General features: G+C 39.6%; 46 protein-coding genes and 1 other RNA gene (2 of these 47 running past the window's edge). 2 read left to right on the top strand and 45 right to left on the bottom strand.

The genetic code is table 11. The features are described 5' to 3' along the window. The 12 genes from ACFSGI_RS06000 to ACFSGI_RS05945 all read right to left on the bottom strand — a co-directional run. Positions 1 to 2,456, bottom strand: the 5' portion of a protein-coding gene (locus ACFSGI_RS06000) for a penicillin-binding transpeptidase domain-containing protein (protein WP_204823270.1). Its footprint begins 19 nt before the window's first position; only the first 2,456 of its 2,475 coding nucleotides appear in the window; its start codon is at positions 2,454 to 2,456; the stop codon falls past the left edge of the window. 16 nt (positions 2,457 to 2,472) lie between these two features. Beyond that, complete coding sequence (locus ACFSGI_RS05995) at positions 2,473 to 2,889, bottom strand: hypothetical protein (protein WP_204823269.1); 417 nt, start codon at positions 2,887 to 2,889, stop codon at positions 2,473 to 2,475. Between the two features lie 18 nt (positions 2,890 to 2,907). Further along, complete coding sequence (gene rsmH, locus ACFSGI_RS05990; protein WP_204823268.1) at positions 2,908 to 3,873, bottom strand: 16S rRNA (cytosine(1402)-N(4))-methyltransferase RsmH; 966 nt, start codon at positions 3,871 to 3,873, stop codon at positions 2,908 to 2,910. A gap of 20 nt (positions 3,874 to 3,893) precedes the next feature. Continuing rightward, entirely contained in the window at positions 3,894 to 4,331 is a 438-nt protein-coding gene (mraZ, locus tag ACFSGI_RS05985) for a division/cell wall cluster transcriptional repressor MraZ (protein ID WP_204823267.1), read from the bottom strand. 271 nt (positions 4,332 to 4,602) lie between these two features. Beyond that, on the bottom strand, positions 4,603 to 5,862 hold the full coding sequence (locus ACFSGI_RS05980; RefSeq protein WP_204823266.1) for an adenosylhomocysteinase: 1,260 nt from the start codon (positions 5,860 to 5,862) through the stop codon (positions 4,603 to 4,605). Positions 5,863 to 5,903: 41 nt separating this feature from the next. After that, on the bottom strand, positions 5,904 to 7,550 hold the full coding sequence (gene bshC / locus ACFSGI_RS05975) for a bacillithiol biosynthesis cysteine-adding enzyme BshC (RefSeq protein WP_204823265.1): 1,647 nt from the start codon (positions 7,548 to 7,550) through the stop codon (positions 5,904 to 5,906). Between the two features lie 182 nt (positions 7,551 to 7,732). Beyond that, positions 7,733 to 9,505 carry an ABC transporter ATP-binding protein gene (locus tag ACFSGI_RS05970; RefSeq protein WP_204823264.1) on the bottom strand — a complete coding sequence of 591 codons (1,773 nt, stop codon included), beginning with the start codon at positions 9,503 to 9,505 and terminating at the stop codon, positions 7,733 to 7,735. 21 nt (positions 9,506 to 9,526) lie between these two features. Then, positions 9,527 to 10,402, bottom strand: a complete 876-nt coding sequence (locus tag ACFSGI_RS05965; RefSeq protein WP_379283926.1) for an ABC transporter permease — start codon at positions 10,400 to 10,402, stop codon at positions 9,527 to 9,529. Positions 10,403 to 10,450: 48 nt separating this feature from the next. After that, entirely contained in the window at positions 10,451 to 11,383 is a 933-nt protein-coding gene (locus ACFSGI_RS05960) for an ABC transporter permease (RefSeq protein WP_204823262.1), read from the bottom strand. 244 nt (positions 11,384 to 11,627) lie between these two features. Continuing rightward, the gene (locus tag ACFSGI_RS05955; RefSeq protein WP_204823261.1) at positions 11,628 to 13,295 is read right to left on the bottom strand and encodes a peptide ABC transporter substrate-binding protein; all 1,668 of its coding nucleotides are present in this window, start codon (positions 13,293 to 13,295) and stop codon (positions 11,628 to 11,630) included. Positions 13,296 to 13,494: 199 nt separating this feature from the next. Then, entirely contained in the window at positions 13,495 to 13,887 is a 393-nt protein-coding gene (locus ACFSGI_RS05950) for a DUF3397 domain-containing protein (RefSeq protein WP_204823260.1), read from the bottom strand. Continuing rightward, entirely contained in the window at positions 13,887 to 14,891 is a 1,005-nt protein-coding gene (locus ACFSGI_RS05945; protein ID WP_204823259.1) for a ketopantoate reductase family protein, read from the bottom strand. The genes ACFSGI_RS05950 and ACFSGI_RS05945 overlap by 1 nt, the downstream gene beginning before the upstream one ends. Before the next feature lie 153 nt (positions 14,892 to 15,044). On the opposite strand from ACFSGI_RS05945, the gene ACFSGI_RS05940 reads away from it, so the two are divergent. Together ACFSGI_RS05940 and ACFSGI_RS05935 are read left to right on the top strand one after the other, a co-directional pair. Further along, the gene (locus ACFSGI_RS05940) at positions 15,045 to 16,151 is read left to right on the top strand and encodes a hypothetical protein (RefSeq protein ID WP_204823258.1); all 1,107 of its coding nucleotides are present in this window, start codon (positions 15,045 to 15,047) and stop codon (positions 16,149 to 16,151) included. A gap of 46 nt (positions 16,152 to 16,197) precedes the next feature. Further along, positions 16,198 to 16,674, top strand: coding sequence for a hypothetical protein (locus ACFSGI_RS05935; protein WP_204823257.1), 477 nt, complete (start codon positions 16,198 to 16,200; stop codon positions 16,672 to 16,674). A gap of 102 nt (positions 16,675 to 16,776) precedes the next feature. Here ACFSGI_RS05935 and ACFSGI_RS05930 read toward each other — a convergent pair whose 3' ends face one another. The 33 genes from ACFSGI_RS05930 to addA form a co-directional block, all read right to left on the bottom strand. After that, complete coding sequence (locus ACFSGI_RS05930) at positions 16,777 to 18,120, bottom strand: PhoH family protein (protein ID WP_204823256.1); 1,344 nt, start codon at positions 18,118 to 18,120, stop codon at positions 16,777 to 16,779. Between the two features lie 459 nt (positions 18,121 to 18,579). Continuing rightward, entirely contained in the window at positions 18,580 to 19,710 is a 1,131-nt protein-coding gene (locus tag ACFSGI_RS05925) for an LCP family protein (protein WP_204823255.1), read from the bottom strand. A gap of 209 nt (positions 19,711 to 19,919) precedes the next feature. After that, on the bottom strand, positions 19,920 to 21,758 hold the full coding sequence (typA, locus tag ACFSGI_RS05920; protein WP_204823254.1) for a translational GTPase TypA: 1,839 nt from the start codon (positions 21,756 to 21,758) through the stop codon (positions 19,920 to 19,922). 155 nt (positions 21,759 to 21,913) lie between these two features. Beyond that, positions 21,914 to 22,411 carry a hypothetical protein gene (locus ACFSGI_RS05915; protein WP_204823253.1) on the bottom strand — a complete coding sequence of 166 codons (498 nt, stop codon included), beginning with the start codon at positions 22,409 to 22,411 and terminating at the stop codon, positions 21,914 to 21,916. A gap of 87 nt (positions 22,412 to 22,498) precedes the next feature. Continuing rightward, on the bottom strand, positions 22,499 to 23,722 hold the full coding sequence (gene thiI, locus ACFSGI_RS05910; protein WP_204823252.1) for a tRNA uracil 4-sulfurtransferase ThiI: 1,224 nt from the start codon (positions 23,720 to 23,722) through the stop codon (positions 22,499 to 22,501). Positions 23,723 to 23,724: 2 nt separating this feature from the next. Continuing rightward, positions 23,725 to 24,876, bottom strand: a complete 1,152-nt coding sequence (locus ACFSGI_RS05905) for a cysteine desulfurase family protein (protein ID WP_204823251.1) — start codon at positions 24,874 to 24,876, stop codon at positions 23,725 to 23,727. Between the two features lie 217 nt (positions 24,877 to 25,093). Then, positions 25,094 to 25,942 carry a transglycosylase SLT domain-containing protein gene (locus tag ACFSGI_RS05900; RefSeq protein WP_204823250.1) on the bottom strand — a complete coding sequence of 283 codons (849 nt, stop codon included), beginning with the start codon at positions 25,940 to 25,942 and terminating at the stop codon, positions 25,094 to 25,096. A gap of 487 nt (positions 25,943 to 26,429) precedes the next feature. Continuing rightward, on the bottom strand, positions 26,430 to 26,930 hold the full coding sequence (locus tag ACFSGI_RS05895) for a YpuI family protein (protein ID WP_204823249.1): 501 nt from the start codon (positions 26,928 to 26,930) through the stop codon (positions 26,430 to 26,432). 447 nt (positions 26,931 to 27,377) lie between these two features. Then, positions 27,378 to 27,791, bottom strand: an RNA gene (gene rnpB, locus ACFSGI_RS05890) — RNase P RNA component class A. Positions 27,792 to 28,019: 228 nt separating this feature from the next. Next, on the bottom strand, positions 28,020 to 29,135 hold the full coding sequence (locus ACFSGI_RS05885) for a Nif3-like dinuclear metal center hexameric protein (protein WP_204823248.1): 1,116 nt from the start codon (positions 29,133 to 29,135) through the stop codon (positions 28,020 to 28,022). Next, positions 29,111 to 29,893 (bottom strand): tRNA (adenine(22)-N(1))-methyltransferase, encoded by a 783-nt coding sequence (locus ACFSGI_RS05880; RefSeq protein ID WP_204823247.1) that lies wholly within the window; start codon positions 29,891 to 29,893, stop codon positions 29,111 to 29,113. Before ACFSGI_RS05880 ends, ACFSGI_RS05885 begins: the two co-directional genes overlap by 25 nt. After that, positions 29,890 to 30,714 carry a hypothetical protein gene (locus tag ACFSGI_RS05875; RefSeq protein ID WP_204823246.1) on the bottom strand — a complete coding sequence of 275 codons (825 nt, stop codon included), beginning with the start codon at positions 30,712 to 30,714 and terminating at the stop codon, positions 29,890 to 29,892. Before ACFSGI_RS05875 ends, ACFSGI_RS05880 begins: the two co-directional genes overlap by 4 nt. 275 nt (positions 30,715 to 30,989) lie before the next feature. Beyond that, positions 30,990 to 32,117, bottom strand: a complete 1,128-nt coding sequence (gene rpoD, locus ACFSGI_RS05870; protein WP_204823245.1) for an RNA polymerase sigma factor RpoD — start codon at positions 32,115 to 32,117, stop codon at positions 30,990 to 30,992. Between the two features lie 41 nt (positions 32,118 to 32,158). Beyond that, complete coding sequence (dnaG, locus tag ACFSGI_RS05865; protein ID WP_204823244.1) at positions 32,159 to 33,979, bottom strand: DNA primase; 1,821 nt, start codon at positions 33,977 to 33,979, stop codon at positions 32,159 to 32,161. 46 nt (positions 33,980 to 34,025) lie between these two features. Further along, the gene (locus ACFSGI_RS05860) at positions 34,026 to 34,505 is read right to left on the bottom strand and encodes a YaiI/YqxD family protein (RefSeq protein ID WP_204823243.1); all 480 of its coding nucleotides are present in this window, start codon (positions 34,503 to 34,505) and stop codon (positions 34,026 to 34,028) included. Between the two features lie 154 nt (positions 34,506 to 34,659). Continuing rightward, a complete protein-coding gene (glyS, locus tag ACFSGI_RS05855) occupies positions 34,660 to 36,735 on the bottom strand; it encodes a glycine--tRNA ligase subunit beta (RefSeq protein WP_204823242.1) in 2,076 nt (691 codons plus the stop codon). Between the two features lie 2 nt (positions 36,736 to 36,737). Then, a complete protein-coding gene (gene glyQ / locus ACFSGI_RS05850; RefSeq protein WP_069329826.1) occupies positions 36,738 to 37,616 on the bottom strand; it encodes a glycine--tRNA ligase subunit alpha in 879 nt (292 codons plus the stop codon). 340 nt (positions 37,617 to 37,956) lie between these two features. Beyond that, positions 37,957 to 38,730 carry a DNA repair protein RecO gene (gene recO / locus ACFSGI_RS05845; RefSeq protein ID WP_204823241.1) on the bottom strand — a complete coding sequence of 258 codons (774 nt, stop codon included), beginning with the start codon at positions 38,728 to 38,730 and terminating at the stop codon, positions 37,957 to 37,959. A gap of 133 nt (positions 38,731 to 38,863) precedes the next feature. Next, a complete protein-coding gene (gene era, locus ACFSGI_RS05840) occupies positions 38,864 to 39,766 on the bottom strand; it encodes a GTPase Era (protein WP_204823240.1) in 903 nt (300 codons plus the stop codon). Positions 39,767 to 39,870: 104 nt separating this feature from the next. Further along, complete coding sequence (gene cdd / locus ACFSGI_RS05835; protein WP_204823239.1) at positions 39,871 to 40,275, bottom strand: cytidine deaminase; 405 nt, start codon at positions 40,273 to 40,275, stop codon at positions 39,871 to 39,873. 196 nt (positions 40,276 to 40,471) lie between these two features. Continuing rightward, positions 40,472 to 40,840, bottom strand: coding sequence for a diacylglycerol kinase family protein (locus ACFSGI_RS05830; RefSeq protein ID WP_204823238.1), 369 nt, complete (start codon positions 40,838 to 40,840; stop codon positions 40,472 to 40,474). Further along, on the bottom strand, positions 40,840 to 41,340 hold the full coding sequence (gene ybeY, locus ACFSGI_RS05825) for an rRNA maturation RNase YbeY (RefSeq protein WP_204823237.1): 501 nt from the start codon (positions 41,338 to 41,340) through the stop codon (positions 40,840 to 40,842). Before ybeY ends, ACFSGI_RS05830 begins: the two co-directional genes overlap by 1 nt. Beyond that, on the bottom strand, positions 41,337 to 43,583 hold the full coding sequence (locus tag ACFSGI_RS05820; protein ID WP_204823236.1) for an HD family phosphohydrolase: 2,247 nt from the start codon (positions 43,581 to 43,583) through the stop codon (positions 41,337 to 41,339). The genes ybeY and ACFSGI_RS05820 overlap by 4 nt, the downstream gene beginning before the upstream one ends. A gap of 66 nt (positions 43,584 to 43,649) precedes the next feature. After that, entirely contained in the window at positions 43,650 to 44,621 is a 972-nt protein-coding gene (locus tag ACFSGI_RS05815) for a PhoH family protein (RefSeq protein ID WP_204823235.1), read from the bottom strand. 227 nt (positions 44,622 to 44,848) lie between these two features. Next, positions 44,849 to 45,412, bottom strand: a complete 564-nt coding sequence (locus tag ACFSGI_RS05810) for a hypothetical protein (RefSeq protein WP_379282681.1) — start codon at positions 45,410 to 45,412, stop codon at positions 44,849 to 44,851. A gap of 31 nt (positions 45,413 to 45,443) precedes the next feature. After that, on the bottom strand, positions 45,444 to 46,445 hold the full coding sequence (gene floA, locus ACFSGI_RS05805) for a flotillin-like protein FloA (RefSeq protein WP_204823233.1): 1,002 nt from the start codon (positions 46,443 to 46,445) through the stop codon (positions 45,444 to 45,446). Positions 46,446 to 46,697: 252 nt separating this feature from the next. Next, on the bottom strand, positions 46,698 to 48,122 hold the full coding sequence (locus ACFSGI_RS05800; RefSeq protein WP_204823232.1) for an NfeD family protein: 1,425 nt from the start codon (positions 48,120 to 48,122) through the stop codon (positions 46,698 to 46,700). Between the two features lie 208 nt (positions 48,123 to 48,330). After that, positions 48,331 to 48,774, bottom strand: coding sequence for a GatB/YqeY domain-containing protein (locus ACFSGI_RS05795; protein ID WP_204823231.1), 444 nt, complete (start codon positions 48,772 to 48,774; stop codon positions 48,331 to 48,333). Positions 48,775 to 48,789: 15 nt separating this feature from the next. Then, the gene (rpsU, locus tag ACFSGI_RS05790; RefSeq protein ID WP_005547957.1) at positions 48,790 to 48,963 is read right to left on the bottom strand and encodes a 30S ribosomal protein S21; all 174 of its coding nucleotides are present in this window, start codon (positions 48,961 to 48,963) and stop codon (positions 48,790 to 48,792) included. Positions 48,964 to 49,158: 195 nt separating this feature from the next. Then, positions 49,159 to 49,530: a histidine triad nucleotide-binding protein gene (locus ACFSGI_RS05785; RefSeq protein WP_204823230.1), complete on the bottom strand. Its 372-nt coding sequence runs from the start codon at positions 49,528 to 49,530 to the stop codon at positions 49,159 to 49,161. A gap of 63 nt (positions 49,531 to 49,593) precedes the next feature. Beyond that, positions 49,594 to 53,022: an SbcC/MukB-like Walker B domain-containing protein gene (locus tag ACFSGI_RS05780; protein WP_204823229.1), complete on the bottom strand. Its 3,429-nt coding sequence runs from the start codon at positions 53,020 to 53,022 to the stop codon at positions 49,594 to 49,596. Beyond that, positions 53,019 to 54,194, bottom strand: a complete 1,176-nt coding sequence (locus ACFSGI_RS05775; protein ID WP_204823228.1) for an exonuclease SbcCD subunit D — start codon at positions 54,192 to 54,194, stop codon at positions 53,019 to 53,021. The genes ACFSGI_RS05780 and ACFSGI_RS05775 overlap by 4 nt, the downstream gene beginning before the upstream one ends. A gap of 119 nt (positions 54,195 to 54,313) precedes the next feature. After that, positions 54,314 to 57,671, bottom strand: partial view of a helicase-exonuclease AddAB subunit AddA gene (addA, locus tag ACFSGI_RS05770; RefSeq protein ID WP_204823227.1) — the 3' portion only. It continues 803 nt past the right edge of the window; only the last 3,358 of its 4,161 coding nucleotides appear in the window; its start codon lies off the right edge, out of view; it ends in the stop codon at positions 54,314 to 54,316.

Here is a 57,671-nt window from a genome sequence, read left to right as displayed (position 1 = left end):
GTAGGTTCTGGAATTTCCAGACTACTGGTTGGATTTTGATTAGTACTATTTTTGGATGTACTACTATCCGTTTTACCTTCTGTGGAAGTACTTGAGTCTGTTTGGGTATCTGAAGTCGTTGAATCTTTGGATTCCGTAGACTTGGGATCAGTAGAAGTAGATTTGTCTGTTGAAGCTTCTTCTGAAGATTCTTTACCTTCAGTTTCTCCGTCTTTCGGCTTACTTGCTTCATCCGATGTTGCTGAATCTTCTTCTGTATCATCTACACCTGTTACTGTTGCTCGAGCAGATTTAAGAGTAAGCGTTACAGATCGTCTACCACCACTGGAAGACTCTACTTGTTCAGATACATATCCTTCACCTGTCGCTGTCACTTCTACTTTCATCAGCGATAGAATTTGTAATGCATCACGCAATGATTCTCCTTTTAGATCAGGAATACTCATTTTGGTTGGATCTTCTGTCATCAAATAAATCGTTTGTCCACCTGTCATTGCTGCTCCACTTGCTGGATACTGTTTGACTACTTTATTGCCTGAACCCACAGTTGTATATGAAATACCATCTGCAAGCAATTTTTTCTTCGCATCTGCAAGTATTTTACCTGTAAGTGTAGGAGCAGTATAGGAAGCCATTAGTTTTTTAGAAGCTACCTCTGCTTTAGGTTTGGTTTCACCATCGTCAAAGACTTTAGAAATACCCATATAAGGCAACACCTGGCTCACTATCTTTTTAAATACAGGAGCGGCTGCTGTACCTCCGCCTAGTTTCGAATCTGACGGTTGGTCAATCACTACGATCATAGCGATCTTAGGATCATTAGCAGGTGCAAATCCTACAAAAGATACCACTTGCTTCGTATAGTCATACTTACCATTGATAACTTTAACAGCAGTACCTGTTTTACCTGCAACACGATAACCATCAATATACGCATGGCGACCTGTTCCAATGTCTTGATCCGAAACGACCTGTTCCAGATAACCACGTACTTTTTCAGAAGTAGCCGGGTCAATCACTTGACGAACGACTTTAGTCTGTGTATTTTCAGTGACTCCTGTATTGGGATCAGTAATCGATTTGACTAGATGTGGTGTTAACAATTTACCACCATTAGCTACTGCGGAAATAGCGGCTAACTGTTGAATCGGTGTCACCTGTACCAACCCATGCCCGTAAGCAGCGGTTGCTACTTCTGTCGGGATATTCGGGTGGAAAGTAATAGCACCTTTAGCTTCTCCAGGCAATTCTATTCCTGTCTGTTCTCCAAATCCAAAAGCATCAATATATTTACGCAAACGTTCTGCACCCAGCATCTTATAACCAAGATTAACAAAAGCTACATTACTTGAACGCTTTAGACCTTCTAAGTAACTAATCGTTCCCCATCCGCTATGATTCAAGTCATGTAGTGTTGTCCGTCCTACTTGAATAGAACCTGATTGATACGTTGCATTGGGGTTAAACAGATTTTCTTGGACTGCTCCAGAAAGAGTTACGATCTTAAACGTTGAACCTGGTTCATAGATCGCTTTAACAGCCAGATTACGGAAATCAATTGGATTGGTCACTTCGTTAAACTTATTAGGATTAAAAGTTGGCATATTTGCCATACCTAGAATTTCCATCGTATTAGGATCTGCTGCAATTACAGTGATACTTTCAGGTTTTAATTGTTCATAAGCATCTTTCATCGCTTGTTCAATATAATACTGAATCGTCTCATCAATCGTTAACGTTAGATTATCTCCATTTTTGGCAGGCGTATAAACATCTTTGGAATCAGGTAATTTATCACCCTGTTTATCACGCAGGTATTGAATATGACCATCTGTCCCTTTAAGCTTTTCATCATAATACGCTTCAATTCCTGCAACAGCATTACCATCTTTATTCGTATAACCAATAACATGAGCTGCTAATTCATTTTTAGGATAAAAGCGTTTGGAATCAGCACTTAAATACACACCGACATCCCATTTTTGACCAGTTTTTTCTTTCAACTGTTTGATAAAAGCATTGATTTGATCAGCTTTTTCTTGATCGATTAAACGACCACCTGAATTGAGTTCACGCCATGTACGCAACACTGTTGTATTTTGTTTAGTAGTCATAACAGAAGTGGCTTGCTTTTCAATTTCTGCTTCATCTGTACCCAGAATAGCATGAAGCTGGCTTACAACATCGCCTTTAATCCCATACTCAGCAATAATTTTAGGATTAAGGGCAACATTATAAGCCGGAGCATCCATCGCTAGATCATTACCATTACGGTCTGTAATCGTACCACGTTTAGCTGAAATATTGCTGTTAGCTGTCCATTGTGTAATAGCTTTGTCCGTCCAACGACCTGTTTGAACCACTTGTAGCCAGAATACTTTAATAATCAGTACAGCAAAAAAGAGGGTAATACATCCCCCTATAAATAAAGTACGAAGTTTTATTCTCTTATTCACTGTTGTTTCCCCCGTTTTACTTGCCTTGTGTCTCATCCGTCGTCGAGGTTGTTGCTTCTGTTCCCTTTACCCGGGATACTTGAATCGGAGCTGTATCCGTAGGCTCTATGTAACCTAGAGCAGTGGCACGTTCAACAATTTGATCTTGTAATGAATATTTACGTATTTCATTTTGTGTTGTTTGCTTTTCAATACTTGCCGTTTCACTATCCATACTTTGAATATTTTTATTCACTTCATAGATATGTGCATATTGAAAAACAATTACACTTGCTACTGTCGCACAAAAAATGATAGTCATCAAATAAAGCAGCTTTTCTTTCGTTGGAAGTGCGCTACGACGTAAAACTACCTTAGTAGTCTCACGATATCGTTGAGCAGATTTTTCAGCCGATTGTTCTTTGACAGCTAGATTGCCGCGCGTATAAGCCATTGATCCGTCTCCTCTAAATTAAGTTTTCGTTTGTTTATCCACCTTTTCGGCAACACGCAATTTAGCCGACCTTGCACGCGAATTCTCTTCCAATTCTTCTTCCGAAGGAAGGATTGGTTTGCGATTGATCAATTTCAGTTCTCCACCAGTACTAACATAGACTGGAAAACCAGGTGGTGAGACGTTTTTTTCTACGTATTCTGCAAAAATCTGTTTGCAAATACGATCTTCTAACGAATGAAACGTAATAACTGCTGCTCTTCCCCCAGGTGCTAGACAACGTACTGCTTGATGAAGAGCTTCTTCAAAAGCACCTAATTCATCGTTTACAGCAATACGAAGTGCTTGAAAACTCCGTTTCGCAGGATGTCCCCCTGTTCTTCTTGCTGCTGCTGGAATGCCTTCTTTGACAAGTTCAGCCAGTTCCCCCGTTGTTTCAATCGGCTGGATACTTCGCTTGGCAACGATCACTTTAGCAATCCGTCTTGAAAATTTTTCTTCCCCATATCGATATAAAATGCGGGCGATTTCTTCTTCCGGCCAGGTATTCACTATAGTTTTGGCTGTGAGTTCGGCAGATTGATCCATTCTCATATCCAACGTTGCATCATGGTTATAGCTGAATCCTCTGTCACCGTCGTCGAATTGAGGTGAAGAAACACCAAGATCGAACAAAATACCATCTACTTGCGGAACTCCATCTTTGACCGGTACTCCTGCTGCCAATAGCGACTCTTCCAATTGACGGAAATTGCTTTTGATCAACGTTACACGATCTTCATAAGGTGCAAGTACTGTTTTCGCATTGGCAAGTGCCGTATCGTCTTGATCAAAAGCTATTAGTCTTCCGCCTGCTCCAAGTTCAGCAGCAATAACTGAACTATGACCAGCTCCCCCGAGTGTGCAGTCCACGTAAATACCATCAGGCTTAACCTGAAGTGCTTTTGTCGCTTCTTCTTTTAATACTGTGATGTGATGAAACAAGATGTAAACCTCCCGGACGATTACAGGTCGAAATCAAAATCAACCAGCTTTTCTGCAATTTCATTAAAAGATTGTTCAGAAGTATCATAATACTCTGACCATGTTTCTTTACTCCAAATCTCTACCCGATTGGAAACGCCAATAATAACACACTCTTTTTCGAGTTTGGCGTACTGCCGTAAATTTCCCGGCAGATTGACTCTGCCCTGCTTGTCCCATTCGACTTCGGTCGCACCGGAGAAGAAAAAACGACTAAATGCGCGGGCATCCGCTTTCATCAGCGGTAGAGATTTGAGCTTTTGCTCAAGGAGGGACCACTCCTCCATAGGATAGACGAATAGACAATGATCCAAGCCGCGGGTGACTACAAAAGAAGTTCCGAGTTGTTCACGAAATTTGGAAGGAATAATAATCCGACCTTTTTCATCAATGCTATGTTGAAATTCTCCCATAAACATTGACGTTTCACTCCTCTTAACCATAGTCTCCCACTTTGTCCCACTATCCACCACTACCATAAGCATAATAGATTCGACGCAGAAAATCAAAATCCTTTTTTGATATCATTTTTTTTTAGAAAAATACAGAAAAATTTTGTTTTATGTAAATCAGCCAATTCGTTTGCAAAAATAGACGCAAAAAAGGACTGATTTCTCTTTATCGGAAAAATCAGTCCTTTTTATTATGCGTGAGTAACTTTTTATTTACAATTTTAAATAATGGTAAATATTATGACCAGCTATCTAAATATAATTTTTGCTCTTCTGTTAATGTATCAATATGAATACCTAGACTTTCTAACTTGAAGCGTGCCACTTGCTCATCCAGTTCATAAGGAACACTAATCACTCCTGCTTCCAATTGCTCATAATGTTCACTCACATAACGAAGACCTACTGCTTGCAAAGCAAAAGTCATATCCATAATTTCAACAGGATGACCATCGGCTGCTCCCAAGTTCACCAGACGCCCTTCAGCAAGGAGATAAATGCGGCGTCCATCTGTCAATTTGTATTCTTCGATATTTTTACGAACCGTACGAATCGATTCGGCACGAGCTGCTAAATCAGGTTTGTTCGCTTCTACATCAAAATGCCCTGCATTCGCAATAATGGCTCCATCTTTCATCACATCATAATGTTCGCCTGCGATAACACTTTTATTTCCTGTTACTGTAATAAAGAAGTCACCATGCTTCGCAGCTTCATTCATCGGCATCACACCAAAGCCGTCCATATGTGCTTCTACTGCCTTAATAGCATCTACCTCGGTTACGATCACATTCGCACCCAAACCTTTAGCACGCATCGCTATACCTTTACCACACCAGCCATAACCGACTACTACAACTGTTTTACCTGCAATAATCAAGTTGGTTGTACGAATAATACCGTCAAAAGCCGATTGACCTGTTCCATAACGGTTATCGAATAAATGCTTACAATAGGCATCATTTACAGCAACCATCGGAATTTTCAGTGTTCCTTCTTTTTGCAATGCTTTCAGACGAATAATTCCGGTCGTTGTTTCTTCTGCTCCACCACGAATCGTTGATAATAGATCAGGACGTTCTCCATATAAGAAAGTAATGAGATCGCCACCATCATCAATAATAAGATCAGGCTTCGCTTCTAGCGCTTTTAAGTTCAAACTTTTATATTCTTCTACACCTGGATTATATTTCGCAAATACAGTAATACCGTCTTCTACCAAAGCTGCACATACATCATCTTGTGTAGACAAAGGATTGCTGCCTGTAATAGTCACATTGGCTCCACCGGCCTGGATAACTTTAGCTAAATAAGCTGTTTTAGCTTCCAAGTGTAAACAGATCGTTACATTCAAACCTTTGAAAGGTAAATCTCTTTCAAATTCTGCTCGAATACGATTTAATACCGGCATGTGAGAAGATGCCCAATCAATTTTAAGATGTCCCTCAGGAGCAAGTGCCATATCGGCAACAATACTTGTTTGAATAGATGATGTCATTGTACAGATCTCCTTTGTTGGTTGGAATAGATAATATATTTTTATAAATAAACAAGACGATGTGAACCGTTAAAATCAGGTTCAAGTGTTAACAATTGATCAATCCAGCGCTCTCCGTAACGTCCAAGATAGTAATAGCTGTTGATCGTACGTTCCTGTGGCTTGCCAAACGGATACAATGCATACGCAATTCGATCCAAACGTTGTAATCCAGTCTGATGCTGACGCGCTATCGCATTCTGGCTTTTGCGATACAAATAATCAATTTGTAAATCAATTTTGTGTTGAGTCGTTTCGCCTAGATGTGGCAACGAAGGATCGATCTCACGCAAAGAGTCTACAAAAGGCGCATACAATTGTTGAAATTGCTCGCGGAATGTAGTGAATCTTTTTTCTAAATGATAATCTTCCTGCTCGCTTAACCAGGTCTGGCGAATATCATCAAAACGTTGTCTTACATCATCAAATGTTAATTGATACTGTTGCATCAAAATTTTAACTTTTTCTTCCACCATTGTAAATAACATTCTAGGAACAATAGGAGGCATTTGCAGATTCAAAACAGGAAATGCTTGCTTCGTCAACGCCCAGTACGCAATCTCGCCTGTTCCCAAAATGGTACTAAGTACAGGGAACAATGAATCTTGCATTAAAGGACGGGTTAATACGTTATTACTAAATCGTTCGGGATATTGTTCTAAAAGCTCTAACAATTCTTGTTTGGTGAAAACAACTAATCCTTTACGATCTGTAAACATCCCATTGCGTTTGAACAATAACAAACGTTCGTTGGTATATACTTCATCACTATGAATATAGAACAAATTAGCACTTTCTTCATCTACCGTTGCTTGCTCTTCATATCCATACTGTCTCACTTGCTCAGCAGCAGACATATAAGCTTGAGTCAGTTGATCATTATGTTCTATCAATTGACGAAATACTGGAACTTCCAGACGACGAATAGCTGCATCATCTGAATCTATTAGCACCAATCCAAAACGGCCAAATAAAAGACCTAATTGTTCAGCAAAGGCACTACTCAAATCTGTAGCTTGCTCCATAATATTTCGTAATGTCTGTGTCCACTGATTTTTATTTTCAGTATCTGGTAACAGACTTTCGAATTGATTCAAAATATGTTCGGTATTCTGATCCTGAATAAATGTACGACTCACCGGTGAATGTCCACCACGTTCATGATCTAAGCGAATTTTGACAGCCGCTCCATCTTGATCCGGTAGATACGTATGATTCACTTCATCCCAGTCATGATCTTCACCTGCTATCCAGAATACAGGTATGATAGGACGTTGTAGACGATGTGACGCTTCGCGCGCAGACGCTAACAATGTAATCACTTTGTAAATGACTAACAATGGCCCTGTAAATAGACCACTTTGTTGTCCACCTACCATAACAAGCGCTTTATCTGTGCGTAATGCTTCTAAAGATTGCTGTACAGCTTCATGATTATTGTACTTACCGTTATATATGGTTAGGCAGTCGACTAAAGCTCCACGTTCGATTCGGGAGTCCTTACTCTGATCCAGCCATTCTGCACGTTTGATCCATGTTTGTGGATCAGAGACATTCATATTATACAAACTGCTTACCGATGCAAAATCATTGATGTACCGCTCAGCGAGCGGCTGATTCGCGGGTAGGCTCTCCGGAATCACATTCATGGGGTGAAGTCCTCCTCATCGCTATTGCTTTTGATTGTTACTAATCGTAACTTATTAAATCTTATTTGATTGTAACGAAGTTAGTACTGTTTAGTCAAAAGCTATTCTTAAAATATTTGAATATTTTTAGTAACAACCAAAAAACCGCCAGTAAATGGCGGTTTTTGATTTGAAAGTATAGATTAAGCAGAAGGTTGAGATACCCAGTGACCTTCAGACACTTCGATCAACTGAGAATTTTCTAGATTAAACGGATCTTTCGCTGCCAAAGTAGCTGCTGCTTCTTGAGAAGCGGCAAGATGTTCTTCAGGCAATAAGATTCTACGTTTGTTTGCTTCTACTTCTGGATCAGGAATAGGAATCGCAGATAGCAATGTTTTTGTGTAAGGATGTAGAGGATTAGCATACAGTTCTTCACTTTCAGCCAATTCTACAATTTTACCCATATACATAACCGCTACACGGTCACTGATATGTTTTACCATCGACAAATCATGCGCGATAAATAAATATGTTAATCCAAGACGTTGTTGTAGTTCTTCTAGCAATTTAACAATCTGTGCTTGAATCGATACGTCCAAAGCAGACAATGGCTCATCACAGATAATAAATTTAGGATCTACAGCAAGTGCACGCGCAATCCCGATACGTTGTCTTTGACCACCAGAGAATTCATGCGGATAACGAAGAGCATGACTTGGGTTCAAGCCTACCATATCAAGCAATTCTTCTACACGTTTTTTACGTTCAGCACGGCTATTGACTAGACCATGAATATCTAGAGATTCACCGATAATGTCCATAATATTAAAACGAGGGTTCAAAGAAGCATACGGATCTTGGAAGATCATTTGCATATCTTTACGCATATTTTTCATTTTGCGTGGAGACAGATCATAAATGTCTGTTCCGTTAAACTTCACACTACCGCCGGTTGGCTCATACAGACGAAGAATCGTACGTCCTGTTGTTGATTTACCACAACCGGATTCTCCTACTACGCCTAATGTCTCGCCTTCGTAGATGTTGAAGCTAATGTCATTTACCGCTTTAAGGATATTACCTTTACCTAAATTGAAATGCTGTTTTAATCCTTTTACTTCAACCAACGGTTTACGTGGGTCTAGATTAAGTTTAGCAGAAGCTAATTTAGGTTTTTTAGGCTCATCTAAGCGTGGCAATGCATTAAGCAAACGTTGTGTATATGGATGTTGAGGGTTTTTGAAAATTTCAGCCGTTGTTCCTGTTTCAACAACATCGCCTTCTTTCATAACAACCACGCGATCACACATACCTGCTACTACACCAAGATCATGGGTAATCAAAATAATTGAAGTACCCAATTTTTGTTGCATATCTTTCATCAGATCAAGGATCTGAGCTTGAATCGTTACGTCTAGTGCTGTTGTAGGCTCATCCGCAATTAGCAAAGATGGACGGCAAGCTAAAGCGATTGCAATCATCGCACGTTGGCGCATACCACCAGAGAATTGGTGAGGATATTGATTAAAACGAACATCAGAATTTTTGATACCAACCAGTCGTAACATTTCAAGCGCACTTTCTTTAGCTTGAGCAGAAGACATATTTTGATGTTTACGCAATACTTCTGTAATTTGTTTACCTACTTTAATTGTTGGATTCAAGGAAGTCATCGGATCCTGGAAAATCATGCCGATATCTTTACCACGAATAGCTTCCATTTGCTTATCCGTTTTAGCAAGTAGACTTTGACCTAGGAATTCAATCTCTCCACTTTTGATCTTAGAAGGCGGAGAAGGAATCAGACGCATAATGGTTTGAGCTGTTACACTTTTACCACTACCGGATTCCCCAACAATACCTAGCGTTTCGCCTTTGCCAATTTCAAAATTGACATCTTTTACCGCATCAAATTCACCAGCACGCGTTTGAAAGGATACGCTTAAATTCTTTACTGTTAAGATTTTCTCCACTTGTTCCACCTCCTATAGATTTTATTTTCTCAATTTTGGATCCAAAGCGTCTCTAAGACCGTCGCCTAGCAAGTTAAATGCAAGCATAGTCAAACAAATCAGAGCAGCCGGGAACCACATACGCCAAGGATACAAATTCCATCCTGTTAATGCATCATTGATCATTGAACCCAATGAAGCGACAGGAGCCTGTACACCTAGACCCAAGAAACTCAAAAATGCTTCAGAGAAGATAGCACTTGGTACAGAAAGAGTTACAGTAACGATAATAGGACCCAAAGCATTAGGCAAAAGATGTTTGAACAATTGACGTCCAGCACCTGCACCCATTGAACGAGCTGCTAATACGAAGTCTCTACTTTTCAGTTGCATAATTTCACCACGAACGATCCAGGACATCGTAATCCAACCTGTTACAGTCAAAGCTACGATAATAGTTCCCAAACCTGGCTCAAATACAACCAATAATAGAATAACAACTAGCAAGTAAGGAATAGAATAAAGAATTTCGGAAAATTTGTTCATAATGTTATCTACACGGCCACCGAAGTAACCCATGATTCCACCATAAATAATACCGATGATTAAGTCAATTGCTGCTGCTGCCAAACCTACGATAAGAGAGATTCGTGCACCCATCCAGGTACGAACCCACATATCACGTCCAAGGTTATCTGTACCAAACCAGTGAACTCCAGAAGGTGGCTTATTCGTATTCATCAAATCATTAGAGTAATAGTTAAAAGCAGAGATCATTGGTCCAACGATCGAAGCGATAATAATAAGAATCAAAGTACCTAAGCTAAACATAGCTACTTTATTCCCTCTCAAACGAATCCAAGCATCCTGCCATAAAGAGATACTTTCCTGTTGCAGTGCGATTGGTTCGCCGACCACATCTGTAGCCGCATTTTTATTGTTATTGTTTCCGCTAGCTGACAACGTTTAGCTCCCCTTCCGACCTGATAATTTGATCCGCGGATCTACCAGTACATATAAAATATCTGTAACAAAACGAGCAAGCATCAACAACACGCCGTAGAAAATAGTTACTCCCATAATCATTGTATAGTCACGGTTAGTAATACTATCTACGAATACTCTACCAATACCACCGATACCGAAGATTTGTTCGATAACAACGGAACCTGTTACGATATTTGCAGTCATAGGACCTACGTAAGTAACTACCGGAAGAATACCATTACGTACCACGTGTCTAGTCATAATAGTAAAACCATTTAGACCTTTTGCTTTAGCTGTTTTGATATAATCTGCATTCAATACTTCTAGCATACTTGAACGAGTTAATCGTGCTATAAATGCAATCGGTTGAACAGCAAGTGCTATAACTGGTAGTACAAAGTCACTTGGTTCATTAAAGCCCATAACATCAAACCAACCTAGTTTTAAAGCAAAAATGTACTGGATCAATGTTGCCAATACAAAACTCGGAACAGCAATACCTAATACAGCAATAATCATAGCTACATTATCAATTAATTTACGATGATAAAGTGCAGCGATTAAGCCTAATACAATACCAGCGACAATAGAAATAATAATAGCGAAAATACCGATCTGTAATGAAGGCGAGAATGTATCAGCGATACGTTGTGTAACCTCCTGATTTTGGTATTTCATAGAAATCCCTAAATCACCTTTAACTAAATTTCCTAGGTACTGTAAATACTGTTCAGCAATTGGTTTATTCAATCCATATTGCTCCATTAGACGTTCTTTGATTTGAGGCTGTACATTTTTTTCTGACATAAACGGATTACCAGGTATAGCTTTCATCAGGAAAAATGTAGCTGATGCCAAAATGAACAATGATAACAGCATATAGAAAAATTTACTGGCGATATAACGAACCATTTCCCCAAGAACCTCCTTTATCACATTTTCTAGTTTATTGAATATGTTTAAAACAGCTCGTCATTATTCAACAACTTTTTCATTTTAAAACTTCATCTAATAGATAACAAGTAGAACTTGAAATTATCATGTTTAGAATAGCAATATATGGAAAAACGATAAACACGCAAAAACGGGATATATATGGATGGAGAATCCACACATACATATCCCGCTGCAACCATTAAACCAAAATCTTACTTAATTATTGAAAATAAGCACGAGTAAAGTCAATTGCACCACTGAAGTCAAGAACAATACCTTTAAGATTTGGTTTAACCAATGAAACGCTAGTGTAGTAATAGATTGGCATCATAGCCATATCATCTTGCACTAGAATTTTTTCTGCTTTAGACATATCATCCATACGTTTAGCATTGTCTTGAGTTGCTTGCGCATCTTTTAACAATTTGTCATATTCAGGATTGCTGTATTTTGCATCATTGTTGCCATTACCAGTCATCCACATATCCATGAAAGTCATAGGATCGTTATAATCCGCTGACCAACCTGCACGTGCGATTTGGTAGTTACCACTTTGACGATTATCCAAGAACACACTCCACTCTTGGTTTTGTGTTTTAACACTTATACCAAGATTGTTTTTCCACATATCAGCAATTGCCAAAGCAATTTTTTGGTGAGCTTCACTAGAGTTGTAAATCAAAGTAATTTCAGGAAGAGTAGTGTAACCTTCTTCTTTCATACCTTCAGCTAGCAATTGTTTAGCTTTAGCTAAGTCTTCTGTGAAATAGCTATCTTTGTACTCAGTACGGAATTCTTCGTTGTTACCTTTGATTCCTGGTGGTACATAACCATAAGCTGGAATTTGTCCGCCTAATGTTACGTTGTCAACAATCGCTTGACGGTTAATTGCCATAGAGAATGCTTGACGGATTTTCAAGTTGTTGAATGGTTTTTCTTTAACATTAAACAGGTAGTAGTACGTACTTGCAATACCTTTAGCTTGGAATTGATCTGGGTATTGTTGTTTTGCAGCTGGAATTTGGTCTGTTGGAATTTCACCAGTAGGTGCTCCAGCATAATCCAATTGTCCACTTTGGTAACTTGAGAACTCAGTAGCTCCAGAGTTAACCAATGAAGAAGTGATTGTATTTAATTTAATACTAGAAGCATCCCAATACTTAGCATTTTTTGTCCAAGCCAATTCTTGACCTGTTGTCCAAGTTGTTAAGTTGAATGCACCGTTAGTAATCATTGTATCTGCTTTAGAAGCCCATTGCGGGTTAGCTTCTACATTCTTTTTGTTAACAGGGTAGTACGTGTAGAAAGAAGTCAATCCCAACCAGTAAGGAGTTGGATTAGCCAACGTTACTTCTAATGTTTTGTCGTCTACAACTTTAACACCAACATCAGCAAAATCTTTAACTTTTCCTTCGTTAAATTCTTGTCCATTTTTGATGTAATAAAGTTGGTAAGCGTACTCAGATGCTGGAGTTGTTTTTGGGCTTAGAACGCGTTCCCAAGCATAAGCGAAATCTGATGCTGTTACAGGTTCACCGTTACTCCATTGTGCATTATCACGAAGATGGAAAGTATATTTCAATCCGTCTTCAGAAATATCCCATTTTTCAGCAACGCCTGGAACAGGATTACCATCTGCACCCATACGTGTAAGACCTTCATACATTAGCTTCAAGGCAGTATTTGTTTGACTATCTTTTGCCTGAGCTGGATCAAACGTTGGAGGTTCAGCGCTCATGTTAATATGCAAGTCTTGAGCTGCTGCTGTAGTGCCATCTCCTGATTCTCCACTTGTACCTGTGTTGCTAGAACCGCTGCCGCAAGCTGCAAGCAAAGTTCCGAACGCCATGACAAGCGCCATAAGTACTAACCAACTTTTTCTCTTCATCTAGCAGTTTCCCCCTAAAAAATGTGGTATATGCTTTTAAATTATACAACCAGTGGTCAAAAAAATCTATAACTTATATTTAAAAAATCATCTTTTTTTCGTTATTTTATATAAAACTGTCACATTTAAGCGTATATTATGCTTCATGCTACGGTCGAATACCTAACATCAAGCAAATATATTCCATTTTTCGACAAAATTATTGTGTTATGTATTGCAGAATACCAGTAATCAATAAAGCAATGTAACCTATACTCAACAATAAAAAAGAAACTCGCCAAACGGCACGAAATAATCGTTTATAGTCTACTTTTCCTTTTAAACGGTTTTGTGCACCACCGATCAGACCAATACCGAGCAGTAAAATCAACAGAAAAATATAGAATCCTGTTTTGGTATTGAATGTATTATTGAATAGCGCAGCTACAGAAATATATAAAAATGGAGTAGTTACATCCATAGCCATACTTATAGCCGGTTTCTTTTCTTTTCCTTTTAGTCTGTTGATTACATATGTTAATACAAATGGAATAAACGGAACTAGACTTAAAAAGATAAACCCGTTCAATAATAATTCCAAAAATACCCCCATCAATGATCCTCCTGTCTATTCATAGCCTCAACTAGATGATATACCCAGTAATTTGCCGGGGTAGGTATACCGTAATCTTGCCCCATTTGAATAATACTACCATTAATCCATTGAATTTCTGTTGTTTTACCCTGTAATACATCTGCCAACATTGAGGAGGTATTAGTAGAGGTTGTACGGCATACTTCTACAATCTCTTCCCACCATAAAGAAGAAACCTCTATTCCTGCGGCTTGATATACTTCAATAACTTCATTATACAATTGCTGCATTACAAATAGTCTCTGTTGAGAAACAAGTAATTCACCATTCATTATACGCCAAATTGCTGTTAATGGATTGATGATAGCATTTATAATAAGCTTCCGATATATATCTTTATCGATATTATTCGACAGAGCAATATCAAATCCTGCTTGTTCTAGTTCATTTAGCAAAGGTTGTATCCGTAGTTGCTCTTCTTTATCTATTGATTTAGGCATATTCCCTACTCTAGTACTAGAAAGATTAGTTAGACTACCTATAACCGTTTTTCCTATACCCGTATGATTGACTGCATTTGTAGACACTCTTTTAGCACCTTCTGTGGTAATTGCTGCATAAACCTGCCACGGCGAAGTCCACAACATATCGGTTCGTACTCCATTTTGTAAGCAGATAATACGAGTATGCCGATCTGCACGTTGCTGAATGTTACTAACTAAATCGGCTGTGATATCTTTCTGTTTAACAGTGACTAATATATAATCTGCTTTTGTTACATTGGAGTAGTCATTTAATTGATCAATTGCATAAGCACGTTGTGTGGTAGACGGAAATAATAATTGCGGTTCACTCTGCTGTTCTATAGTAGATGTTTGTATTGTTATGCCTTTTTCATTAATAAGAGAAGCTTGTTCTGAGATACGTGTCCATAGATGAATAGTAGCCGAAGAGTGACTACTTATTAATTTGCTATAAAAAAGTAATCCTATAGCTCCTGCTCCGAAAATATCAATAATCAATTTTGTAACCTCCATGCATTTTAAAATAGGTATAATTAGACTCATATTCAACAGTGATACGTACGATGCTATAATAATGATAGATTGTGTATGATTCAGAATGATATTGTAAAAATTGCGCTTATATGTACAGGCGCTAAGGAGGGGCGATCTATGAAATACTTATATTCCGTTAAAATCGTCTGCTTCTGTTTGACTTTAGCTCTAACTTCGCAGTGTTTGCTCTCTTCTGTGCAAGCGCAAGCTTTAGAAGCACCACCACAATTAGACGAAGCAACACGACAGTTATTAGAAAATAGTCTATCTGTGAATGAATTAGATCAAGAAATCAAACGGATTACAGATCAGCAAAATGTAGCTCAAACAAAATATACTCAACTGGAACAAAACTTAGTTCAACAAGAAAAGCTATTGTCACAAGCAAGACATCAAGCAGATTCAGTGCTTGTTTCTTATTATACAGGAGAAAGAGATGATTTTTGGGCTCTTTTTTTATCTACAGGTAGTCTTTCGGGAATGATCGCTTTTTACGATTATTATCGAATGATTATTGATCATGACCAATTGCTACTAAGTGATTATCAAGAGCAATATACACAGCTTACCCAGCAAAAAAATGAATTATATGCTACAGCAACAGAATTAGGAGAGATTAGTACTAATTTATCTAATCAGCGTACACGTGTAGCTACTCTACAACAATCGATTCATCAAAGTCTTGCTACAAGTTCTGATCCTGAGATTGCTCGTCAATTAATGAATGAAATGAATGAGTATTGGAAAAATATTGGACTTTATGAAGTTAAAAAATATTTCAAAGCGATCGCTTTATCGATGCAACAGTTCCCTGATTACCTGAAATCTCAACCTGGAGCGATCCAAATTAGCGGAACACATTACACTATCTCTATAGATGAACAACAACTTAATCAATTTTTACATGTACAAGGTCAGTTACCAGAATCATTTCAATTCAAATTTGCACAAAATCAATTGAGTGTACATGGTAAAGAAGGCAATTTGGATTTGGATATTACAGGCCACTATGAAATTGTAAATCAGCCTCAAAATGCAATCCAATTTTATGTAGATAAACTTGTTTTTAATGGCCTTCAATTGCCTGATACCACATGCCGGATGCTAGAAAACGAATTTGATCTTGGCTTTTACCCGCAACAAATTATATCTTATTTAAAAGCTACTTCTGTAACAACAGAACCACAATTAATGAAAATTCAGCTTGAGTTATCATTACACTAATAATGCAGCATGTATTAGATAGGCTAGAAGTGAAAGGATTTTGTATATGATTAACGAAGCTGCCATTTTAAATCTATTCCAACTTTATACCAATATGGCTAAAGAACTATGTGCTTGTATGCAACAAGTGGTTCCTGATCAGCACAAATCTTTGTTAGCAAAGCCACTTACACCTACTAACTTTGAATGGTTGTTTGATCTGATTCATGATATAGAGCCATCTAAAGAATTTGTGTGGTACTTGGATATGCAGTGGTCATGGTATTTGCATGGAGAACATTGTTTGTTTGAAAGTGAGCAAGGTACGATGATCGAAGCCAATATCTATAACACTAACTTTGTAGATATCGCTTTTTTTAATGCGTTTATCAAAAGCTATCAGGAGTCTTCATTTGTATTGCAGTCTATTGATGATCTAGATTTTAACTTTACAGCTACTTTATTTGATCAATTTGCCAAAAGAAATCTTTTAAAACAGCAAAGTGGTACTAATTTTACTCTGGTGAATCCTTCTGCTGAGTAAAAAAATATTTATTTGCGATTATGACTAATTACTAACAAAAAAAGACTCTACTGTGCGAATCATGCACAATAGAGTCTTTTTTTAATAACGTTATATTTTACATTACAGCAAATCAGCAGCCAGTTGAGCCAGTTTGGAACGTTCTCCTTTTTCCAGTGTGATATGACCGCTGATCCCTTCTTGTTTAAAATGCTCTACCACATGAGTTAATCCATTACTGATAGAATCAAGATAAGGATGATCTATTTGATCTGGATCACCGACCAACACAATTTTACTGCCTTCACCTACACGCGATACGATTGTTTTGACTTCATGACGGGATAAATTCTGAGCTTCATCAATAATAATAAATTGACCAGGAATAGACCGTCCACGAATATACGTTAATGCTTCGACTTGAATACTACCAAGTCCCATCAAAATTTTATCGATATCGCCTGCTTTTTTGGTATCAAATAAAAATTCTAAATTATCATAAATCGGTTGCATCCACGGACGCAATTTTTCATCTTTCTCTCCAGGTAAATAACCAATATCTTTACCCATAGGTACAACAGGTCTTGCAATGAGTAGCTTTTTATATTTTTGTTCATCTTCTACTTTGGATAAGGCAGCCGCTAAAGCAAGTAAAGTCTTACCTGTTCCTGCTTTACCTGTAATGGTTACTAAAGGAATATCATCATTCAGTAACAATTCTAATGCCATTCGTTGTTGAGCATTTCGAGCAGCAATGCCCCATATAGGATCATTACTCAAAAATAAAGGTTCCAACTTGCTGGCATCTGCATTTACTTTAAGCAATGCAGACTTAGCACTACCCAATTCATCTTTTAAAATAACGAACTCATTCGCATAAAAAGAATGTTTGATATTTAGAGATTGGATCGGTAGATAACGATTACTATAAAATTCATCAATCACCGCAGGATGTACTGTTAAGGTGCTGTATCCTGTATACATTTCATTAGGGTCAGCAGCGCGATCAGAAAGATAATCTTCTGTATTCACACCTAACACATCTGCTTTGACTCGAACCAATACATCTTTACTAACCAGTACGACTTGAGAGCGAGATCCTTGACCTGCTTCTTTTTCCTGTTCTTCTAATTCATAATTCAACGCTACAGCCAAAATACGATTATCGTTTGAAATTTCTCCAAACATATCCTGTACTTTAGCAAAGCTACGATGATTTAGTTCTACACGTAATGTACCACCATTTTCTAAGTGGACTCCATCATGCAAATATCCTGATTCTCTTAGTGAATCTAAAGAACGTGAAATACTGCGGGCATTTCGTCCAATTTCATCTGCATTTCGTTTTTTGGAATCAATTTCTTCGAGTACGACTGCGGGTATAATCACATCATTTTCTTCGAAAGCAAAAATGGCATTTGGATCATGAAGAAGCACATTGGTATCCAGTACAAAAATCTTTTTCATCGAGAGTTCCCCCTTGAGTAGAAAGTCTTATGATCTCTGATGCCATTTACTTTATGGATAACTATGCTTATCCCTTCTTGATCAGCCAAGCCTCACCCTCCTCTTACATACACAAAAACCAGATGCTACATAGCATCCGGTTTTTTTATAAGATCATACACGTATAGACATACTTCATCAGACACCAGTGTACATAACAGTATAGAGCCTCTCCGGCACGTATGATCAACATATAGCATACGATCAAGCAACATGGATTCCTGCATCATCGAGACCTCCAATCACTGGCATGAATATACTGGTGTTTCTTCATTATAGCATAGGTCAAATTCATTTCAAATCTATAATCTGCTGACTATTATTCTCTCTCCAAAACAAAAAAAAAGAGCCTTCGCCTAAGCAAAGACTCTATCATTTATTTGTACTTCATAGCTAGCTTTATCTTTTCCAAAATGAATGTTATTGACTTTGTTTGCTTGTACCTGCTGGCTGATCAAATTGATCAGTATGCGTAGCCGTACCTGCTAATTCATCTTGTAGCGCTTTTTTAGCATTAGCTAACTCTGTTTCATTGATGTAGACATACGGACTTTTCCAGTCACCTGTTACTGGCATATATTTGATATTCTGCTTCGGAATATCCCAATATGTTGTCAGTAAGTTTTTAAATTGTTCGCCTTCAATATCGGTTTCCATATTTTTATCTACAGATTCGATAATAGAGCCCAATTTAGTCACACCGCTAAACGATTGAATTTTGTCTACGACAGCATTCAATACCTGGTTTTGGCGTTGGTTACGGCTAAAGTCGTCTGATCCTTGTGTACGAGGACTACAATTTGATTTACGGTAACGTACATAATCTAGAGAGTTTGCACCATTTAGATGTTGTTGACCGGTAGACAAATTAATATTCGTACCATCTGCTTTATCTACATAACACATTTTCATATCTACATTGATATCAATACCACCTACTGAATCGACAACATCCCGGAAACCCTGGAAGTTCAACACAGTTGTATACTCTACATCTACACCCAAGTATTTACCAAGCAATGTTTTCATTTCACTCATTGCTAAATCTGTACCATCTTTTTTATCTTTGGCATAAAATTTCGGATAATAAGAGTTCAGTTTATTGGGAATATAACCTTCGAGTTGTAGATACGTATCACGCGGCAAAGAAACAATCGTGGCTGATTTGGTATCTGGATTTAGTGTAGCTACCATAACAACGTCTGTTAATCGTGTTCCTGTTTCTTGACGATAATCAGTTCCCAAAAGCGCCATCGTAATCGGTTTTACTTTTGCTGATTTTTCAGGAGCGACAGGTTGACTAATCACAGTACCGCCATTACCTTTTTGTCCTACACCATCAAACATACCTTGAACCTGATAATATAAATATCCTGCATAAGCCATAACTCCTACAATTGCTAAAAGAACAACGATAAGCAAAATCTGCATAAATCGTTTAAAGCCACTTGCCTTTTTCTTTTGCTTTTTTTTGGGATTAGGATTACCGGACTTTTGTGTTTTGGCTTTGGTTCCTGCACGCGGCGGAAGCCCGCCTGTTGTCGTACTCATTGCTCTCAACACCTGTTCCATCATTTTAGATAATGAAGTTATAGTCTTCAATTATGTTGCCTTATCATACGTTCAGCTTATGCTTTCTAGTATGTAGTGGCATGTACTGTTGTCATCCGATCAATACAAGATTGACCGGATATCCAAACAGTATTTAACCTGTTGAAACAGGTACTTAAGCGCAGTGGTCTATCCAACAATAGATGATATTACGATTGCATTGCAGATTTGCGTTGTTTTTCAGCACGTTCGCGCTCACTCTTATTCAAAATCTTTTTACGCATACGAATCGATTTTGGAGTGATTTCACAATACTCATCTTCGTTCAAATATTCCAAAGCTTGCTCTAGAGAGAAGCTACGAGGAGTTTTCATTTTGACTGTATCGTCTTTTGTTGCAGAACGAACGTTAGTCAATTGTTTTTCTTTACAAATGTTAACAACGATATCGTTATCACGAGTATGCTCACCAACGATCATACCTTCGTAAATTTCGGCACCTGGCTCAAGGAACAAAGTACCGCGATCTTCAACAGATAAGATACCATATAACGTAGACGTACCACTTTCACTAGAAACCAATACACCTTCGTGACGTCCGCCAACTTGACCAGCAGCAACTGGACCATAGCTATCAAAGGAGTGGTTCATAATGCCGTAACCTTTAGTCAATGTTAAGAAGTAAGTTCCGTATCCGATCAAACCACGAGCAGGAATCAAGAATTCAAGACGAACTTGACCACTACCATTGTTAATCATATTTACCATCTCAGCTTTACGTGAACCTAAGCTCTCCATAACTGCGCCCATGCTTTCTTCAGGCAAATCAATCAATAGATGCTCGATAGGCTCCATACGTTTACCATCGATTTCACGTACGATAACTTCTGGTTTGGATACTTGCAATTCATAACCTTCACGACGCATGTTTTCGATCAAGATACCAAGGTGAAGTTCACCACGACCAGATACGATATAAGCATCAGGGCTATCTGTTTCGTCTACACGTAAACTTACATCTGTTTCTAATTCTTTGAACAAACGGTCACGAAGACGACGGGAAGTTACCCATTTGCCTTCACGTCCAGCAAATGGACTGTTATTTACAAGGAAAGTCATTTGCAATGTAGGCTCATCAATTTTAAGAACCGGCAATGCTTCTGGATTTTGTGGATCAGCAATCGTTTCACCGATATTGATGTCTTTGATACCAGCGATAGCAATGATATCACCAGCACCAGCTTCTTCGATCTCAATACGTTTTAGACCTTGGAAACCAAACAATTTCTCGATACGAGCTGTTTTCTTTTGGCCTTCGCGGTTAATAACGGTTACCGATTGACCTTGACGGATAATACCACGGTTAACACGACCTACCGCAATACGACCCAAATATTCGTTATAGTCCATCAATGTTACCAAGAATTGCAATGGCTCATCGATTTTCTCTTTTGGTGAAGGGATATGTTCGATAATCGTTTCGTACATTGCTTGCATCGTTTCGTCTTGTTTTTCTGGATCAAGACTAGATGTACCATTCAATGCAGAAGCATAAACAACCGGGAATTCCAATTGCTCGTCATTTGCACCAAGTTCAATAAATAGATCCAATACTTCATCAATAACTTCTGTAGGACGAGCAGCAGGACGGTCAATTTTGTTTACGACAACAGTAGGAGTCAAATTTTGCTCCAAAGCTTTACGCAATACAAATTTGGTCTGAGGCATACAACCTTCATAAGCATCAACAATAAGAAGTACTCCGTCTACCATTTTCATGATACGTTCTACTTCACCACCAAAGTCGGCGTGACCAGGTGTATCCACGATATTAATTAAATAGTCTTTATACGTAATAGCTGTATTTTTTGCAAGAATCGTAATACCGCGTTCACGCTCCAGATCATTGGAATCCATCGCACGCTCCTGTAAAGTCTCGTGATCCCGGAAAATACCTGACTGTTGCAACAATTTGTCCACTAACGTTGTTTTACCATGGTCAACGTGGGCAATGATTGCGATATTGCGAATTTGTTCTCTTGATTGCATAAATTTCTCCAAATCCTCTCCATAAAAGGAGCGTCGGTCAACTAAGCCGACGCTCTACTATTTGTTAACACAGTGTTCAAAAAATCGGCATCCATAATCTTGCTTATTATAATTATACGTCATTGTTGCTATAAATCAAGCAAATTCGCATTTTATTACCAACCTGTTTTAGAATTACTTCGGCTAGCCAGTATCCATAATCCAGATAAGATCAACAGCAGCGCAATAAAATAAAAAGCAAAATTTCCTAACAAACTAAAAATAAGCAGAATTCCTGATAAACAAGTAAGTGCAATCGAAGCAAAACCAACATTGCGTGAAACCGGCGAGGCTGCACATACATAATACTCATACAATCCTACAGCGACTCCCAAAATAAGCACAGGCCATAGATGTCCCATAAGCCACCATCCCCAAGTGTTACAAAGGAAAAATAAGGCTCCATATACTGTAAGTATTCCAGCCGGAATCAATACAATCGCAGGTGCACTACGGCTAAAATACATTAATTGTAATATAATACCTGGCAAAAGAATCGCCAGTGGCCAAAAAATATGACCTATAAAACTGAATACGCCCAATTTGCCAAGTAGGATAATCAAACCTGCAAATACAATAAACAGTCCAATTACCCCTTGATTACGATTGGTCATTCCAGCTTCCTCCTTCATCGGTCTGTCCCTATTTATATCGGTTTTCATTTTGACATCATGAAGATATAAAAGGTAATCTACTCTTCTTTAAAACCAATCTTCATTGATTGCAGTAGAAGCAAGTTGTAAAGGGCTTCCTGCTTCGATCGTTAATACTTCTGTCTGCTCTACCGCTCGTTCGATCATCGGCGTAAGTTCGAGAAATGATTCTACTTTTTCTATAATTCGCAAATTAGGATTAGTTGTCGGTGATTTCGGGATAAATAATGTACAGCAATCTTCATATGGCAAAATCGATAAATCATAGGTGCCTATCTCTTTGGCAATCTGAATAATTTCATCTTTGCCTGTCATGACTAAAGGACGCAAAATCGGTAACTCTGTAGCACGTTCAATAGCGTTCATACTCGATAAAGTCTGACTGGCTACCTGACCCAAGCTTTCACCTGTAATCAATGCTAATCCTTTTTGTTGTTCAGCGATCCGGGTAGCAATACGTAACATCGCCCGGCGCATCAGTGTAATCATCAAATTATCTTGCCCTGTAGTTGTAAACGCAGTCTGTATCTCTGTAAAAGGTACAACATGCAATTTGACGACTCCTGCATATCCTGCTAATACACGCGTAAGATCGACTACTTTTTCTTTAGCACGTTCACTGGTAAATGGATAGCTATGAAAATGAATACATTCGACTTCAAGTCCGCGACGCATGGATTGCCACCCTGCAACAGGACTATCTATCCCTCCAGAAAGAAGCAACATTGCTTTACCATTACTTCCACGCGGGAATCCTCCAACGGCTGGAATCAATTCACTATAAATATAAGCCGCTCCATCTCGAATCTCTACACGTAATTCAATCTGTGGTTGTCTAACATCCACTTTGAGTAATGGATAAGCACGCAATACTGGTGAGCCTACCAAATGATTCATATCTTGTGAAGAATGAGGAAATTCTTTCCAGACTCGCTTTACTGATACTTTGAATGTAGTCAATTGATCAATCTGTTGCTCTCCGATTAATTCTACAGCGGCTGCAATAATCTCATCCAATTGAGGTAATGTCTGCTTAACTGGAATAATATCCATAATGCCAAACACATTTTTTAACACTTGAATTAATGCTTCTACAGATTCTCCACCTGTTTCGACATACATTCTGCCGTATTCACGACGAACATGTGCTTTGGGATAAGGACGTAATACCGCACGTACATGTTCTGAAATTGTTTTTTCAAATCTGGATCTATTTTTACCTTTGAGTGTAATTTCACCTAATCTTAAAATCAATCGATCTATATTTTGCATACTTAAAGGGTTCTCCTCTCCAATGGGCGAAGCTGTGTAACAGTCTGACGAAGTGCTATGAGTAAATGTTCTATATCTTGCTTGGTATGTTGATCGCCCAAGCTGATCCGTATTCCACTTGCAGCATGTTCTCGCTCTATTCCCATTGCTAACAATACACGACTTGGTTCAGCTTTACGGGAAGAACAAGCAGATTGCGTAGATACGATACAGCCCTGCTGTTCTAGACTATGCAGTATGACTTCCGATTTCATCCCTGGATAACAGAAATGAATAATATGAGGTGCTGCTATCGCAGGATTTGTTAATACTAGCCCATCTATCGCTTGAATTTCTGTTTTTATCAACTGGCTAAAAGAAGTTAATCGTTCGGCTAGTGACACTTGTTCTGTCGCCGCTAGACGTAATGCTTTGGTCATACCTACAATACCTGCTACATTTTCTGTCCCTGAGCGATAGCCATTTTCCTGTCCGCCGCCTGCAAGTAACGGAAAAAGTTCAGTGCCTTGTTTGATATATAATAATCCTGTTCCTTTGGGACCTCTTACTTTGTGAGCAGATAAGCTGTATAGATCAATATTCCATTTCACTAATTCTACCGGTAATTTACCAAACCCTTGTACACCATCAACATGAATCAATGTACGGGGTTGTACTTTTTTGAGCCATTCTGCTAATTGTTGAACAGGTTGAACAGCTCCTGTCTCATTGTTCACATGCATCATACTCACTATAATTGTATCTGCTCGTAAAGCATTTTGAATATCTTCTAATAATACGATTCCGTCAGGTGCAGGATCGATATAACTAATTTCAAATCCAATCTGCTCTAATTGACGACAACATTCATATACCGAAGGATGCTCAATACGAGTAGTAATAATATGCCCTTGTGTACGTCCACCTCGTAGCGCTGCTCCTTTCAGAGCAAAATTATTACTTTCTGTAGCGCCTGATGTCCAAATGATTTCGCTTGGCTTGACTCCAAGTATGTGAGCAGTGACTTCTTTGGCATGTCGAACCAATCGGTCTGCCGCTTCTCCATACTGATGCAAAGAAGATGGATTGCCGAAATGCTTTTCCATCATCTCAGCCATCGATCGTATGACTTCAGGATAAGGAGGAGTTGTAGCCGCATAATCAAAATATCTCATTGTTTGTTCCTCCCGTTCCTATACTATTAGCTTATTTGTATGATTATTTTAAAATAGTGCTATCAAAAAAAGATCAAAAAACGGAACCTACGCTCCGCTTTTTGATCTATCTCATATTGATATATCGTACTCATATATGATGATCAAATCTCTATATCGCTAAAACGTTCGTGTACTATTATACCATGTACTTAGCTACTATGAACGTTAATTATGATTATAATTCGTATTTGGCTTGAGCATTTTCAATCTTGCCGATATAGCGCTGTGTTTCTTTTGGCAATTGGCTTAATTTCGCCATAAGTTCTTCATCATTAGAGATACCCAAACGTTGTAATCGACCTGGACCTGCATTATATGCTGCAAGTGCTGTTTTCACATTACCATCATAACGCTTGATCTGATACGACAAGTACTTGGTACCGCCATCTATATTTTGCGCCGGGTCAAAAGAATTGCTTACTCCTAATCCAGCGGCTGTTCCGTCCATCAACTGCATTAATCCTTTTGCTCCGGCAGAAGAACCTGCATTCGGGTTAAAAGAAGATTCAGTATCGATAACAGCTTTGATCAATGATTCAGAAATACCGTATTTGTTACTAGCTGCACTGATTAAGTCGTTATAAGCTGTTGGCTTACTAGCACCTGTACCTGTTGCAGCGATAGCAGAAGAACTATCTGCTCCTCCAATACCTGCTGTACCTGTAGAAGGAAGAGGTGTATCTATTTTAGCTGTTGTTGTAGACGTACTCGGATCGACAGGAGCCAGTTGATCAAATTGATACCATGGATCGCTTTGCCCTGCGCCATAGGTGCTACCTGTTACAGAACTTGCATCTACATCGCCAACACTGGCAGCCGAAGGCAAAACACTAGCAAGACTTACTGGATTTAAATTAGAACTACTTGTATCTGCTGTTGTTCCTATATTTTGTTGCAACATCATATCAAACAATTTGCTACTATTATCGGTATTGGCTGTCACTTGGTCTGCACTACCTACACCAGAAGTATTCAAATATTTTAGTTCTATTAACTGTTTTGCCACTTTTGCATCAATTTGCATTCTGCTCGTGACTCCCATCTATATAATGTATTCCATCACCGTTATCTATATACTATCGATACTATTGATTATAGTTGTAAAAAGACGCCTATTCTATAAGAAACAATACTCATAACTGTATCTTCCTATCAAAATAGGAACAATCTCCTTTTGTGTTGATGATTATAGTCAAAACTTGTCTCTAAATTAGTCTCTATAATACTTTTCGTCCAAAAAGCTACATTTGTGAATAACAATTTGGTGAAATTTTTAAAGTTAACAGTTCTAAATAGATGTGTAATCTATTCTAAACGCAATTTTTTGTTCGATAATTAAGACAGGTAGAAAGTTTATCTCTATTTAAAAAACATAGATTCTACCATATTCTCATCTGTACTCACCTGTTATATGTAATATTTTATATCACTTATCGTTATATTATATCTGTAAACAAATAAAAAGATGCCCTTAAAGGACATCTTTTTTTGATATTTCCTATCAAATCAGATTAAGCGTGACGCTGGTTCATACGACGTTGAGTTAAATAATCACTTTCGTAGTAAGCTAGATCATCGCGTAATTCTTCGTAAATTTTGGTGATTTCTAAAATAATGTCTCGAACCGGTTTGACAGGAGTCTGACGGAAACGAATCGCTTCCTGACCTGTATAAGCATAACGTCCATCTTCAGAGTAGCACTCATTTTTGGGATAAAAAAAGCTATTGATACAATGGTGATACGCATTATAAAGTGCTTTTTCTGCAAAATCCATATCGAAATTTGCACGACGGATCACTACACCTAATTTTTCGTAAGAAACTTCGGAAAACACAAGCAAATGACGTAAATCGGACAAAAATCCTTTGTAGAAAGCAACACTATCGACGCCATTTTCAGCGGTCAATGCCTGTAAAGAGTATTCATTTAAAAACTCTTCCATCTTCTCAATTGCTGGTTTCAATTTTTCCCTAGTGCTTTCACTTAACTTTTGGACATTCGCTGCTAACATGTCTGTAGCTCCCCCTTAAATTGGTTCCTTAGAGACTGGGATGTGTCTTGAGAAAGACGACATTGCCCTGATTTTTAATTACAATCCTACCACAAAAATAATACTTATGGTATCTCTGATGTGTACAAAATCTTCTTACCTTCATTTTAACCACATTTTAATTATTAAAAACGTGCTTTTGTGAAAAGGAATCTCACCAATATCCCCATCGATGAATGGTTTATTATCATATACATTACTTCGATTTTTACAAAGAAGCAAGTTTGTTACAAGATGAACCATTTTGATCGCATCAAAAAGCGGCGTGCTCTCCAAAGATGGAAAGACACACCGCCTTCTTCCAGCGGATATACAACCGGTACAGAGTGTCTACCACTCTATATCGGATTATGATACATGCTTATGAATGATATTTACAACTCTTACAAAAAAAGTGGTAGCGTTAGTGGGGAAAGCTTCTCGTAAGCCGGGTTCTGTGCCTTTTGTGGTTCAGACGGGAACTACCCTCCCACTTTAGGCGACAATCATCTATCTAGGCCAAACATTACTGTTTGGCTCCAGCGACCAACCTCGATACACCTCGGGCAAAGGCTGCTTTTCCGAAAAAAAGCTGTATCTCTTTAGGTCTTGCTCCAGATGGGGTTTACCAGGAACGAAGTCACCAGCGTTCCTCGGGGTCTCTTACACCCCGGTTCCATCCTTACCTGTGCATAATTTCCGAAGAAATCAGCCATCGGCGGTCCATTTCTGTGGCACTATCCTTCAACTCGCGCTGACTGGATGTTATCCAGCACCCTGCCCTGTGGAGCCCGGACTTTCCTCCCGTAACGATAAGTTACCGGCGATTGTCTGTTTAGCTTTCCGCGAACGCAACACTTCACATTATATAATTATTCTATAAGAGTGTAAAGCATACATTCCACTTTTTAAAAGTTCAGATTACAAAAATGTACATTTGATTGTATTCTTTAGCTATTCAACGTATTTCGTACAGTACATTTTGCGAAGCACACAATAATTCGCATCAAGGTATAGGGCTTCAAATCTTTACATACAAAGATTCACATAGCTTTTGTACCCGATTAACGTTTATACAAATTGAAAAGGTTCAGTATCAATCGTAGAAGCATGTACTTTGGTATCATATTTATCTGCTTCCAAACGCTTACTAATCACTTCAGCAAGCCCTGACTTCATAATCTTCTCTGTATTATGACCTGGATCAATAATCGCTATGCCAGCCATCAGTGCGTCCTGTGCTGTATGATAATCGATATCTCCGGTTACAATCACATCTGCACCTTTGAACAAAGCTTGATTTACATAGCGACTACCTGATCCTCCCAGTACAGCCGCTTTTTTGACTGTGCGGTTCAGATCACCTGTCACACGTACAATCGATACATCTAATCCTTGTTTGACTGTATCTACAAATTGCGCAAGACTTACCGGAGCATCCAATTTACCGACACGACCTAAACCATATACTTTGCCGCTTTCTGCCAATGGATACAGATCGTATGCCACTTCGTCATACGGATGAGCCTTGATCAGTGCTTGAACAATTTTGTTACGTAGGCTAGAAGGAACAACGGTTTCTAATCGAATTTCAGAGACAGATTCTAATGTACCTGTAGTGCCTATGTAAGGCTCACTGCCTGCTTCCGGCTGAAATGTACCTGTTCCTTCTGTAGCAAACGTACAATGGCTATAATCACCAATATGACCGCCACCAGCCGCAGTTATTGCATTACGTACACCTTCTACATGAGTAGCAGGCACAAATGTGACTAATTTAAATAATGAATCAGTAGATGTCTGTTCGATCGGAATAGTATGACGAATCCCTAACGCATCTGCCATCCAGTCATTCACTCCACCTTCTGCTATATCCAGATTGGTATGACTAATGTAGACTGCTATATCATGCTTGATCAGCTTTTCATATAATTTTCCCATTGGTGTACTGGTATTAATACTTTTGAGCGCACGGAAAATAATCGCATGATGAGCAATAATCAAATCTACATCAAGCGCTATCGCTTCATCTACTACTTCATCCGTTACATCAAGCGCAACCAAAATATTGCGAATATCTTTTTGAAGTGTTCCTAATTGCAGACCAATTCGATCATCAGGTACAGCAATACTTTTAGGTGCAAATTGCTCCATATATTGAATTACTGTTTGTCCTTTTGCAAGCATAATAGAACCTCCTTCACCGTTTGCAGTTGTTGCCGAAAAGCAGCCGATTTGGCTTGTGCTTCTTCATTTTCAGATTTACCTGTAGAAGCAGCTACTTTTTCAAGCTTATGGATTTCTTGAGACCATTTATGTTGAAAAATCGAAGAGCCTTCTTGAATTAAATAAGGCCCGAAACGTAGCAAACTATCTCGATCCACATGATAATCATTTACCGAATCGGTCTCATTATGAGAAGTTAACGTTATACCTTTATACAACTGTTGATTCAATTGTACTGCATCAGGTAAACGATCTGCTGTCAAAATCTCATAAATACGTCCGTCTTCTTCTAAAATTTGCTCATGACTCAAAAACCAATCATGTTCTAATAACCAGCGACGCACATTTTCTTCGCCTACATTTGGTTGAAGTACAAGGCGCTTTACCCCTTCTAACTTATCTAATCCTTCGGACAAGATAGAAACGATCAATACACCACCCATACCTGCGATCGTTACTACATCCACTTCGCCCGGCTGAATTACAGCAAGTCCATTACCTAGTCTAACATTGATCTTTTCTTTAAGACCTGCTTCGTTCACTTGGCGCTGAGCCGCATCACGAGGCCCTACATTGACTTCTCCTGCTATTGCTTCTGTGATCATTCCTTTACGCATAGCAAAAACCGGCAAAAGGGCATGATCGGAACCAATATCCGCCAACCGGCTTCCTGTCGGAATTTGCTCTGCAATTCTTGTTAATCGTGTTGATAATTTCATGCAGCCACCCACGCTATCCATTTTTTTCGAAGTACAAATAAAATAATACAGATTAATGCTACTTTCACCATACAAAATAGTGCAAAAGCTTCCGGCATTTGTCCACGCAGAAACACTTCATCAATTTCTGGCATAAACCAGATAGCCAGACTGCTTGTAAAATAAACCGCCGCCATCTTTTTGCCACGATGATGCACCAGCCAGCAAAACCACATTAATAACAAGCTAACCGGTAACCATAGTCCTTGTAACATCAACCATGAAGCTCTAGGCTGAACCTGAGCAAAGAAACCAGCATACAATAATGCAAAAGCACCAAACCCTATATACAATAACACAGGGCTTGAAATAATATAACCGAGTATACACCAAATAAGCGCACAACCCAAAACTAGAAGGGTTATAAATACACGTTCATCGATTCCTTGTTCACGAATTAAAAAGATGCCCAGTCCTAGCATTAACAGACTACCTATAGCTAGTAAAAACGCTGATGCTAGTGAATTGCGCGTACGTAAACGAATTCCGCCAGTATAACATAGAGCTGTAAATAACGGTATACATACCAACTGCACCAAAAATGGAAAAGTAGCAAAATACAAAATCGTTAAACAAATAAAACAGACTACGATAAACGTAAAAAACCATGTACGAATATTTCCTTGTTTCAATGAATTCATCGATAGTACTTTTTTGTCGCTACGCTCTTGATCCACATCATACAAATTCATTAAAAAATCGCAATAATGCCCTGGAAGTAAGCGATTTTCACGCCAGTATTCAATTTCATCTAAAATGACTTCCCGTTTCCCCCGATCCACGACTTTCCCACTCCCTATTCATCACTAGGTAATTGCTCCATCTATACTCTGTCAGCTTATTAAAACCGTTTATTACATACTTGTGTACAGCTATTATTATAGCTTGTTCTATTCTTCTATAGTTATATATCGCTTAATTGGAGCCAAAAGTAAACCCCTTACATAATACATATGTAATAAAGAGAACTTTCTGATAAAAAAAGGAATGACCATATTATATAAAAAAAGAGACCTTGCCGCTATAAGCAGAAGGTCTCTGTTCTTTTTGTATGATTCTATTCTAAGAAGTCTTTCAGACGTTTGCTACGGCTTGGATGACGAAGCTTACGAAGTGCTTTTGCTTCAATCTGACGAATCCGTTCACGCGTAACACCAAATACTTTACCTACTTCTTCAAGCGTTCTTGTACGTCCATCGTCTAGACCAAAACGTAGACGAAGTACATTTTCTTCACGCTCTGTTAAAGTATCCAATACGTCTTCTAACTGTTCTTTCAACAATTCATAAGCAGCAGCATCTGCTGGAGCCAAAGCATCTTGGTCTTCAATAAAGTCTCCCAAGTGAGAATCATCTTCTTCACCGATAGGCGTCTCTAACGAAACAGGTTCTTGAGCAATTTTCATAATCTCGCGAACTTTCTCAACACTTAGTTCCATTTCAGCAGCGATTTCTTCTGGTGTAGGTTCGCGTCCTAATTCTTGTAGTAATTGACGGGATACCCGGATTAATTTGTTAATCGTTTCTACCATATGCACAGGAATACGAATTGTTCTTGCCTGATCGGCAATCGCGCGTGTAATCGCTTGGCGAATCCACCAAGTTGCATACGTACTGAATTTGTATCCTTTAGTATGATCGAACTTTTCAACCGCTTTGATCAGACCCATATTTCCTTCTTGGATCAAATCAAGGAACAACATTCCACGTCCTACATAACGCTTAGCGATACTTACAACGAGACGTAAGTTAGCTTCAGCCAATCTACGTTTTGCTTCTTCATCGCCATCTTCAATACGTTTAGCCAGTTCCACTTCGTTGTCTGCTGACAATAGAGGAACACGACCGATTTCTTTCAAATACATACGAACAGGATCATTAATCTTGATTCCTGGTGGAAGAGCAAGATCATCGTCGAAATTAAATTCGCTATCAGAACTTTCACGATCTGTATTCGAACGCATCGTAATTTCTTCGTCGCCTTCATTGACAACTTCGATGCCCATATCACCTAATTGTTCGTAAAACTCATCAATTTGCTCGGAATCCTGGTCAAATGGAGCCAGTCTTTCCATGATATCTTTGTAATTCAGAGAAGATCTTTTTTTCCCAACCTCTATTAGTTGTTCTTTTACCTGATCTAATGTTAATTCAGTTTCTAATTCAGTATGCTGATCGTTCGCCATCTTTCGACTCCCTCCTCCCTAGAACTATCCGTACAAGACAATTACTGTCTTTCTAGGGCGATAATCTCACTTGCAATTTGTGCAGCACGTAAAAAATCACCTGATTTTTCAACGCGTAGCATTTCTTCTCTTTTTTGTTCCAATTGTTTCTGTTGTGGAAACTTTTTGATCTGTTGAATACAATCTTGCAAAACTTGCGCACTATCACCATGAGGTGTATCCATCATCAGGATTGAAGTCGCTGTTTTTTCTAACCGATCATCCTGAAGCGACGAAATAAATCGGCTTACATCCGGTGGCTTACCTTGTGCATAATAAGCATAAATATAGGAAGCAATCGCAGCATGATCAGCAATATTAAAAGCATCTCCCAAATGTTCTGATACATAAGTTGCTGCTTCAGCATCTTGTAGCATCATCGCAATCAGACGACGCTCTGCCGCATGATAAGCTGGTAACAGAGTAGGCGTACCCTGTGCTTTTCTAGAATTACCATTTCCAGAACTGCGATTCCCATTCTGTCCTTGTGGACGAGTCCTATTCAAAGTCTGACGCATCAAATTACAATCTTGCTTTAGACTTTCAAGCGATACGCCTACCTCTGTAGATAATTCTTTGAGGTATACTTCTCGCTCTGTCGGTGAAGAAAGCTGAGCAATCACTTTTAATGCTTCTTGAGCATAAGAGGCTTTGCCATCTTCTTCTAACAAGTTGTAATTTCGTTTTACATAAATGAGCCTGAATTTGGTTGTCGACACCGCTCCATCAATCACTTGGCTTGCAAAACGTTCCGCCCCATATGTTTTGATATACTCATCTGGATCAAGCCCATTTTGCAATAAAGCGATCTTGACGCGCATGCCTGCTTCTTCCAAAATCGGAATACTTTTGAGCGCTGCTGCTTGCCCGGCATTATCACCGTCGTAACAAATCACAACTTCTTCTGTGAGTGTTCTCATCAGTGAAGCATGATTTTCAGTAAGCGCTGTGCCCATTGTCGCTACACTATGTTGTACCCCCGCATCCCATGATGCAATCACATCACCGAAACCTTCCATCAATACCAGTTGCCCTTGCTTACGAATAGCTGACTTGGCAAGATTAAGATTATATAGAGTACGACTTTTGTTAAATAAACGACTCTCCGGTGAATTGAGATACTTGGGTTGCCCTTCTCCCAAGATTCTACCTGCAAATGCAATAATCCTGCCACTGCGGTTCATAATTGGAAACATAACCCGCCCGCGAAACCGATCTACATATCCAGAGCCATCTTGTTTGGAAGAAAGCAAACCACCTTTTTCCATTTCTTTGAGATCAAAAGAGCGCTTTTCAAAAAATTGAACTAGCGTATCCCAACGATCAGGCGCATAGCCAATTTGAAATTGATCAATCAGCTTATCCCCGAATCCACGGGCACGTAAATATTCCATTGCTGGTTTGCCATGTTCCGTATTTTTCAAAAGGTAATGAAACAACTTCGCTGTCCATTCATGAGCTTGTAATAAACGCTCAAGTTCTTGATCACGAGGAGCCACCCCTCCACCTTTACCATCCTGGAAAGGAATATGTGACTCTTCCGCCATCAATTTCACAGCTTCTGGAAATGAAAGCCCGTCAATTTCCATTCTGAACTTGATCGCATTGCCACCTGCACCACAACCATAACAATAAAAAATCTGTCGATCAGGTGTCACTGTAAAAGAAGGCGTTTTTTCGGAATGAAATGGACAGAGGCCTTTCATATATTTCCCCTGTTTGGTCAAATGAACATATTTGCCTACCGTATCAACAATGTCATTGTGCTGGAGTACAGCTTCAATAACCTCGTCAGGAATACCACCATTATGTCCGGTGCTCATTGTTACCACCTTCATCTCTTTTCACACGATACATAATATTCGATAACTAGGAGTCGATCTCCTGCAAATTTGTTAAAAGTTTTGTTAATTGCATCTGAAAATTTTTCTTATCTTCTGTGGTTAAAGGCTTAGGGCCCTTACCATACTTACCACTACGACGTGCTTTGGCTTGTGCATGACGACGTGCCAACAGAAATTCTATATTGTCACTATCAAATTCCATGCCGCGAAAAGAAAGGATGCGACATTGTTTGGCAAGTGCAATCGTCGCCAAACCATAATCTTGCGTGATCACAATATCTCCTGGACGTACATGATTCACAATATAGAGATCAGCACTCTGATCACTACGATCCACTTGAACTACAGATACACCTTCTTCGGCATATATCTTGTGATCAAAAGAAGACACCATTAACACAGGTGTATGAAACGTTCGTGCAGTCTCAGCAATTTCTGCTTTGACCGGACAAGCATCTCCATCCACCACGATCGTACGCGGGTGGAATGGCTTGTTACTTTCCAATGTCCATCCCCCCTCTCATTGGGACTTCATGTGGAGCATACGTTCGTTTATAAAAGTAGAAAATACGGAACGACAAGACATAAATGCCGTCGTTCCGTATAGCTGTATTTAGTCGTTCATTTAAAGTTATATCTGTAAATCTGTTATCTATCTTTTATTTAACCAACTTCGAGAAGTCTGCATAACTACGAATATCTTGATCAACCGCTGCTAGTAAAGCAAGACGATTTTCTCGTACAGCTTCATCTTCTGCCATAACCATTACTTGATCAAAAAAAGCAGTGATTGCCGGGCGTAAAGAAGATAATAACGCTAAAGCTTCTGCTGTACGATTCGCTGTTAGCAATGTATGATACTCTGTTGTCGCAGCTTGCCATGAAGCGTATAGTTCACGCTCTGCCGGTTCTACAAACAATGCAGGCTGTACAGCAACACCAGAAGATTTAGCTGCAAGATTAGATACGCGTCCGAAAGACTCGATCGTTAATTTGAAGTCTGGTGTACTTTGAACCACTTTCATTAGATCATGACCACGAGCAACAACAGAACCGATATGATTAAATCCTGATGCGATAACTGCATCAACCACATCATAACGAAGATCTTCAGACAATAATTTTTTCACACGAAGTCCGAAGAAGTCATATAGTTCTATACGTATTATATCGCAAGAACGTTTCATATTCCTTAAATTTTGATGAATATTTAAAGCAATATCAAATAATTGCTCTAATGTTAACGATAATTGGTGCTCAAGTAAGATTTGCACGATTCCTGCTGCTTGACGACGAAGTGCATAAGGATCTTGTGAACCGGTAGGAATAATACCGATTGAGAAACAACCCACAATCGTATCAAGCTTATCTGCAATACTTACAAGTGCTCCGGTTAATGATGCAGGAGCAGTTTCGCCTGCAAAGCGTGGTTGATAATGTTCAAAGATCGCACGCGATACTTCTTCACTTTCACCAGCTTTACGTGCATAATCTTCACCCATAACCCCTTGTAATTCAGGGAATTCATAGACCATTTGTGAGACAAGATCGAATTTACAAATATCTGCTGCACGGCTAACTGCTGTTGCTTGCTCAGGCGTCACATGAAGCTCTACTGCTAATTGATCTGCGATTTGACGAATACGACGTACTTTGTCGCCCACAGTTCCGATTTCTTCATGGAACACGATATTTTCTAACTTAGCAAGTGCGGTATCAATCTGTAACTTCTGATCTTCTTCATAAAAGAATTTGGCATCAGATAGACGAGCACGTAGTACTTTTTCATTCCCTTTAGCAATAATATCTAAAGAGCGATTATCCCCACTGCGTACTGTTACAAAATAAGGCAACAATTGACCTGCATCGTCCAGTACAGGGAAATAACGTTGATGTTCACGCATCGAAGTAATCAATACTTCTTGCGGAATATTCAGAAATGCAGGATCAAATGATCCGTACAATACAGTCGGCGTTTCGACTAGGAACAATACTTCTTCTAGCAAGTCTTCTTTGACATCGATATGCCAATTTTTTTCACTTGCTAAATGAGCGATCTGTGCGCTGATCATCGCTTCTCGTTCTTCGATATCAGCAATAACATGCTGTTCGCGCAATGCTTCTAAATACAACGTAGGCTCAGCAATTTCAGTCTCGCTACCCAAGAAACGGTGACCACGTGTCGTGCGTCCTGTGTGTACACCTGTAATTTCAAAGTCAATTACATCATGTCCCCATAATGCTACGATCCATTTGATTGGACGTACAAATTTGAAATCATGAGTGCCCCAACGCATATTTTTGGGGAACGTCATTGTTGTAATAATATTGCGTAACGCTTCAGCGACAATACTTTCTGTGCTGATACCGATACTGCTTTTTTGAGCATAAATATATTCAACGCCACTGAGTTCGCGGAATGTGAATGTTTCTGGATCTACGCCTTGACTACGTGCAAATCCAAGGGCTGCTTTACTCCAAGCACCAGTCTCATCTTGAGCGATTTTGCGAGAAGGGCCTTTCACTTCTTCATTGATATCTTCTTGCTTTTCAGCTACATCTTTGATCCAGACTGCAAGGCGACGTGGTGTTGCAAATGCTTTGGCATCTCCATGAGACAATCTAGAATCGTCTAACCATTTCACTGTTTTGTCCAGCAATTGATTCATCGCTGCACGTAAAAAGCGTGCAGGTACTTCTTCTAGTCCAATTTCAAGCAATATGTCTTTAGCCATGATTATGCATCTCCTTTCTTCAACATCGGGAACCCTAACTTCTCACGTTCTTCTAGATACGTCGCTGCTACTTGACGTGCTAGATTACGAACGCGTGTAAGATATCCTGTACGTTCGGTTACACTGATCGCTCCGCGAGCATCTAATAAGTTGAATGTATGTGAACATTTCAAAACGTAATCATAAGCAGGGAATACTAAATTTTGATCCATCGCACGCTTCGCTTCTTGCTCATACGTACTGAACAGGTTGAGCAACATAGCTACATCCGATACTTCAAATGTATACGTAGAATGTTCGACCTCTGGTTGATGGAATACATCACCATACGTAATGCCATTTACCCATTCTAGATCAAATACATTTTCTTTATCTTGAATATACGAAGCTAGACGCTCCATACCATAAGTGATTTCGACAGCTACTGGATTCGTCTCTATGCCACCGACTTGTTGGAAATACGTAAATTGAGTAATTTCCATACCATCTAGCCATACTTCCCAACCTAGACCTGCACAGCCTAGTGACGGATTTTCCCAGTTATCTTCTACAAAACGGATATCATGATCTAATGGATTAATCCCTAATTCTTTCAGACTATCCAGGTATAATTCTTGAATATTATCCGGTGAAGGCTTGATAATCACTTGAAATTGATGATGTTGATACAGACGGTTAGGGTTCTCACCATAACGACCATCAGAAGGACGACGGGAAGGTTCTACATACGCCACATTCCACGGTTCAGGTCCAATCGAACGTAGGAACGTCATCGGGTTCATCGTTCCTGCACCTTTTTCAGTATCATAAGGCTGTACAATAATACAGTTCTGCGCTGCCCAGAAATTTTGCAGTGTCAAAATCATTTGCTGGAAATTCATTGACATTACTCCTTTATCTTCATAGTTAATTCATCGATTCGCTGAATATGTATTATCTGCATCGCACGCAAAAAACTCCCGTTCCTACGCCTGATGTACAGACATAGGGACGAGAGTTGTATTCCCGCGGTTCCACCCTATTTGAAGACATTTGCATGTCATCCACTTTTCTATTCAGCTCATATGCTCGCGGATGCCATTGGGCACATGGTCGTCATCAGGCTTACACTATCCCTGACTCGCTATCTAAAGACGATGATCATCTGCTTACTAATCCGGTCAACGCATCATGTGTGTCGATAAGACACAAGTTATAACCTAGATCATATCTGACTTTATCTTATTCGTCAACATGGTTTTGAAGTGAAGTTTCATACTTATCCAATTGATCTAGAAAGCGGCGAGATTTTAATTTGAGCCCTAATTGGACTTCCATAAAAGCATCCATAATCTTTTTTAATTCTGCTTTGGTTGAATCTTTAACATCAATATTACCGAGACGACGAATATCCAATCGTGAAAATAAACGCAGTAATTTGAGCGTTCCTGGCGAGATTGCAAACGCTGCTGGATCTTGACGACGCTCACGCTCTGACAATATACCACCCAAGCCCGGACTTAGAAAAAACTTCCCTTCTGTTTCACCTGAAAAAATACAAGCATCCACTTGAGGTGCATATCCAGTCGCTTGCAAAATTTTCATTTCAAAAAGAGTTGTTAGTACAACAGGGTCTCTACCTTCGCCTAGAAACAAAAGAAACGCTTTGAGCTGATCAAACCAAAAACGTCCTGTTTCATTTTCTTGTAGTGCTTTATCGACCATCTCACATCCATACGCCGCATAGGCTGCTAAAAATACATCTTCACGTAACTTATGATTGGATTCGATAATCTCACCCTGATTAAGAGTGCCCAGACCTGTTCCATTGCGAATAAAAGAATATTCACCATACGTAAACGGTTGTATCATTGCACCATGACGGCTTTTGGGCTTTTTGGCTCCGCGTACAAAAATACCAATCTTACCATGTGTCTCTGTACATAAAGTAACAATTTTATTCCCTTCGCCATAATCCATGCTGCGGATGATAATCCCTTCCACCCTGTATAGCATGTCTCATCTCCCTATCTGATTATGAATATATTGCACTCTGAATTTAAAAGAAGCAGAGCATACAATTCTATGCTCTGCTATCATATATCTGGATTGCTGTTCTTTTTATTTATTAAACATATTTGCCTGTATATTAAGCATTACGATGGAAACCAAGATCTTTCAATACACTATCTTGATTACGCCAATCTTTTTTCACTTTGACCCATAGCTCTAAGAAAATCTTAGAACCTAGCAAATTCTGAATATCCATTCGTGCTTGTCTGCCCACTTCTTTCAATAATGCGCCTTGTTTACCGATAACGATTCCTTTTTGAGAATCACGTTCTACAAAGATCACTGCTGAAATATTAACTACACCGTTAGGCTCTACACTCATCGCTTCGATTGTTACAGCAATAGAGTGAGGAATCTCTTCGCGTGTCTGATTTAGAATTTTCTCACGAATCAATTCAGCACATACAAATTGCTCTGGATGATCTGTAATTTGATCGTCTGGATAGTACTGTGGACCTTCTGGTAAATACTTACCAATCTGCTCCATCAATGTATCTACGTTGTTGCCAAGCTTAGCAGAAATCGGAATGATTTCAGCAAATTCATGCAGTTTGCGATATTGGTCGATAATCGGCAACAACTGCTCTGGCACGACCTGATCAATTTTGTTGATCACTAGAAAAACAGGTGTTTTTACTTTTTTGAGATGTTCGATAATGAAGCGATCTCCGCCGCCTAATCCTTCTGCTGCGTCGACTAGAAAAAGAACAGCTTCTACTTCGCTAAGAGTGTTCAAAGCTGTCTGGTTCATAAAGTCACCTAATTTGGACTGACGCTTATGCACCCCTGGTGTATCCAAAAACACGATTTGCTTATCGTCTCTTGTAAATACGCCATGAATCTTATTACGTGTTGTTTGCGGTTTGTCAGACATAATCGCTATCTTTTGTCCAATTACCTGATTCATTAACGTGGATTTCCCTACATTTGGTCTGCCGACAATCGCAACAAAACCTGATTTAAAATTCTTTTTCGACATATCATTCTCCGTTCCAAGAGTTAGTATTCTCTGTAACTCCTGTTCATATTTGTAATGCTGTTGGTGATACAAGTCTGTGTATATAAAGTTCTCAACGATTCCGCTTACTTATTTAAATTCCACGGTCCAAACGCATGTGGCAACAACTCAGAAATAGTAGTCAACCGCGTATCGCCTTTCATATTGCCAAGCAATATCGGCATATCAGGATGACACAATTCCACCATTACCTGACGGCATACACCACAAGGAGCAATCGGTTCATCGGTATCTCCAACTACAGCCATCATTTGAAAAGAACCAGGTTGTTGTCCTTGAGCAATCGCACTGAACATTGCTGTTCGCTCTGCACAATTACAAGGAGTATACCCTGCATTTTCAATATTACAACCGTGGTACACTTGTCCATTACGATCAAGCAATGCTGCACCGACAGCAAAGTTAGAGTAAGGTACATATGCTTTAGCACGAGCAAGAATAGCTTCTTGTAATAATTGTGACGATTCCATTGTAATCCCCCTGAACATGTATCGTATTGATCGTTCCATACACTGCCTATTCTTATATATTACACGATTTAGACGTTTACGCCCACTAATCTACATCGTATTCTTGTATTCTTTGTTGAAAAAAACGATAAAATCCCCTCCTGACTCTGTTATTCAAGTCATTAGAGGGAATTTTATCGCTTGGTACGATGATCATTCATTTTATAAACCATGATAAAATCGGTTCTGCAAACACAATAATACCAATCACAATCGCAACAATAGATGAAATAAGAACGGCTCCTGCGGCGGCATCTTTCGCTTTTTTGGCAAAAGGGTGCCAATCAGGAGAGCTTAGGTCTACAGCAGCTTCAACACCGGTATTCATCAATTCCGCTCCGAGCACCATACCTATCGCTAGCGTTAGCAGCATCCAATCTACAGCAGATACATGACAGATGATTCCGGCGATAATGATGATACATGTAATCAATACATGAATACGAAAATTACGTTCTGTCCGAAAAGTGTCTGCAATTCCTTCTGCCGCAGAAAAAAATACGGCTCTCCACGTTCTTTTTTTCATCAGCGTGTCAATCCTGCTTGTTGTAATACCGCTTCTTGTTTACCCATCATTTCTGCTTCGGTCTCATCATCTTGATGATCATATCCTAATAGATGCAAAAATCCATGTACAAACAAAAAGCCTAGTTCTCGTTCCACTGAATGCCCGTAATCTTCACTCTGAGCAATAGCACGTGGAACCGAAATAATAATATCACCTAACATATCGCCTGGAAGTGGTGTGTCTTGTCCAGTCAATGCAGGATCATAGACAATATCTAATTCATCATCAAGCGATTCATGCATGGCAAAAGATAACACATCTGTTGGACGATCTATCCCACGATACTCTTTGTTCAGCTCATGAATAGCTTCATCATCCACAAAAGTAAGAGCGACTTCACCATCATTCACTTGTTCTTGTTCTCCTGCTTTTTGCAGAATCAGTTCAAGTGTAGTGATAAGCTCATCTGTAATCTCATATTTATTTTGTTCATTTTCCCATGCAAGCTGTAAACTCATGCTTTATTCTCCTTCTGATCCGGTTTCTTGATGTCTTCCGGATATTCAATACGAGAGTGGAATATACCCATCACTGCTTCTTTCAGCGTTCTGGCAACCACATCTAGTTCTTTCATCGTTAGATCACATTCATTGAATTGATTATCATCGACACGACCTTTGATAATTTTCTCAATCATCGTCTCGACTTGTTCTACTGTAGGTTTGCTCAGTGAACGCACTGCGGCTTCTACACTATCGGCAATACCGACTACAGCAGCTTCTTTGGTCTGAGCTTTGGGCCCTGGATAACGGAAATCATTTTCGGTGAAATCAGGTTCGATTTCTTGCTCTTCCGCTAGCTTCAAAGCTTTGTGATAAAAGTAATGCAAAAACGTTGTTCCATGATGCTGTTCTGCAATATCACGAATCGGTTTTGGCAATTTATATTCTTTTTGCATTTCCACGCCGTCACGAGCATGTGCAATAATAATCGATTTACTGAGCTTCGGATCAATACTATCATGTGGATTGCCAATATTGTTCTGATTTTCGATAAAATAACCAGGACGTTTGGTCTTACCAATATCATGATAATACGAACCGACCCGACATAACAATCCATCTGCACCTATCGCTTCTGCGGCGGCTTCAGACAGATTACCTACCATTACACTATGATGATAAGTACCCGGTGTCTCGATTAATAATTTACGCAATAATGGATGGTTCGGATTGGACAGTTCTACTAATTTGAGAGCAGATAAAATACCAAATGTCGTCTCGAAAAATGGCATTAAGCCGAGTACAAGTACAGTTGTTATTAATCCCCCAATACAAGCAAAACCAACAGCATACATCATAGACATACGTGTCCATTCTCCATCATTGAGTAAGACTAATGTCAAAACAGCAATCGCTCCAAAAAAGCAACTCATAATACCAGCTTTGAGAATCGTTGAACGTTGACTAGCACGATGAATACATTGAATCGCTGTAAACGAAACAACTAACGTGAAAAAGCCAAACTGATAATCAAACAATTCATGTTGACTCATATTCAAAATAATACTTGCTAGAATACTCATAATAATCGATGAAATATAAGCAAGCTGAATATCTAGCAACAATGTAATCAGCATCACAACAATCGCTGCCGGTACAAGGAATCCAAAGTACGGTGAATTTCCAATCTGCAAAATACGTACGAGATGGAGACAGATTACACCGATAACAAAAATAACAATCAACATCAACAGTTGTGAGTTATTGTAGCTTCTACCTTGGTGAATAGACTGACGCAAATACATATACAGTCCAAGTGTGATCAAAAAGGCAAATAACACCAAGCCCAGTTGAGGCCAATAATTCACATCATTTTTGAGCAGATCATTTTCATCCAGCAATGTATACATTTCCTGTGTGATTTTCTCACCTTTTGGCACAAGTACTTCACCTTGCTGAATATACACAGTTGGTGTGTTCTCACGAGCTTCTACTTTGGCTGCTCGGGTCGCTTCCTCATCGTAGAACTTGTTAGCTGTAAGCGTAGCACGAACAAGCTCCTGCACCACCTCACGAGCTGTACGGCTATTCAGTGAGCTGGTACTAACCAATTCAGCTACTTTGGCGCGTGCAGACTGCGCATCAGTAATCTGATCGCTCATTAAGCGAGACATAATCGATGTCGCTACTTGACGCATATCTTGTATTTCATCTGTAGATAAGCGCGGAATTTTGAGAAACGTTTCTTCAGGAATACTGTACGTTTGCTCACCGATCGTTTTTTGCATTTCATCTAACATTTTGTCTGAATATTTTCCTGCTTCACGGTTATTGCGAATAAAGTTAGCGATCGAGTTTTGCGCGCGTTGCGGAATCTCTTCGCTATAAATCTGTGCTTTATCTGCATTGGTAATCTGATCATCTTGATTCAGAGACTCAATTCGATCTAACATTTGCGAAATAACCGTTTCTCTACGCATCGATACAATCGCGTATACGGATTCTACTTGTTCAGCAGCAGCTTCTTGCGCCTGGAGCGTAGATTTGTTATTCGGAATCTGCATCGGAGCAATAATATCGCTATCGCTCACTGTACCGACCTGAATATCAAAGCGCTGTGGAAGCAGGTTAGGTGCCAGACTAACGTAAAGCACTATGAATAGTAAGACAAACATAGCATAACGTGTCATCCGGCTATTTTTCCAACCCGCTATCATAGAATCAAGTAAATTACGTGTAGACGGTTTTTTGGAAGTCATACATACAGCCCTCTCACTTCTGAATATTCAAAATGTGCGGTTTCTGTTTTCTCCGCTGACCGCCGATTACTCCAGATTTTCTGAAGCTTTATCATAAGCGACAATAATTTTTTGTACTAATGAATGACGAACTACATCTTGTTCTTGGAAAATAACAAATCCTATTTCTTTGATTCCATCCAAAATCATACGCGCTTCTACTAACCCTGACTTTTTGCCACGCGGTAAATCGATCTGGGTAACATCGCCTGTAATCACCATTTTGGAACCAAATCCTAAACGAGTTAAAAACATTTTCATTTGTTCTGCGGTACTATTTTGCGCTTCATCTAAAATAATAAAGGCATCATCTAGTGTACGTCCACGCATATAAGCAAGCGGAGCAATTTCAATCAAACCGCGCTCTAACGCTTTAGCTGTCTGTTCCGGGCCCATAACATCATAAAGAGCATCATATAAAGGACGCAAATACGGATCAACTTTCTCCTGCAAATCACCCGGTAAAAATCCTAAGCTTTCTCCTGCTTCAACGGCTGGACGAGTCAAAATAATGCGTTTAACTTTGCCTTCTTTGAGCGCAGCCACAGCGAGTACAACCGCCAAATACGTTTTACCTGTACCTGCTGGCCCAATCCCAAACACAATATCTAATTTTTTGATTGTCGATACATAGTGTTTCTGACCGATCGTTTTGACACGAATCGGTTTACCACGATAGGTCTGCGTAATTTCACCTTTATATAAGTCAAGCAGTTGGTCTGCTCTGAGCTCTTTGGCAAGTTCTATTGCATACAAAATATCACGCTCTGTAAGTACATATCCTTTACGAACCAGTTCTAATAATACTTCAAAAAGCTGAGTCATTTGCTCTACTGCTTGTGCAGGACCATGAATCGAAATCTCTGCTTCACGACTACCAATTTTGGCTTCCGTATCGCGTTCAATTAATTTTAAGAAGCTGTCCTGTGGTCCGAACAGTGACAATCCTTCTTCTGCATTTAGCAGGGGAATTCTGGTGCTTTGCGTTTGCTCTAACAAATAGCCTCAATCTCCTCATTGATAAAATAATATAAAACTGCTTTTGTGCACCTATACTACAAAACTTGAGTACAATCTCTTTACCCTAAACTTTACCATTGTATGGTTTGTCATGCAAAATTTTTTGCACATTATCTATCATTACCATACATCGATCCAAATAGAAACAAAATGACAACAGATTAGAAAGAAACCGATCTCCACTATAGAGATCGGCTAATACCTAACTATTTCTTGTCTACTGCATATTTACGATTATTGAAAGGACGTTTGGCACGAGGTTCGCCTAGAATTTCTGCCCAAATCACACCTTGACGGAGCTCATCCGAACCGATAGCATTTTTAGACGTAGATTCTGAATCCAACTCTTCAATTTGTACTCGACTTCCTGCATTCAAATGCATCGAGCGGGCTTGAATATCTTTGTGCATTTCATCCAAACGTTTTTCCACTTCACTTTGATTGGAAATGATACGTTTCGGTAATGCAGGCTCTTGTGTATATGAAGTCGATCTTGTCGCTGAATCTTCATATCCCGGCGTATTCTCTGATGTATCTGAATCATCATAACGTTGCTGAGCCTCATGATAACGTCGCTGTGCCTCATCTAATGATTCAGGTTCAGCCGATGTGCGCTCGGGTTCATTGAACCATCTTTTTTTGGTATCACCATTTCCACCAAACGTTGGCATACCTGAAGGTTGCCCGCCTGCCTTCTTTTTGGCTGAACGCGTTTTGACAAAAGAAAAGATAGCAAAGGCAATAATGGCGACAAAATATAAATTACCCATAAGGAATTCAAACATGAATTATCGCACACCTTTATTTATTTGACTTATTATCCGGGCTACTGCCAGAATCTTCTGATTTACCGATTGAACCTCTCATTTGAGTGTCGGCTTCGATATTTTTGAAATTCATATAATCCATAACACCGAGCTGACCCTGACGAAGTGCTTCTGCCATCGCAAGTGGTACATCGGATTCGGATTGAACTACACGTGCTCTCATTTCAACAACGCGCGCTTTCATCTCTTGCTCTTGAGCAACAGCCATCGCACGTCTTTCTTCTGCTTTGGCTTGAGCGATACGTTTGTCTGCTTCGGCTTGTTCGGTCTGTAGCATAGCACCGATATTTTTACCTACATCGACATCCGCGATATCGATCGATAGAATTTCAAAAGCTGTTCCTGCATCCAGACCTTTTTGTAATACAGTACGGGAGATCATATCTGGATTTTCCAGTACTTGTTTGTGAGAATCACTGGAACCTACAGTCGTAACAATACCTTCACCTACACGCGCAATAATTGTCTCTTCACCTGCACCACCGACCAAGCGGTCGATATTCGCACGTACAGTTACACGAGCTTTAACTTTCACTTCGATACCGTTACGAGCCATAGCAGCTACGACAGGCGTCTCAATCACTTTAGGATTAACACTCATCTGTACAGCTTGCAATACATCACGACCTGCAAGGTCAATCGCTGCTGCACGTTCAAATTCCAAAGGAATCTCTGCACGTTGCGCCGCAATAAGGGCATTTACGACCCGGTCTACATTACCACCTGCTAGATAATGACTTTCCAATTGGTTCATATCAAGTCCCAGACCTGCTTTGTGCGCTTTGATCTGCGGATTTACAATACGTGAAGGGGTTACGCGACGTAGACGCATTGCTACAAGCGTAATAATACTTACACGTACACCAGAAGCTACTGCTGAGATCCAGAGCATAACAGGGAAGAAACTGAAAAATACACTTAAAATAATAATAGCGACAACAACGATAAAGAGTATACTCAATACACTTGTACTCATTATTCACATCACACTCCAATTTTTATAGTTTAACCTGTGTTACCTGACTTGCTTATTGCCTGTATTCTTGGATTCAATCAATCTGGTATAACGCTAAATATGTAAACGAACATGACCCCTTTTGTCTACATATGTGTATATGAATCCATATTGAAGACGAAGCAATATCATTTTAAAATCATCAAGGTATGAATAGAAAATGAGTTGTTTATCCATACCTCATTCTTATGGAATAACCTCTATGTGTGAAAGTTATTCTTTCATCAACTGTGCATGTAGAGCAGATTCTTCTGTTATTTCTTCTACAATGATACGACTGCCATCCACTTGCTTGACTCGAATCGGGCGATCATTCGCAATAAAATTACCCTGTGTGACAACATCGATTCGTTCATCATCGATCAATACTGTACCTGACGGACGAAGAGGCGTTACACTTATTCCTTCTTTGCCCAAAAATTGTTCTCTGGTTAAGCGAGACATAAAGCTTTGCTCTGAAGAAAGCTGTTCTTTGAGAATAAAACGATTCCAGACGCCGCGTTCTTTGAGCAAAATAGCAATCAGTGTGACGACTACAGCAGCAGAAGCAAATGCGATACCTAAAGATAACAAAGCATCGCTTGTATCATACGCAGCTTTCACTACACCTGTAATCAGACTGGCTGAACCCAAAATACCCAGTATACCAAAGCTTGGAATAAACAGTTCCAGTACCAGTAAAATAAGTCCTCCTAAAAAGAGTAACCATGTGGTCGATCCTGAAAAACCAGCCGCATAACTACCGAAGAAATACAATGCAAAAGCAACAATACCTACGATACCCGGTATACCGAATCCTGGTATAATAATCTCCATCGCTATTCCGACCATCCCAATAAATAGGAGCAGAGTCGTTACAATTGGATTAGTCAGTACGCGTGCAATATTTTCACCAGCACTTGGTTGTACGTTCACTATATCTTCAGGTGAATGCCCTAGTTCAGCTACAACAGCATTAGTAGAAGACAGGATATCATCTGCAAATCCTACTTTCAACGCTTCATTGCTAGAAAGAGAAATAATCTGTCCTTTGGTTTTGGTCTGATTAATCTCTGGCATGGCTACTACCATATTTACATCTGTCATACCGTCAGCAATATCTGCATTACGGTTATGAAGCTGTGCCGCAGCTCTCATTTCACTTTTCCAATAAGCGACCTGCTTGGGGTTATCTATCGGGTTGCCTTTACCATCCACAATAGCAGCCGCACCAATTGTACTTCCAGGTTGCATAAAAATCTTATCTGCATTCAAAGCAATATAACTTCCGGCAGATGCAGCTTTGTCTTGTACAAAAACAGCTACAGGAACATCGCTATTACGCACCATCGCTCCAATATCTCCTGCTGCTTGAAGTTCTCCACCCGGCGTGTTCATTTCCAGCACAATCCAGGATGCTTTGGCTTGCTTCGCTTCTTCAAATCCTCTTGCCAAAAACTTTTGTAATCCGCTTTCAATTTGACGGTCAATAGGAATCACGTAGACTGCACCATCATTATTGCTAACCACTTGTGCGGATGCGGCGTCAGCAGATTGTGGATAAATCCCCGCTATAACAAGCATCGCCATCAATGAACTTAACAATAAAAAAGTTAACCGACGTTGTACACGTCCAATCTGGTCACGCGATACATTCATGCGATCTTAGCCCCTTTCCGTTCAGATGTGTTTTGTTTAATACAGCAATCATACCAATATTAAACAATATACATATAAGCATAGTAAAAGGTAGTCTATACATAATACGCGAATTTCATGGTTACGTTTCAATTATATTCCTTTTTCATCAAATAAGCATAGAAAAAAGCACCCCACTTTATAAAAAATGAGGTGCTTTCACATATGTTTATTGCAGAAATTGTTGAACCGTTTGATTCACAACTTTTCCGTCTGCGCGACCTTTTACTTTAGGCATCAGGGCGCTCATCAGTTTTCCCATATCGGCTTTTGAAGAAGCACCGGTTTCCTGGATGGTCTGCTTTACAAGAACTTTAATTTCTTCTTCAGACAGCTGTGTGGGAAGGTACTCGGAAATAATCTCAATCTCCGCTTTAAGGTTGCTTGTCAGGTCTTCACGACCTGCTTTTTCAAATTCTTGGAGGGCATCTTTGCGCTGTTTGATCTCACGACTAAGAATATCAAGCACTTCAGTGTCGTCCAAGTCTCTTTTCAAATCTATTTCGAGATTTTTAATCGTTGAACGAACCATGCGGATGGTCGACAATTTGAATTTCGCCTTGTCTCTCATTGCTTGCTTCATATCTTCGTTTAATCGTTCGCTAAGATTCATGACGGGTAAATCCTCCTAAAACTTTCTTTTACGAGCAGCCTCAGATTTTTTCTTACGCTTAACGCTCGGCTTTTCATAATGTTTGCGTTTTTTCACCTCAGCCAGAACGCCATCTTTAGCGATGGAGCGTTTGAAGCGACGAAGTGCTGCATCAATTGTTTCGTTTTTGCGAACTTTCGTTTCAGACACTAGTTTTCCCTCCCTCCGACCAGACCGTCCAAGAACAATAACACGGTTTATCAACTTTCATTATAGGTGAAAGTTGAATGAAGTGTCAATATGATTGGCTAGTTTTGCCTGCAATTTTTTAATGTTCTATTATATACCCGTTTTAGAGTGTATTGGAACATCTTTTTTTATTATTCTTTTCCACGCCATTTTGGCTTAGGCGTGAGAGTTCGAAATGCCTGTTAGAGCACCAAGATTCGCTCCACCTAACAAATGATAATGAAGATGTTGCACCGCTTGTCCACTATCAGGTCCGCAGTTATTAATCAGACGATATCCACTTTCGTTAATACCTAACTCTTTAGCTAACTGTATCGCTACTCCATGAATATGAGCGATGACCGGTAAATCTTCTTGCGTCACTTCATTCATGGAGTCGATATGCTTTTTAGGAATAAGCAATACATGTACAGGAGCAGCAGGCGTAATATCGTGAAATGCTAACATTTGATCATCCTCATATACTTTTTTGGATGAAATCGTTCCTGCTACAATTTTGCAAAATAAACAATCTTCTTTGACGATCATAATAAGACTCCCTTCTTCAACCTTTTTTGGGTGTATCTAGCTTTCATGTAGGTGTACTCATATCTACATACGTTCAAGGATCACTTTAGAACCGCTTCCTGCTTGCTCCGCAGGTACAATGACTAATTTACGAGGTAATCTCATTCGTAATTCAGGAACATGGCTAATGATCCCAACAGAAAGTTGATCATTATGAAGCTTTTCTAGTGAAGTTACGACTGTATCCAAAAGTTCGGGATCAAGTGTACCAAATCCTTCATCCAGGAAAAAGAACTGAAGAGGATACTGTCCACGCAATTGAATCTGAGCAGATAACGCTAGTGCTAATGATAACGAAGTCAAAAATGTTTCTCCACCTGATAACGAAGACACCGGGCGACGAATACCACCATTACCATTATCACAGATGACAAATCCTCCACCTGAATCCACTTCTAAAGAATACCGTTGCTTGGTCAAAAAGCGCAATCGCTCTGAAGCGGCTAAACTGACCTGCATTAGTTGTTCTTCTGCAATATATTCAACAAACGCATTACCTCGCATACTGGCTTGCAATTTGGATAAATGCTTAGCTTCTTGAGCTAAAGTGATCCGTTGATCTTCTAACTCACGCCAGCGCACATGACGTTGTTCAAGGTCTTCGCGATCACGAGTCGCTTTGGCACGTTGCTCCAGGGCTGTCTCGTCGGCTTGGCGAGCCTCTGTATATTGCTGCTGCATCTGCGCCCATTCTTCTTCGCTAACATGTTGTCCATTTAATTTGTTCTGTACTTCTCGCAAATGTACAGATAGCTCATGCTGTTGTTCGCGATGATATTGAATCTGTTGTCGATCCGACTGAATCTGATCTTCGCTCATTCGCGATTGGCTTACACTTTGTTCATTATCAAACGGAGAAGATTGCAATGCTTGTTGCCACTTTTCAGCATGTTGTTGGACTTGTTCCTGCAAAGATTGTAGCGATTGTACAGCTAATTCTACTTGATGTGTTGCTGTCTGCTGATGTTGTAGTGCTTCGCGCCACGAGTCTGTTGTCTGCTCTGCTTGCTGACGTAATTGTTGGTGTTGCTGTTGGGTATCTGTTAATAACTGTTGAGCAGATTGATCTCCAATCCATTCATTCAGACGATTTTTCTTTTCTTGTAAAAGCTGTTGATTACCTTCTTGACGCGTCTGATCTTGAATCCGTTGTTTGTCCAGTGTATTGATATGATCGTTACCATTCTTAATAGCTTGTTCTCGTTCTTCGATGTACGGAACACTTTTTTCCAAACCTTCACGAATTTTCTCTGCTTGTTCATCCATCTGAGAAAGAGCGTCAAATCGCTCACGTGCTGATTGTTCTGTTAAATGCGGTAAATTCTGTTGCCACTGTTGTAAAAGTTGCTCTAACGACTGTGTAGCCGCTTGTAGACGGGTATTGGACTGTTCCAGTAAGCGTTCAGATGATTGTTGTTCCGATTGAGCAGTTAGTCGACGACCTGACCATTCTCGTTCATCTTGTCGCCATTGTCGTAATTGTTGTTGTAATGTTCTTGTTTGTTGTTCTAAATGCTGATTTTGAGTTTGCAACTTAGCAAATTGCACTTGTAGTTCTTTTTCAGACAAAACAGAAATTTGATCGTTTGAAGCAGATACCAATTCTGTATTATCCAGTTGCCAATCCCATTCTTGCATATTGCTATCTAACTCAATTTGACGACCACGAACATGTTGCTGTTGCATTTGAAGCTGTTGTTTTATTTGTTTTAAGGTCTGAGTTTGTTGATTGATAGTTTCCGATTCCGGTGTTGGAGATACGGATTCATCTGCTAAAGTAGAAAGATGATTGTTCATATGAGCAGGTTGTGGATGATGAATAGACCCGCAGACAGAACATGGTTCTCCTTCTTGCAGTTCTGCCGCTAGCATCATTGCCAGACGACTTGATTCTGCTTCTCTAGCTTGTTGTTCATATTGATTTTCCAGTTGTTCAACCGATTGCTCGGTTTGTTGTAGATCATTGGTCAATTGCTGATGATCTTGATATAAAGCGAAAACCTGTTGTTGTAATTGCTGTTCCTGCACTGATCGTTGTGCTTCTTGCTCGGTGATCTGTTGCCATACTTGCTTGGCTTGTTGTGCAGACTGTTGGTATCCATTATATTCTGTCTGTTGTTCTTGTAGACGGGTTCTTGCTGTATCTAGAGCAGACAGTTGTTGTTGAGCTTCTTGCAACTCACGTCGATCCTGACTGCGTACTTCACAAGCTTTTAACTGTTTGTTTAATTCTTCTTGACGCTGTCGCGCTTTATCTAACAACATCTGTTCACGCTGTACTTGATGCGATGCTTCTTCCAGTTGTTTTTGTGTAGCTTCCAATTGATTCTGAATCTGCTGTTGATCTTGTTCTAATGCAGCACACTCTTTTTGCAATTGTAAAGCTTGTTGTAGTTGCTCGATCCGCGTTACCAATTGAGGCTCTTGCTCTGTTAACTGTTGCTTGGCTTGCTGTTCGCGCTCAGCGGCTACCGATACAGCCCTATCCGCTTGTTCTAATTGTTGTTGCAGAACGGTTACGCGCTGTTGTTCTTGTATCGCTTTGGCTTCATGGGTACGCCATGTATCTAATAACGGCAATAAATTCTGCGCAGATACTGCTTGTTCAATCTGCTGTTCTTTATTAACAATCTCGGCTTCATGCTGTTGTAATTGATCTAAGCGTTGTTGTAATCGTAATTGTTCTTGTTGGTATTCTCTAATCTTGCTCCATTGCTCCGTACGAGCAGTCATATCTGCCAGCTCTTGACGACGTTGTTCTGCTTCTTGAATAGCAGTCTCTAACCGCTGTATCGCTGTCTGCAATGCTTCGGCTGAGGCTTCGCCTAGACCTGTCTGTTCAGCATATAATTTGCCTAGTACGTTGTCTGTTTCTTTGACACGTTGACTAAGCTTTTGCATTAAGCGATCGCCATATCTTTCTAAATGGAACAAACGCTGTAGCATCTGTCTGCGATCACTGCCTTTAAGTGATAAAAATTCAGCAAATTTACCCTGTGGCAATACAACTGCGCGTGTGAAATCATCCATTTTCAGTCCGATATAATCTTCTACACAACGAGTAACTTCTGCTAATTTATCTGCAACTACTACATCACCATCTGCACGCATTTCGACAAATCGACTCATAGCATTGCTGACAGTATGGTCTCCTGTACGTTTGAATCGTCGCTCTACTCGATATCGCTGTGCTCCTTCAGCAGATAATAATTCAAATGAAAAAGAAACAAATAACGAATCTTCAGAATGATTCATAATACCCTGTGTACCGTTATAGGCTCGTTCTACTTTACCGTATAAAGCAAGTGTAATCGCATCTAAAACAGTCGACTTCCCGCTACCTGTAGGTCCGAAAATACCGAATAACCCTGTTTCACATAATGCTTCAAAATTGATTTCTTGTTGCTCACGATAACTTTGCAAACCGGATAATTTGAGTGTGATTGGCTTCATGATGGTTGTTCCTCTCCGACTTCTTCTTCATCGATCAATTCCAAAAATAACTCTACTAATCGATCTTCAGGGGTTGCTCCACCAGTCTGACGTTCATAAAATTTGCGGAATAGTTCATGTACAGGCAATTGAGCACGTTCAGCAAAAGATTGCTGTGCTTCTGTTTCGGGATATACAGGTCGAATATTGACGATACCACTATAGGCTTTGCGAATCGATTGAATATCAGACATCGATAAAGCTTCTAATAGTGAAATTTCTAAATCGATAAAAGCATTACGATCTCGACCTTCTTCTAACCATTGATGAACTTCAGTCAGACCACCTTTGGCTTTCCAGCGCACAAGAGGACGACCGCAAGTCAAAAAGATTTCTTCGATCTGTGGAACGCCTCCAGGTACAACATCTATCATAGTGACCGATTTGGCTTGTCCTGCCTCAGAAAAGCTATATGCTAGTGGAGAACCACTATAGCGGATTATCCCTTCTCCTTTAACAGCTTGAGCGCGATGAAGATGCCCTAATGCTGTATATTGAGCGCCTGTGTAAAGCGCAGACGGATCAACCGTATAAGCTCCTCCAACTTGAATAGGTCGTTCTGAATCAGATTCTTCCCCACCTAACGCATAGATATGACTCATCGCTAGGTTAACTGTATCCGGCCGAAAATCGGTCGCTAACTGTCTCATCAACATGCCTACTCGTTCACTATAGGCACGACGAATCAAATCTTCATCGTGTTCTACTGTTAATAGTTCGTTCAGTCTAGCTTCAGAAGGATAAGGTAATGCTGCTATGATCGCTGTTTCTGAGGTTCTGGTAACAGGGATCGTTAATGCACTTGCAGCAGGTGTACCCAGTAAATAAATCCCTCTTCCTTTGACTAAAGGAGTAGCTGACGCTATTCGATCAGGTTGATCATGATTGCCTGAAATCACTGCCAGTGGACGGCCATTCGCTGTTAATCTAGCAGCAGCTTCGTAAAATAATTGTTCTGCCGCAGCAGGAGGATTGACAGAATCGTATACATCGCCTGCCATCAAAATCAAATCTGCTTGTTGATCATCTGCAATCTGAACCAATTCATCGACAAAAGCGATTTGTTCTTCAAGACGACTTCTGCCTTCTAATGTGCGACCAAAATGCCAGTCTGCTGTATGTAAAATACGCATAGCCCTCTCCTTTTTGAGTAATGATTTATTTTAAATAAATATAGATAAAAGGAGGTTTGCAACCAAAAGTTCTAGCTTCATTTATAGACTAGACTCTTGATAACAAACCACCTTATAATTTAAATTTTTATCGCTTCGTTAATATCAAAGAAATAGATCCACAATTGATCTACTTTCCAATTCAATGAATCTTGAATAGCTTGAGCATACAATTGAAGTTGAATACGATAACGCTCTTTGAGCGCTTCTATACCTCCATGGCTATCCAGTACACGATCGGTTTTGTAATCAACAATAATCCATTGATCATCTATACGGAAAATACAATCAACGATCCCTTGCGATAAAATCTTATCCTCTGCCTCATTGATTGGAATACCATAACTAAATGCCAGTTCTCGTCTAATCTCTGTAGCTTGTAGCATTTGTTGACCTAACGATGTAGCAAAAAAAGCAACAATCTCGTCTGCATGTACACTATCAGCTTGATCCTGACGCAAAATTTGACGTTGAACAAGATCAGCTTTGGTCTGCTCTACAATTGTGAGATCGATATGCCCTTGATCTAAAGGAACCCGTTGCATCACTGTATGATATGCTGTGCCCCGTTCTGCTCCGCTTAATCCACGCTGTTCCATAAATTTAGGACGTTGCAATTGAAGTGTGCTTCCAGCTATTGAATCGCTCCTATCAGCAGATACCGTAGCTGAACGTTCAGAACCAAGATCAGAGTCTGCTAAAGAAGATATCTGCTTAGGTGATTGCATCTCATCCTCTGAATAATTGTCTAGAAGAATCCCGGCGCGCTGTAAAATAGTACTCATCAAAAATGGATTAGCATCTGTCGATCCGGTAGTATTGGCTGGGTTAGTAGGCTGTTGATCTGTATAACGTCCAATCGTCACACGTTGATCTAGAGATTCATGTATCCCATCCACCGATGGAGATTCTTCTGAAACCAATTGTCGCTTGATTTCACTGATCGTTGTTTTGGCAGCAATATGAGTAGACAATTCATAAGGATATTGCCAGGACAGTCTTTGTTCCACATCACTCGCTTGTACCTGTGCATGAGTGTCTTCAACTGCTTGATCATTTTCAAAAACGGTTACAGGCTGTACTTGCTCACCATCTGCTATGTGTTGTAATGCGATCCACTTGGGATCATGCTCACGCAAAGCAGTAATAGATTGCTCTGTATCTTCTGTTGTCGATTGCAATTGACGACTATCTAGAATCGTAATACTCCATGGCGTAGGATCATCTGCTAAGCAAGCAGAATAAGGCCCTGCGGCAATTTCATTGCGCTCGCGAAATATAGAAGCTGCACGATGACGCATTAATGCTGGCCCTACCCAGTCAAGATAGGTACGACTTTTGGCTAATACATAATCAGGCAATTGCATATAATCGGAGTTCTGAACCTGACTCCATGCCGATATTTTTTTGTCGATATCTTTGACAGTACCAATCATAATCAGCTTGTCACGCGGACGAGTCAACGCAACATATAAGACACGCATTTCCTCTGCTAACAATTCTGTTGCAGTACGGCGACGAATCGCTAGATTAGGCAATGTTGGATAGCTAACACGTGTATCTTCATCTACAAATTTAGGACCAAATCCTAATTCTTTGTGCATCAAAAAAGAAGTATTCAAGTCTTGCATATTAAACATCTTAGACATACCTGCTAAAAAAACAACTGGAAATTCCAAGCCTTTACTTTTATGAATCGTCATAATACGAATCGCATTTTCTTGTCCATCTACAGAAGCAGTAGCCCCTAGATCACCATCTGTATCTTGCAAGCGACGAATAAACCGCATAAAGCGAAATAACCCTCGTGAAGAAGTAGATACTTCAAATTTACGAGCACGATCATACAATATTCGTAAATGATGTTGACGTTGCAAACCTCCCGGTAATCCAGCTAACCAATCTAAATAGCCAGTATCGCGGTAAATGCGCCAGATCAGATCACCTAATTCCCCTTCTCGTGCTGCTAAGCGCCATTGCTCCAATTGTTCGAGAAAATGAAGTAATTTGTAACTCCATTCTTCTGGTTGTTCTTGCATATGTTCGGCTGCTAACATCATCGCTTGATAATACGAAGTGTCTTTGCCAAATAAACGAATTGTTGCCAGTTGATCTTCATTTAAGCCAACGATTGGAGAACGCAGTACAGAAGCCAGTGGAATATCTTGTTGCGGATTATCAATAATAGCTAATAATGATAATATAATTTTCACTTCGACCGCTTCAAAAAATCCTTGATTTAATTCACTATAAGCAGGTATACCTTCACGTTGTAATTCTTCTAGTATCAGCGGTGCCCATGCTGCTGTCGAGCGTAACAAAATAACCATATCTCGATATTCTGCCGGACGTAATCCATCTACTGATTTATCGTAAATTAGCAATGGCTCGCCATCTGGCTCTACCATTTCGCGTACCCGTACAGCAATCGCTTGTGCTTCTAAGCGAGCAGATTCCATCTCTGAAGCCTCGTTGACATACCCGTCGATATCATTACTGTCATCTGCATTGCTGTAGTCAGCACTGGCTCCACTTCCGGCACGATCAATAATCCAACACTCCGGTGCATATGAAGTCTCATCACCAGTTGGATATTTCGCCCCTGCTACTAACTCTGCTCGTTCATCATATTCAATTTCTGCCACTGTTTTATTCATAATCTGTCTAAAAATCATATTAACCGCATCGACTACTTGATGACGACTACGGAAATTACGAGAAAGGTCGATCCGTCGTCCTTCTCCTTGCCAATTATCCTGATACTTTTCATATTTATCTAAAAATAGTCCGGGTTCTGCTAAGCGAAAACGATAAATACTTTGCTTCACATCACCAACCATAAAGCGATTACCGATCGTTTCTCGTGAAATAAGTTGAACCAATTCTTCCTGTACAGAATTGGTATCTTGATATTCATCGAGCATCACCTGATCAAATCGTTCACGATATTCCAAAGCCACTTGTGAAGGAATCACATGTTCAGGTGTAGAATCTGGATGACGCAAAATATGAAGAGCATAATGTTCTAGATCGGCAAAATCGACCCAGCCTTTACGTTGTTTTTCCTGTTGATATTTTTGACTAAAACGAATGACTAATTCTGTTAATTCTTGCATCAAAGGAAATGTCTCGCGTAACTCTTGTGCAAATTCATCAGGTGTTCTACCGAAAAACAAACTTTTGATCTCTGCTAATGATTTTTTTGCATTTTCACGCAATTGTTTTACTGTTTCTTGTAATTGAGGATCGATTCCGTCTTTGCGTACCGCTTTTAATTTGCCAAAAGCAGCACTTTGGAAAACGGTATACAATTGCTCCCACGGCTGAACAGTCATTGCAGATTGAAGGGCATGAATTACTTCCAGATCATCCCGTAAACTATCTGCATAAGCGACAGGCCCACCCGGCAATAATGCTGTATCTATCGCCTGATGCAAT

This window comes from Paenibacillus nicotianae, assembly GCF_042681745.1.
GTDB lineage: Bacteria > Bacillota > Bacilli > Paenibacillales > Paenibacillaceae > Saccharibacillus > Saccharibacillus nicotianae.
This window is presented reverse-complemented; position numbering and strand designations above follow the sequence as displayed.

Coding starts and splice junctions, on each gene's coding strand:
- ACFSGI_RS05995 (WP_204823269.1), bottom strand. CDS start 2,889: ATGGCTTATACGCGCGGCAATCTAGCTGTCAAAGAACAATCGGCTGAA.
- mraZ (WP_204823267.1), bottom strand. CDS start 4,331: ATGTTTATGGGAGAATTTCAACATAGCATTGATGAAAAAGGTCGGATT.
- ACFSGI_RS05980 (WP_204823266.1), bottom strand. CDS start 5,862: ATGACATCATCTATTCAAACAAGTATTGTTGCCGATATGGCACTTGCT.
- bshC (WP_204823265.1), bottom strand. CDS start 7,550: ATGAATGTGATTCCGGAGAGCCTACCCGCGAATCAGCCGCTCGCTGAG.
- ACFSGI_RS05960 (WP_204823262.1), bottom strand. CDS start 11,383: ATGGTTCGTTATATCGCCAGTAAATTTTTCTATATGCTGTTATCATTG.
- ACFSGI_RS05955 (WP_204823261.1), bottom strand. CDS start 13,295: ATGAAGAGAAAAAGTTGGTTAGTACTTATGGCGCTTGTCATGGCGTTC.
- ACFSGI_RS05950 (WP_204823260.1), bottom strand. CDS start 13,887: ATGGGGGTATTTTTGGAATTATTATTGAACGGGTTTATCTTTTTAAGT.
- ACFSGI_RS05940 (WP_204823258.1), top strand. CDS start 15,045: ATGAAATACTTATATTCCGTTAAAATCGTCTGCTTCTGTTTGACTTTA.
- ACFSGI_RS05935 (WP_204823257.1), top strand. CDS start 16,198: ATGATTAACGAAGCTGCCATTTTAAATCTATTCCAACTTTATACCAAT.
- ACFSGI_RS05930 (WP_204823256.1), bottom strand. CDS start 18,120: ATGAAAAAGATTTTTGTACTGGATACCAATGTGCTTCTTCATGATCCA.
- ACFSGI_RS05925 (WP_204823255.1), bottom strand. CDS start 19,710: ATGAGTACGACAACAGGCGGGCTTCCGCCGCGTGCAGGAACCAAAGCC.
- typA (WP_204823254.1), bottom strand. CDS start 21,758: ATGCAATCAAGAGAACAAATTCGCAATATCGCAATCATTGCCCACGTT.
- ACFSGI_RS05915 (WP_204823253.1), bottom strand. CDS start 22,411: ATGACCAATCGTAATCAAGGGGTAATTGGACTGTTTATTGTATTTGCA.
- thiI (WP_204823252.1), bottom strand. CDS start 23,722: ATGCAAAATATAGATCGATTGATTTTAAGATTAGGTGAAATTACACTC.
- ACFSGI_RS05905 (WP_204823251.1), bottom strand. CDS start 24,876: ATGAGATATTTTGATTATGCGGCTACAACTCCTCCTTATCCTGAAGTC.
- ACFSGI_RS05900 (WP_204823250.1), bottom strand. CDS start 25,942: ATGCAAATTGATGCAAAAGTGGCAAAACAGTTAATAGAACTAAAATAT.
- ACFSGI_RS05895 (WP_204823249.1), bottom strand. CDS start 26,930: ATGTTAGCAGCGAATGTCCAAAAGTTAAGTGAAAGCACTAGGGAAAAA.
- ACFSGI_RS05885 (WP_204823248.1), bottom strand. CDS start 29,135: ATGCTTGCAAAAGGACAAACAGTAATTCAATATATGGAGCAATTTGCA.
- ACFSGI_RS05880 (WP_204823247.1), bottom strand. CDS start 29,893: ATGAAATTATCAACACGATTAACAAGAATTGCAGAGCAAATTCCGACA.
- rpoD (WP_204823245.1), bottom strand. CDS start 32,117: ATGGCGAACGATCAGCATACTGAATTAGAAACTGAATTAACATTAGAT.
- dnaG (WP_204823244.1), bottom strand. CDS start 33,979: ATGAGCACCGGACATAATGGTGGTATTCCTGACGAGGTTATTGAAGCT.
- glyS (WP_204823242.1), bottom strand. CDS start 36,735: ATGGCTAAAGACATATTGCTTGAAATTGGACTAGAAGAAGTACCTGCA.
- glyQ (WP_069329826.1), bottom strand. CDS start 37,616: ATGAATTTCCAGCAAATGATTTTGACACTGCAAAATTTCTGGGCAGCG.
- recO (WP_204823241.1), bottom strand. CDS start 38,730: ATGCTATACAGGGTGGAAGGGATTATCATCCGCAGCATGGATTATGGC.
- era (WP_204823240.1), bottom strand. CDS start 39,766: ATGTCGAAAAAGAATTTTAAATCAGGTTTTGTTGCGATTGTCGGCAGA.
- cdd (WP_204823239.1), bottom strand. CDS start 40,275: ATGGAATCGTCACAATTATTACAAGAAGCTATTCTTGCTCGTGCTAAA.
- ACFSGI_RS05830 (WP_204823238.1), bottom strand. CDS start 40,840: ATGAAAAAAAGAACGTGGAGAGCCGTATTTTTTTCTGCGGCAGAAGGA.
- ybeY (WP_204823237.1), bottom strand. CDS start 41,340: ATGAGTTTACAGCTTGCATGGGAAAATGAACAAAATAAATATGAGATT.
- ACFSGI_RS05820 (WP_204823236.1), bottom strand. CDS start 43,583: ATGACTTCCAAAAAACCGTCTACACGTAATTTACTTGATTCTATGATA.
- ACFSGI_RS05810 (WP_379282681.1), bottom strand. CDS start 45,412: ATGGGTAATTTATATTTTGTCGCCATTATTGCCTTTGCTATCTTTTCT.
- floA (WP_204823233.1), bottom strand. CDS start 46,445: ATGAGTACAAGTGTATTGAGTATACTCTTTATCGTTGTTGTCGCTATT.
- ACFSGI_RS05800 (WP_204823232.1), bottom strand. CDS start 48,122: ATGAATGTATCGCGTGACCAGATTGGACGTGTACAACGTCGGTTAACT.
- ACFSGI_RS05795 (WP_204823231.1), bottom strand. CDS start 48,774: ATGAATCTTAGCGAACGATTAAACGAAGATATGAAGCAAGCAATGAGA.
- ACFSGI_RS05785 (WP_204823230.1), bottom strand. CDS start 49,530: ATGATCGTCAAAGAAGATTGTTTATTTTGCAAAATTGTAGCAGGAACG.
- ACFSGI_RS05780 (WP_204823229.1), bottom strand. CDS start 53,022: ATGAAGCCAATCACACTCAAATTATCCGGTTTGCAAAGTTATCGTGAG.
- ACFSGI_RS05775 (WP_204823228.1), bottom strand. CDS start 54,194: ATGCGTATTTTACATACAGCAGACTGGCATTTTGGTCGCACATTAGAA.